Genomic DNA, 57,671 nt, shown 5'->3' with positions numbered 1-57,671 from the left:
AACAATGGGAAAAATCTTTGGTTTTCTGGGGCTAACAACGGGTGTGATTCTCCATGACCTTGATAATGAGGCGCGTCGAGATGCCTATGCATGTGACATCACTTATGCAACAAATAATGAATTGGGTTTTGATTACCTGCGTGATAATATGACCTTTGATCCTCATCAAATGGTTCAGCGCGGTCATCATTATGCAATTGTCGATGAAGTTGATTCAATCCTCATTGATGAAGCACGTACCCCTCTTATTATTTCTGGTTCTCTAGAGGATCGCACAGACTTTTATAACCTTATTGATACATTTATTCCTGCCTTGACTTCAGAAGACTATGAAATAGATGAAAAACAAAAAACAACGACTTTTACCGAAATTGGTACTGAAAAAATTGAAAAAATGCTTGAACAAGCCGGACATCTTACAGGTGAAAGTCTTTACGACATAGAAAATGTTGCTATCGTTCATCATATCAATAACGCGCTTAAAGCCCATAAATTGTTTGTTCGTGACAAGGACTACATCGTTCGTAATGACGAAATCGTTATTATTGATGAATTTACAGGTCGTATGATGCCAGGACGGCGTTACTCTGAAGGACTTCATCAAGCTCTAGAAGCTAAAGAGCATGTTGCTATTCAACCAGAGAATCAAACACTCGCGTCTATCACTTTCCAAAATTATTTCCGTATGTATAGAAAACTGTCGGGGATGACTGGAACCGCCGTTACCGAAGCTGAGGAATTCAATAATATTTATGGTCTTGAAGTTGTAGAAGTTCCCACGAATTTACCCATACAGCGTCTTGATGAAGATGATGAAATCTATCGAACAGCAGAAGAAAAATATCGTGCTATCATACGTGATATCCGTCAAGCTCATGAAAAAGGACAGCCTATTCTTGTTGGAACAACGTCTATTGAAAAATCAGAACAATTAGCAGAACGTTTACGAAAAGAAGGCATTACAGATTTTAGAGTTTTAAATGCTCGCTATCATGAACAAGAAGCGTATATTATTGCACAAGCAGGAGTTCCCGGAGCTTTAACTATTGCCACCAACATGGCTGGTCGTGGGACTGATATACAGCTTGGTGGTAATATTGAAATGCGTATCCGACAAGAGTTACAGGACATGCCCGATGGAGAAGAACGGACTGCTCAAATTGAAAAAATTAAAGAAGATGTTAGAAAGCTTAAAGAAGAAGCATTAGCTGCTGGGGGGCTTTATGTTATCGCTACTGAACGCCATGAAAGCCGTCGTATTGACAACCAGCTGCGCGGACGCTCCGGTCGACAAGGTGATCCTGGTCGCTCAAAATTCTTTCTTTCTCTTCAAGACGATCTCATGCGTATCTTCGGCTCTAATCGTATGGATAGTATGCTGCAAAAATTAGGACTAAAAGAAAATGAAGCCATTACGCATCCATGGATCAATAAGGCTCTCGAAAAAGCGCAGAAAAAGGTCGAAGCGCGAAATTTTGAAATTCGTAAAAATTTGTTAAAATATGATGATGTCATGAATGACCAACGCAAGGTTATTTTTGAACAGCGCATGGAAGTTATGAATGAAAACGATTTAACAGACATGGTCATTGAAATGCGCAATGAAGTGGTTGAAGACCTCGTAGAGACCTATATTCCATCTGGAACATATTCGGAAAAATGGAATGCAAAAGCTCTACAAGACAAAATCCACCAACTTTTCAACCTTGAACTTCCCATAGAAGAATGGGTTAAGGAAGATGGAATTGCCGAAGAACAGATTTTAGAACGCGTATCAGACGCTCTCACAAAACTTGAAAACGAGCGTATTGAACGCTACTCTCCAGAAGTTATGGCTTATTTTCATAAGGCTATTTTGCTTGAAACTATTGACATTTTATGGCGCGAACATTTGGTAAGTTTAGACCATTTGCGCTCTGTTGTTGGCTTTCGTGGTTATGCACAACGGGATCCACTCAACGAATATAAGACGGAATCATTTGAACTCTTCCAGGCCATGCTTAGAAATTTACGGAGAATCGTTACTTCTAAACTGATGTCTTTTGAAATTGCTCAATCCCCCACAGAGCCACCTGCAGATAAAAAAATGAATGCTGATTCTCTTGTTCGTAATGATAAAGGTGAAGATATTCAGCCAACTTTGTGGAAACTTTCAAAAGAGAATCGCGTGGTGAATCCGAAAGACCGCGACCCTAACGATTTATCCACATGGGGGAAAGTAGGACGTAATGAACGTTGCCCTTGTGGTTCAGAAAAGAAGTACAAACATTGTCATGGAGCCTTCGTTTGAAAAACAAATAATGAAGAAGATGAATAAAAAGCGAAACTATGAGCAAGAGTTGCGAACTGCAGGTCTAAGAGTAACACGTCAAAGACGTATTATTTTTGATATTTTGGCTGATACAAATGATCATCCGAACGCGTTTGAGATTTTTCAGCGTGCTCATAAGATAGATTCCAGTATTTCGCTCTCAACTGTTTATAGAACTATGAAAATATTAGAAGGAAATGGAAAAATTCATCGCCATACATTTAGTGGTGGACCGTCTCGTTTTGAGCAAGCAGACGGACAACACCATGATCACCTCATTGATATAGAAACAGGAAAAGTTATTGAATTTCATTCTGATGTCATTGAAAATCTGCAAGAAGAAATTGCTAAATCCCTTGGCTATGATATTATTCATCATCGTCTTGAAATTTATGGAAAAAAACGCAATACTTAAATCAATAATTTCATATGTATAAGCAAAGATCTAGCCCGTACAAACCAGATTTTAAACAAGTTTATCTTCAGAACTATCGGTTTTTATTGGCAAGAAGGGTTTTCTGCTTTACGAACCTCTTTTATCTGATGTTATAAAGTATTTGATCACCAATCTTACAACAAAAATATTATTATAAATTAGGCCAATATTATCATGGTTTCTTTGCCACAAGATCGTATGAAACAGCTTGAAAAACGCTTTGAAATAATTGAAGATCAAATGGCTCAAAGCCCAAATGCTGAAACATATGTAAAATTAGCTTCTGAATATGCAGAATTACAGCCTATTGTTCATTCTATCCGCGCATTAAATGCTCTTTACAGAGAAATTTCAGAGCTGGAAATTATCATCAATGATAAAATAACAGACATAGAAATGCGTAACTTAGCACAAGAAGAGTTACCATTATTATGTCAAAAAGTGGAACAACTTAAACAAGAACTCCAAATTCTGCTTTTGCCTAAAGATGTTGCCGATGAAAAAAGCGCTATTGTGGAAATTCGAGCAGGAACAGGAGGATTAGAAGCAGCGCTCTTTGCCGGTGATCTTTTTCGCATGTATGAGCGTTATGCCGCCTCTCATAACTGGAAAACGGAAGTGCTTTCGCTTAATGAGGGAGAAGTGGGTGGATATAAAGAAATTATTGCCACTATTTCAGGGAAAGGTGTCTTTTCTAAACTGAAATTCGAATCAGGCGTTCATCGTGTGCAACGCATCCCTGAAACAGAAACAGGGGGGCGCATCCATACATCTGCTGCGACCGTTGCAGTCCTTCCAGAGGTAGAAGAAATTGATATTGAAATTCGTCCAGAAGATATCCGCATTGATACAATGCGTGCCTCTGGCGCAGGAGGACAACACGTCAATACAACCGATTCAGCCGTTCGTATCACGCATATTCCAACAGGAATTATGGTTGTACAAGCGGAAAAATCACAGCACCAAAACCGTGCACGAGCACTTCAAATTTTACGCGCACGTTTATTTGACATGGAACGACAAAAAGCGGAAAGTGAACGTTCTCAATCCCGCAAAAATCAAGTTGGCTCTGGTGACCGGTCAGAACGTATTCGTACCTATAATTTTCCTCAAGGACGTGTTACGGATCATCGTATTAATCTTACGCTCTACAAACTTGATCGTATTCTGGAAGGAGACCTTGATGAGATTATTGATGCTCTCATTTCCGATCATCAGACAGCACTTCTCACGGAAATGGATCATCATGGATGAGCTCGCATACTCTCAATGACACTCTTCTAAAAACGCAAAAAAAATTGCGCGATCATGGGATTCCTGAGGCCAACCTTGAGGCAAAAATACTTGTTGAATGGGTAACAAATACCACTGCCTCTGATAGAATTTTACAACCATCTCAGCGCTTATCCTTTGAGACAATCGCACAACTAGAACATGCCATACAACAACGTATTGCTGGCGAACCCGTTTATCGTATTATCGGAAAACGAGAATTTTATGGTATATCTTTCGCATTATCTCGCGATACATTAGAACCGCGCTCCGATACAGAAACGCTCATAGAGCTTGTTTTACCACTCCTCAAAAAACAGGGAGAGAAATCAAACAAAATAACGCTGCTTGATATGGGCACAGGGAGTGGTGCTCTTGCCATTACCATTCTCAAACACATTCCCCAATCTTCTGCAGTGGCAGTTGATATTTCCGAAGATGCTCTTCAAACAGCCATAAAAAATGCAGAAAATGCGGAGGTTGCAAACCGTTTTACACCTCTTCTCAGTAATTGGTTTAACGCTGTCACAGGTCAATTTGATCTCATTGTTTCTAATCCACCTTATATCCCAGAAGAAGAGATCCAAAACCTTGCAAAGGAAGTGCGTCTGTATGACCCCTTACGCGCACTGATCGGTGGGAAAGATGGTCTTGATTTTTATCGGAAAACCGCTCACAGAGCGGCAAACTACTTAAAAGAAAAAGGCTTTATAGCTGTCGAAATTGGCTATTCTCAAGAAAAAGATGTTTGCAACTTATTCGAAAAGAATGGCTTCCAGCATCTCAAAACACGCAAAGACCTCAATGGTATCCCCCGCGCTCTCCTCTTCACATATAAGCATTAAAACTCCCAATCATCATCTGTGGTTGCAACCGCTTTACCAATGACATACGAAGATCCCGACCCTGAAAAGAAATCATGATTCTCATCAGAATTTGGTGATAAAGCCGCCAGAATAGCAGGGTTTACATGGCAAACTTCTGGTGGGAAAAGAGCTTCAAACCCAAGATTCATGAGAGCCTTATTCGCATTATAATGAAGAAAAACCTTTACATCCTCTGTTAAGCCAAGTGTATCATAAAGATCTTCAGTATATTTGCATTCAATATGGTACAAATCGAAGAGTAAATTAAAAGCAAAATCTTTAATTTCCTTCTTTTTAATTTCATCAAGTTTTGCAAATCCCAATTGAAATTTATAGCCTATATAATAACCATGTACAGCTTCATCACGAATGATCAGTCGAATAAGATCAGCTGTATTGGTTAATTTAGCGCGGCTTGCCCAATACATTGGTAAATAAAAACCAGAATAAAATAAAAAGCTTTCTAGCAAAGTCGAAGCGATTTTCTTCTTTAACGGATCATCTGCTTCATAACGCTCAAGCACTAATCGGGCTTTTTTCTGTAAATGAACATTTTCTTCTGACCATCTAAAGGCATCATCAACTTCTACTGTCAAACATAAAGTTGAAAAAATAGAGGAATAAGAACGCGCATGAACTGCTTCCATGAACGCAATATTCGTTAATACCGCTTCCTCATGCTCTGTTATGGCATCAGCCATAAGTGAAATGGCGCCTACAGTGTTTTGAACTGTATCCAAAAGAGTCAGTCCTGTAAAAACACGAATCGTTAGCTTACGCTCTTCTTCTGTCAAACTCGACCATGAAGGAATATCATTCGAAAGCGGAACCTTTTCAGGCAACCAAAAATTTCCCGTTAAGCGATTCCATACTTCAAGATCTTTCTCATCGTGTAATCTATTCCAATTAACAGCACAAACAACAGGATTCTTCGTTGTAATCTTTGTCATATCATTGTCTCCTATAGACTGCACGAAACACAGCCATCAACTTCCGTTCCGCTTAGTGCCACTTGCCGCAACCGTATATAATAAATACTCTTTATGCCTTTTTTCCAGGCATAAATTTGTGCACGATTAATATCACGTGTCGTGGCCGTATCAGGAAAAAATAATGTCAATGAAAGCCCCTGATCAACATGCTGTGTAGCTGCAGCATAAGTATCAATAATTTTTTCAGGTCCAATCTCATAAGCGTCCTGGTAGAAATGCAAATTCGTATTATCCATGTAAGGAGCAGGATAATAGACGCGCCCAATTTTTCCCTCTTTGCGAATTTCAATCTTTGAAGCAATTGGATGAATAGAAGATGTTGCATAATTAATATAAGAAATCGATCCCGTAGGAGGAACAGCCTGGAGATTACGGTTATAAAGCCCATACTCAACAACTAAATCCTTGAGCTCCTGCCAATCCTTTTGGCTGGGTATAACGATGTTATTACGTGCAAAAAGTTCTTGTACAAGTGCAAATTGCGGCTTCCATTCTTTCTCAATATATTTTGTAAAAAAACTGCCATCTGCATAAGTTGATTTCTCAAACCCCACAAACACTTCTTGACGCTCGCGTGCAATTAAATTGGAAGCACGAATTGCATGGTAGGTTACGATATAAAAATAGATATTGGTAAAATCAATTGCTTCTGGAGATCCATAATAGACCTGCTCACGCGCTAAAAAACCATGCAAATTCATTTGTCCCAAACCAATCGCATGGCTTTCAGCATTACCTTTCGCAATAGAAGGCACACAGGCAATATCACTCATATCAGAAACAGTTGTAAGAGCACGAACAGCAGCTTCTACTGTTTGCCCGAAATCACTGCTATCCATTGCTTTTGCAATATTCATAGAACCAAGATTACAAGAGATATCATTTCCAACAGTGCGATAAGTCAAATCTGTTTCCAGTTCACTTGCTTCACTCACCTGCAAAATTTCTGAACATAAATTGCTCATACTTATACGTCCAGCAACAGGATTAGCTCGGTTAGCGGTATCCTCAAACAAAATATAAGGGTAGCCTGATTCAAATTGAATTTCTGCTAATGTTTGAAAAAAGACACGTGCATTTATTTTCTTTTTACGAATCTGTGCATTATCAACAAAAGAGCGATAATGCTCTGTCAAAGAAATATCGCTAAAAGGTTTTCCTGTGACACGCTTAATATCATAAGGCGAGAAAAGATACATATCCTCGTTATTGCGTGCAAGCTCAAAAGTAATATCAGGGACAACAACACCAAGCGAAAGCGTTTTGATTCTGACCTTTTCATCAGCATTCTCACGCTTTGTATCCAAAAACCTCATAATATCTAAATGATGTGCATGTAAATAAACGGCACCCGCCCCTTGCCGTGCACCAAGTTGATTGGCATAAGAAAACGCATCTTCCAAGAGTTTCATCACAGGTAATACACCTGAAGATTGGTTTTCTATTTGCTTAATGGGTGCTCCTGCTTCGCGCAAATTGGTCAAACAAAGTGCTACACCTCCACCACGTTTCGAAAGTTGTAAAGCTGAATTAACCGAACGCCCTATCGATTCCATATTATCTTCAACGCGCAACAAAAAGCATGATACCAATTCACCACGTTGCTTCTTGCCGGCATTCAAAAATGTTGGTGTTGCAGGTTGAAATCGCCCTGTAATAATTTCATCCACAAGCATTTCAGCAAGAGTTTTATTTCCTTGTGCTAAATACAAAGCCACAAGACAGACACGATCTTCATAACGCTCAAGATAGCGCTTCCCATCAAAAGTCTTCAAAGTATAGCTCGTATAGTACTTAAACGCACCCACAAAAGTTGGAAAACGAAATTTAAATGCATAAGCGCGTTTAAAAAGCTTTTTAATAAAAGAAAAATCATAAAGCTCAAACAGAGCTTTTTCATAATAACCTTCCTCTATCAAGTAATCTATTTTTTCCTTAAGATTATGAAAAAAAACCGTATTTTGATTAACATGTTGAAGAAAATACTGCCGTGCAGCAAGACGATCCATATCAAATTGGATATGACCATTTTCATCATAAAGATTAAGCATGGCATTGAGTGCATGATAATCCGTGATCTGACCTGATTTCTGTGATTGTTCTACACTATTTGTTTCCAAAATCTTTCCAATCCCTTTTTTACACAAATAACATCTTCATCGGTTCCACGCAGTTCAAAACGATACAGGCAAGGTACAAAACATTTTTCAGCAATAATTTTGCTCGCTAAATTATAATAGCGACCAAAATTACGATTCCCACCACCAATGACACCACGAATGAATTTGCGATTCTCTCCTTCATTGAGGAAACGAATAACTGCTTTTGGCACAGCTCCTTTCCCTTCACCATCTGCATAGGTCGGAACAACTAATACATAAGGCTCGCCAACTAACAATGACGGTTTTTTTTTATCAATCTTGAAGAGCTTTTGTCCCAATTGAGAAACAAAATGCTCTGTATTACCCGTTGCACTCGAATAATAAACAAGAAGCCCCATTAAATACTAAAGACCACTAATCATATCTGGTCTAAAACCAGACCAATGACTTTCACCACAAACCACGACAGGAACCTGACGATACCCTAGAGATTGAACAAAACTATAAGCTTGTTCATCACAAGAAATATCGATAACCTGATAATCAATCCCTTTAGCATCAAAAGCACGACACGTAGCATCGCATTGAACGCAAGATGGCTTGCTATAAATAGTGACCGGCATTTTCTTCAACTTTCTAATTTTCAAAAAATCAACCCTTGAAGGGTGCTCATTCTAATAACTCCATAAGATACGCAAGAAACAGAAACCGTACGCAAACACACGTGGCTATACTCTTGTTCAAACAATATATAGTTTTCGAAACATCACAAAAATTCTCACCAAATCATTTAGAAATTATGATGAGAATAAACGGTTATTCTATAACTTAAATGGTAAGGCTCCTCTATTATAAAACAACCCTTTGCTTGCATTACAATTTCCTCCAGTTGCCAAAAAAATAACGCTCTCAGCGAGAAATCTCCAACGCTTAGCTTACTCTTTCATGACAAAATTAACTTACAAAAACGAAAGGAAATTCCCCCAAGAAAGATATTTTAGTAAAAAACACCGCTCTACCCTTGGTCAATAAAATCTTCGCAATTATATTACGGAAATAATTTAGACGCCAAACGAAACACACTATACCCTCACTTGTGCCTATTTAGAATCACCAATCATTTTGATACTATATATAGTATACACACACTTTTTTTCGTCAAGAAAAATTCAATTATTATTTTGAATTTTCCACGATCTTCCCACTAAAAATTTCAATGCCCAAAACACATGTAATAATGTAACATTTCATTGACAAACGTTATATTATTACATAACATCTCGGGATAAATACAAAGGTGGTGTGAACTATGGAGCTCAATTTCGATCATGCAACATTAGGCTATATAAACAGAATAACTATAAAAAGCTTTTCAGCAAAGCTAAAGGCTGGCTCATTGGTCGCAATAACAGGCAATAATGGCGTTGGAAAATCTACATTACTGAAAGCCATTGCTGGACTGGTTAAACCTCTCAAAGGTAAAGTTGCTAAGCCTTCAAAAAGCCGAGTTGCTTACCTTGCTCAACAGTGTGATATAGATCGAACCTTCCCCATTGACGTCAAAGCACTTATAAAAACGGGATTGTGGTCTTTTTGTGGATTATGGAAAAATCAACGCCCTTATGACTCTAAAATTCAAAATGCGCTTGAAATGGTCGGGCTTACAGCTCTCGCCACCCGTTCACTGGATACGCTCTCAAGTGGGCAATTACAACGCGCCCTTTTTGCACGCATTATTGTACAAGATGCCGATATTATTTTGCTCGATGAACCTTTCAATGGTGTAGATCAGAATACCCAAAAAGACCTTCTGGCACTCATTACACACTGGCAACAACAAGGACGAACAGTTCTTACAGCACTCCATGATCCTCTCATTGTGCAAGAGTATTTTCCCCAAATGATTCACATTCATAAACAAAACGCTTTTTATGGAGAAACAACACTGTTTTTCCACGACAACATGCCTCAGGTTATGCAACAACCTCTTATCTCCAACTCTTCATGTATCAGCGCATTCAACCAACATTTTCCTCTCCATGATTCTCACTCTATGGGATTATGATACGTGTACGCATTTTTTCTTGCACCCTTTATTGATTTCCATTTTATGCAAAATGCTCTTATCGGATCGATTCTCCTATCAATCAGTGCCTGTCCTGTTGGTGTCTTTTTGATGCTGCGTGGAATGAGTTTAACAGGAGATGCTATATCCCACGCCATTCTTCCTGGTGTTGCAGCTGCTTTCCTTTTTCGTGGTTTCTCGCTTATATCTATGACACTTGGCGGTCTCATCGCTGGCTTCATTGTTGTTTTAGCAACCGCCTTGATTTCAAGAAATAGCTTTCAGAAGGAAGATGCCTCACTGACTGTCTTTTATCTGATTGCCCTAGCGGCAGGTGTCATGATTGTTTCACTGAAAAATTCTGCAACTGATCTGCTCCATTTCTTATTTGGTTCGGTCCTAGCACTTGATACACAAGCCATTTTTCTGATCACCACTATCATGGTGATCACAGTGTGCAGCCTTTACATCTTATGGCGTGCACTCCTTGTAGAAAGCTTCGACCCTTTCTTTTTTAAATCACTCTCTCCCTTGAGCAAATATGTTCATTTATCATTGTTGGGACTTGTCGTATTGAATTTGGTTGGTGGTTTCCAGTCATTGGGGACATTACTTTCTGTCGGCATTATGATGATCCCAGCAATTACAGCGCGTTTTTGGCTTTCGCGCTTGGGTCCTATCTGTATACTTTCCATCCTTTTAGGAATCATTGCAAGCATATGTGGGCTCCTACTTTCTTTTCATCTATCTCTTCCCTCCGGCCCTGCTATTATCATTGCTGCAGGATCTCTTTATCTTTTTTCCTGCTTCATAAGTCCACGCGGCTTTATTGTAGCATGGTTTCCCCACCTTTTTTACAACTACTTTCTAAACTTAAAGAAATAATATGTTCAAATTTATTCAAAAACCTGTTTTTTTTGGAACTCTCTTCTTACTTTCCCTTTTTCCATTTTCCACTCTTGCAGATCACAAAATTAAGGTTATCGCGAGCTTTTCTATTCTTGCAGACTTTGTTAAAAACATAGGAGGCGACCATATTTCTCTGACCACTTTTGTTGGCCCAAACGCGAGTATCCACACTTATGAACCCACCCCCCGTGATGCACAAGCTCTTAAAAATTCTCATATTATTTTCGTCAATGGACTTCACTTAGAAGGTTTTATTGATCGCCTCATTACCGCAAGTGGCACCAAAGCGCGTCTTGTCAAAGTCAGCGCCAATATTTCCCCTCTTGAAAACAAAAATCAAGACAAGAATACGCAACACTACCATCATGACAGTCTTGATCCACATGCTTGGCAAACAATCCCGAATGCTGAAATTTATGTCCAAAATATCGCCACTGCTTTTTGCGAAATGGATAAAAAATCCTGTGCAAACTATAGAAAAAATGCCGAGTCCTACATTCAAAAGCTGGAAGCAATGCAAGAAACCCTTAAAAGCAAAATTGCCACAATCCCCAAGGACAAGCGCGTTATCATCACATCTCATGATGCTTTTGGTTATTTTGCCCAAGAATATGGCTTCACCATACTTGCACCTCAAAACTCTTCATCAGAAGCTGAAGCTAGCGCTGCTGATGTTGTTCAACTTATCAAACAAATTAAAACCAATAAAGCAGCAGCCTTGTTTGTTGAAAATATCTCTAATCCTCGTCTTATAAAACAAATTTCAAAAGAAACGGGGTTAAAAATTGGTGGAACACTCTATTCTGATGCACTCTCAAATGAAAATGGTCCCGCTGCAACTTATCTTGATATGATGGAGCATAATGTTAAAACCATTATCGATGCGATTACACAACTCTCATCCGTACAAAAATAAAATGACAGCCATTAGAATTTAAGATTGCGACCAATAATAGTCATTCAATATCTAAACCAAATAATTTATGGGCAGAAAATTACCCCCATAGATACAATGATTGGACAGCTTCATCGACTCATATCTAAAAAATATCTTCTATGCAAAATTTTTGAAAACAATTTATTTTAAAATGTTTTTTGTCCGTAAAATTCATATTATCTACACAATCATTTCTCTATTTTTGCACGAACAGAAACAGTCACATCGATCAAAGTCTCCTACTCTTAGCAAGACATTAATTTATTGTGATCATTCATGGTTTATATTCAATACGCCTCACAGATGTTGTAAGATTCTCTTAGTTTTGATCCCGTTCATGATAAATCCATCACAACTATTCATTCCCTTGCATCTCATAAATGGAATCAAGGTATGAATAAAAATCGCTTAAAATGAAGGAATAAAATGTCTTTTACAAATCATCCTCATGCAGAAGTTTGTTGTAATAGAAACTGCGAATACTAATAATGATGCCAACTTGTACAAAAATATGAAAATAAACTGATTTTGCTATAGGTCAAGGATCCCTTTAGACAAAAGGCTTATTGATTTATAATGATATAACTGTCATTATTCAACGTAAATCATAACTCCAAATATGGTAAGATTCTCTCATTTCAGATCGGTTCATGATGAATCAATTTTATTCATGTGTTTGTACACCATATAAGCGAGATTGGCATAGGGATAAAAACTAGAAAAAAAGGAAAAGTGCCTCTCATGAGCCGCTTTCATGCACGGGCTGTCGCCACACTATGAGCTAGTAAATATACCATAAGCTCGTAAAGAGAATAATGATGCTGGCTTATCCCCTTGTGTAGATAAAGCCTTGTATAAGTAAATATAGTAGTGTTCAATGGCTTTATCGTTAAACATCCTTCGAAAGACTTTGTTCCCGTTAATAACAAAACTTATTAGAAAATTTCCTAAGCTGAATCCAAAGCATTATTTTGATGCGTGTATAAGAAAATTTAAAAAGCAATATTCCTTAGATGATTCAAGCTAAAAAAATTAACTTTAGAAAGCGTTATGGTCCGTAGAATACTACAAGCTTCACATAAAATTATTATGCAAAAATTACAAGATAAGTAATATGTACAACAAACAAAACTCCTCAATGCTTGTTTTTCATAAACCTTTGCAAATCTTTTTAAAACGATAGATATCAATACTACACCACTCTTACGGCATTTTGTCTCATTAAATAATATTCACTCTCTATTAATATCCTCAAATTTTCTTTATTTAAAGAGACATGTCTTAGAAATCCTAAACCCATTTCACAACGCCGTAGATGCATTGTATAACAATAAACCCATTGAGCGTCACCATCTTTACATTTATGAAGATACAAGCCAGCGCCATCACTCTATTTACGCACTCCCAATATATTTACAAACTCATACTGTTGCAAAATCCCTTACATTAAGGCGGTTTATGAGAGGCCTTTTTCTTCTTTTCTCTATCATTTTATCCACATGCCAATCCCGCTGATAGTGTACCAGAAAATGAGCAAAATCGATCAACATAAAAAGGTTTGAAATGAGAGAATTTTACGGGTATTCGGGATTGTAATTCAAGCTGCATATCGACAAAATGTTGTATTTCATTGAACCCTTACAATTTTTCACAACTGTTTATTGTTATCTCATCAACACACAACAGCTCTTATAAGGAAAAACTGATAAATCTCTACAAATTCGTTTGACCTTTTGGTGGTTCCTGTTTAAATGGGCTGGTGTATTTCTGAAATAAAACATGTCATGGCATATTCATGTGTAATACTATCAATCTAGAGGTAATTTGTATTCCATCACTTCAGAAAGGGTGAACCATGAATCGTTTTTATCTTTCTATAGCAGTTTTTATGATTGCTCTTAGTGCAACAACAGTAAGTTTTGCACGGACAACAATTAGTTTTTGGCATTCTATGAGCGGTGAATTAGGAAAACAAACTGAACATCTCATTAATGACTTTAATGCTAGTCAATCTGAATATAAAGTTGTTCCTTCATTTCGTGGTGAATATGAAGAAGGTATGATTTCACTCATTTCAGCATTTCGTGGAAAACAACAACCTGTTCTCGCCCAAGTTTATGAAATTGGAACTGGAACTATGATGGCTGCGAAAAGCGCAGTTTATCCTCTTTATCAACTTATGGCTGATACAAAGCAAGAATTTGATCCTGAAGATTATTTGCCTGCTATCAGTGGTTATTACTCTGATGTTGAAGGACGCATGCTATCTATGCCATTCAATGCTTCAACACCAATCCTTTACTATAATAAAAATATCTTTAAAAAAGCAGGGCTTGATCCAGAACAACCCCCAAAAACGTGGCAAGATATTGAAAAATTTTCCAAAAAAATTCTTGAAACGAAAGCAGCACGCTGCGGCTTTACGATGTCTTATGCCGCTCAATGGATTGGCATAGAGAATTTTTCAGCGTTACACAATATTCCTTTTGGAACAAAAGAAAATGGTTTTAGTGGGCTTGATTCAAGACTTGCCTTTAATGGGCCTTTACAAATACGCCTATGGACGGATCTGAAAAAATGGTCTGATCAAGGCATTTTCCGCTATGGTGGTCCTGCTGGTGCATTAGATGCACCCCCACTGTTTATGACACAACATTGCGCAATTTTTATGCAATCTTCAGGATCTCGCGCAGGAATCCTTTCCGAAGCACAGTTTGATGTCGGATTTGGTATGTTGCCTTACTATGAAGATGTCAAAGGCGCACCACAAAATTCAATTATCGGTGGTGCTTCTATTTGGGCTTTGAAAGGTCATACACCTCAGGAATATGCAGGCGCCGCCGCTTTTCTTAAATTTCTCTCAAAAGCTGATAATCAAGCGAAATGGCACCAGACAACAGGTTATCTTCCAACTACCAAAGCCGCTTACGAATTGAGTAAAAAACAGCATTTCTACGAAAAAAATGTTGGTGCAGACATTGCCATTAAACAAATCAATCTCAACCCGCCAACTGTTAACTCAAAAGGTATAAGATTTGGTAATTTATCGCAAATTCGTTCCCTTCTTGATCAAGAATTAGAGGCTGTCCTTAATGGCTCCACAACACCTAAAGATGGATTAGATGAAACTGTTAAACGTGGCAATAAGCTCCTGCGTGAGTTTGAGAAAGCCAATCGTTAAGGTTTTATTCATGTCTTCAAAGACCAAAAACTCAACTAAACAGTTGAGTTTTTTCAGTGGTTTTTTACCCTTGTAAATCTTATGTATTTAAAGAACCCTGCAAATGCAAGAAAAGCAAGCATATTTCAAAAATAGTGTACTCTCTTATTGGCTGCTTTTGCCTCAGCTCATTATCACTTTTTTGTTTTTCTTTTGGCCTGCTGCTCAAGCGATCAAATCATCTTTTGAGCGTGAGGATCCTTTTGGTTTTACAACAACCTTTATCGGTTTTGAAAATTATGTGACAATTCTCTCTGATCCTGATTATTTACAATCGTTTGTCACAACCGCAATATTTTCTATTTCAGTGACTGTCACCTCAATGACAATAGCGCTTCTTTTTGCTGTCTGTGTTGATCGTGTCATCCATGCTAAAAAGGCCTATACAACACTTTTGCTCTGGCCCTATGCCATTGCTCCAGTACTGGCAGGAGTTTTATGGTTATTTATCTTTCATCCAACTATTGGAATTATCCCTTTTCTTCTAGAGAAAATGGGAATTGTCTGGAACTATCGGATCAATGGCACACAAGCAATGATCCTTATTATCATTGCAGCCAGTTGGAAACAAATTTCCTACAATTTTCTTTTTTTTCTTGCAGGGCTTCAATCTGTTCCACGTTCCCAAATAGAAGCCGCTGCAATTGATGGCGCTGGTCCTTTTAAGCGATTTTGGACTGTTGTTTTCCCACAAATTTCACCCACAACATTCTTTCTTCTTATCATCAACATCCAGTATGTTATGTTTGACACATTTGGTATCATCGATAACGTAACTTCTGGAGGTCCTGCACGTGCAACAAATACTCTCGTCTATAAAGTATATAATGATGGTTTTAAAAATCAAATAATCGGTGCCTCAGCGGCACAATCAACAATATTAATGTTAATGGTTATTATCTTAACATTTATTCAGTTCCGCTGGATTGAGCGACGTGTGCAGTATTAGGTAAAAATGATGGTTGAAAATCGCCCTATTTTGAAATTTCTAACCCATGTCATTCTCATTGTTGGCATTATTATTATTTGCTTTCCGGTTTATGTTGCTATCATTGCATCGACGCATAGTTCAGCGACATTCAACTCTGGAACCTTGCCTCTTTTACCGGGAAGTCATACTTTAGAAAACTACAAAACAATCTTTGGTGATGGGCTTGAACAACTTGGTCTGCCTAACCTCTGGCCACTCTTAATAAACTCACTCATTATGGCATTGGGTATTAGTATTGGAAAAATTATTATTTCACTCCTTTCTGCTTATGCAATTGTTTACATGCGCTTTCCCTTCCGAAAAACTGCTTTTGTTCTTATCTTTGTGACATTGATGCTCCCTGTGGAGGTTCGCGTTATCCCAACATACACAATTGTTGCAAAGTTAAACATGGTCAATACTTATGGTGGGATGATTATTCCACTTCTTGCATCTGCAACTGCTACATTTTTATTTCGTCAGTTTTTTTTGACTGTTCCAGATGAACTTCTAGAAGCAGCGCGCGTCGATGGCGCAGGACCGTTTAAATTTTTTAAAGATATCCTTCTTCCTCTTAGCAAGAGTAATATCGCTGCTTTATTTATCATTATGTTTATTTATGGATGGATACAGTATCTTTGGCCTCTTATCGTGACAACTGATCAAAATCACCAAACTATTCTTATTATTTTAAAACAGCTCATTGTTGAATCAATTCAACATGATCCTCAATGGAATATCCTTATGGCAGTATCGGTCGTTGCCATAGTGCCGCCTGTTCTTGTTGTTATTTGCATGCAGCGGCTTTTTATCAAGGGTCTTATTGAAACGGAGAAATAATTGTGGCCACAATCCAGTTATCACATATTAAAAAACAGTATGACAACGGCATTCTGGTCATTGACGATTTAAATCTCACTGTTGCCGATAAGGAACTTCTTGTCCTTGTTGGACCTTCAGGATGTGGTAAGTCAACTTTATTACGCATTATTGCAGGACTTGAACAAGTTACTTCAGGTAAACTCTATATTGATAACGAATGTATCAATAACCGTGAACCTGCTGATCGTGATATTGCTATGGTTTTTCAAAATTATGCACTTTATCCCCATATGACAGTACGTGGAAATTTAGAATATGGTCTCAAAAATCGCAAAACGCCTAAAGATGAAATAAAGAGACGGATCGCACATGTTGCCAAACTTTTACAAATAGAGCCATTTCTTGATCGTAAACCACGACAATTATCTGGGGGGCAACGCCAACGCGTTGCTATGGGGCGCGTTATTGTGCGTCAACCTCGTGTCTTTCTTTTTGATGAACCTCTCTCAAATCTTGATGCAAAATTAAGAGCGCAAATGTGTATTGAGATTAAAACGCTCCAGCGCTCATTGGGAACAACCAGCCTTTATGTTACCCATGATCAACTAGAAGCTATGACCTTAGCCGATAGAATAATTGTTATGAATAAAGGAGTTATCGAGCAAATTGGAACCCCAATGGAAATTTATGACACCCCCTCAACAATATTTGTTGCTGATTTTATTGGTTCTCCTCCTATGAATTTTCTTGATCGCCCAATTTTAGAACAACACTTAGGTCGTTCATTTTCTTGTAATGAAGAAGCTGACCTTTTAGCATTTAGACCAGAAGTCATCCTCTTGGGAGAATATCCAGATAAAGGACCTATCTTCCACACACAAATTGAATTGATCAAGCCTGTCGGAACAAGATGTCATGTTTTAACGCGTTGGAATGACATTATTTTTACCATTGAAATAAAAGAACGCCTCACAAACGACTATGGTCAAGAATTAAGTTTTACTGTTCCTCATCAACATTTTCATACTTTTAACAAAACCACAGGAAAACGCACAAACAATAAGTAAATGAAATCAGAATTCTTAGAATTGTAAATAAAGCTCTCTCTTAAGGCATTTTTAAAGGAAGTGGGATAAAATTCCCTTTGACAAGAGTTAAGTGCATTCTCGCAAAAAATCCTATAAACTGATCATCAAAGATTTACAGAAAACTTACGGTTTATTGAGAAATGATTTCCGTGGTTTATTTGTGAATGAAAAACCTTACGCATCATCTTATAAAGGGGGCTCCTTTTGTTTTGAAGAACGGTAACTCAATGGCAAAAAACTCCCTTCTCTCTTGCAAAATGAAGAAAAACTCAAAATGTCATGTATCTCTTGGTATGAATAAAAACTCTACTGTTAAATTTTTGAAAAATTAACTTAGAACTATAATGGTGAAACTTGGATGATGAATGTTCTTTTATTTCATATTTATCTCTGTGCTACAAACTGTAAACAGAACCAGTATAAGGGTGTGCTTTAAAAAACAAAAATAACTTATCGTATAAGTTCATGATGTAGCAACATATTAATTCATAAGAATAACTTTCCATCATTCACCTTGAATCGTAACCCCGAATATTGTAAGATTCTCTTACTTCAAACCTCTTTTATGTTGAACCCATTTTATTCGTTTTCTTGTATACCATCAGCGGGATTGGTATGTGGATGAAATGATAGAAGGCAGGAGGAAAAATGCCTCTTACACCTGATTACAAGGGCTGTCGCAACACTATGAGCTTATAAATATATTGGGATCTCGTAAGGCTAGTAAAGAAAATGATGGTGCCAGCTTGTACCAGCACATTGATTTATCATTTCGAATGAGAAACTCGAATATCGTAAAACTTTCTTATTTCAAAATCTTTCCATACTGTATCCATACCCTTCTTACACATCATAAATAAAGATCAGTGTATAACTAAAAAACGCTAAAATTAAATGTCTCTTATGAATTTCTCAATGCAAACCATCATACATGGAAAGTAGTAAGTTAGAATCTTGTAAATAGAATAACCGTGGTAGTTTATATGAGATATCGTAAGAAAAATCTTGCATTTTATTTTCTCATATGAATACTGAAATATTAGGCCTTCAAACATCTATACTTCTTTAAGTATTTGAAAAAATATAAGTGCTCTCTGAGAAAAATTCCATTCTAGATACATTCTCAAAACATATGAAGAAGCACAAAACAGTCTCTCTTTCTTTGCTATTCAAAAAAGAAAAACAGTGCGCAATTGTGATCAACAACTTTACAATGAACGCCACATTCTGTGAGAGTTTTCTGCTTTTATGGAACTGAGCACTTCAAATTCAGGCTTTTTTCACTTTAAAGTATAAGACAAAGAGATAATGAAGATTACGCATTGCCTCACGCTTTTGTTTCTCACGTTCTTTAATGAGATCACGGACTTCATGCAAAACAGAACACCACCACGTTGTGTTCATGAGCTTGTTTTAAAAAGACATCTCTTAAGAGCCCCTAAACCCATTTCACGCCGGTGTGGGTGAATTATATAACGATAAATCCATTAAGCACCACCATCTTCACACTTATAAACCGGCACCATCACTCACTTTACCAGCGCATAGGCGTTGCGACAACCCTTGCGAAAGCGATTCATGAGGGGCATTTTTCCTCCTTTCCTTTATAATTTTTACCCATATGCCAACCCCGCTGATAGTGTAAAGCCAAGTAAAAAAATTAATTCAAGGCAAGAAAAAACAAATAATCATTATAAATCAATGTGTTATCGATATCCTATATCAGCAAATATTTCCCATCAATCTCACTTTTACTAAGGAATATCGCTTTGTCTTAAAGAGGCATTTTATCTTTGTGCTCGTAATTCTAAGGCAAGATCCGGCTGATCTGTTGTAATATAATGTACAGGCATATCAAGCCAATGTGATAACCGCGCTCTTCCATTGATTGTCCATACCCCTACAGTAAAACCAGAATCCAGTGCAGCATCAATAAAATCTCGTGAAACAATGGAGCCATTTAAACTCAGATCAGAATATCCCATTTTTTTCCACTCCGAAAAATGTTGGTGCATATCACCTTCAAAATGATCAATACAGGGACCAGCTGTTATTCCTGCTTCAATAAAAGGGTGAAGACTCATAGGATCAAAACTAATTGCAGAAACCCGTTCAGCCAGATTTCTGCTTTTTATTATTGCAAGTGCTTTTTGGGATAAAATCATCTCACGTTCAACTTCACCACATGTTTTAATTTCAAGATGCAGTGCAACATTGGTCGGTTTCAAAAGATCAAGAACTTCTTCTAGTAAAGGGGGAGATTCAGTACTGCCTTTAACACAGAGTTGTTTGCGTATTTCATTATCAATATCATGAATATACCCTGTTTTCCCAACCAACTGTTCTAGACGAAAATCGTGAAAGACAACCACTTCACCACTTTTGAGCAAATGAACATCACATTCGACTTCATCAACAGCCAACGCGATAGCATGACGAAACGCCGAAAGTGTATTTTCAGGATAAAGATGAGCACCACCACGATGTGCAACAATTTTTTTCTCGGACATGTAAAACTTCACACCTCTCAATTTTCAACGATATGAGATAACACAAAATCAGCCCATGATTTTTTTTAAACCATAACTTGGTCAATTACCATTTTTCAGAAACTCTCTTCTCCTGCTTACTTGTTCGAATATCCAACTTTGCACAAGACTCTCTTCTTAAGAGATTGTATTTCATTGAAATTATTCCCATTCAATGGTACTAGGAGGTTTTGAGGTTACATCATAAACAACACGATTAATCCCCTTGACTTCATTAATAATGCGTGCTGCTGTTTTGCTTAAAAACTCCATATTATAGGGATAAAAATCAGCGGTCATTCCGTCTACAGACGTGACTGCACGAAGGGCACAGACAAATTCATAAGTGCGTCCATCACCCATTACACCAACCGTCTGAACGGGAAGAAGAATAGCAAAAGCCTGCCAAATTTCATCATAAAGACCAGCTTTGCGAATTTCATCAAGGTAAATGGCATCTGCTTCACGTAAAATTGCTAATTTTTCACGTGTCACTGCACCTAGACACCGAATCGCCAAACCAGGCCCCGGAAAAGGATGACGACCAATAAACTGCTCAGGCAAACCCAACTCTCGCCCAAGCGCGCGCACCTCATCCTTAAATAGCTCACGCAACGGTTCCACAAGTTTCATCTTCATCCGTTCCGGCAACCCCCCTACATTATGGTGGCTTTTAATTGTTATAGCATCACCAACAGCTGAAACACTTTCAATGACATCTGGATAAAGCGTGCCCTGTGCTAAAAATTCTACATCTCCAATCTTTTTTGTTTCTTCTTCAAAAACCTCAATAAAAAGACGACCTATCATTTTACGCTTTTTCTCTGGATCTGTTTCCCCCTCCAAAGCATTAAGAAACATATCGGCAGCATTAACATGAATAAGTTCAATATTATAATGATCACGAAAAAGTGTGAGAACTTCTTCAGCCTCATTTTTGCGCATGAATCCATGATCTACAAAAATACATGTCAATTGATCTCCTATTGCCTCATGGAGAAGCACAGCCACAACAGATGAATCCACACCACCTGAAAGACCACAAATGACACGATTTTTCCCAACTTTTTGTCGTATTGTAGCAATTACCTGCTCACGATAAGAAGCCATTGACCAATTGCTTTTAAGACCAGAAATTTTATGAACAAAGTTTTGCAACAGTTTTTCGCCATCCGGTGTATGAACAACTTCAGGATGAAACTGCAATGCGTAAAGGCGCCTTTTTTCATCAGCAATAGCAGCATAGGGAGCGCCTTTTGATGTTCCTATGACACGAAAACCTTCTGGTAAAACCACCACCCGATCACCGTGACTCATCCATACTTGATAACAAGAGCCTTTTTCCCAAACACCATCAAAAAGAGCACTTTCTTCTTGCACCTCCAAAAAAGCGCGCCCAAATTCACGCTCATGTCCAGCCTCAACTTCTCCCCCAAGCTGAACACACATCACTTGCTCACCATAACAAATACCAAGAACGGGAATACCAATTTCAAAAATTTCCATCGGAGCACGCGGCGAGCCATTATCAATAACTGAATAAGGACTTCCTGATAAAATAATAGCTTTAGGTTTTATCCGCTTGATACTTTCTAAAGCGCTTTGAAAAGGAATAATTTCACAATAAACACCCATCGCTCGCACCCGCCGTGCGATAAGTTGTGTTACTTGTGAACCGAAATCAATAATAAAAACAGTGTCTGGATATGATATGCTCATAGGAAACCAATCAATCATTATAAAAGCGAACCAATAAGAATTATTATTCAATGCTTGCTCTTTTCACAAGTCTGTTCACTCTCAAAAAAGGTTCTTATCGTAAAATTTAAGATAAAAGGCACGTATCAATGTTTTTTTTGCAACACAGACAAAAAGAAACCATCGGTTTTTGTTGTTGCTGGCGATAAGGTAAGTCCATAATTTGAAAAAATCGGTTGCACCGGCGTACAACGAAAATGTTTCTGCCAAAGTGCACGCATATTGATTGGGTAAAAATGAGAATGCTGTTGAAGAAAATGGGCAATTTGTGCCTCATTTTCATCTACGAAAAGAGAGCACGTAATATAGACCAAACGCCCTGTTGGTGTAAGATAATCTATAGCTTTGTTTAAAATAGCTCTTTGTTCTGTTTGGCACTGTTTCACCTGCTCTAATGTTAAACGCCACTTCGTATCTGGACGCCTGCGCCACGTACCTGTACCACTACATGGTGCATCGAGCAAAACAATATCCATCTGACCTCCTAACAGCTTTAATTCTTCTTCATGCTCCCGTACCTGTACATTACAAACACCAGCACGTCGAAGACGATCAAAAATAGGAACTAGGCGGACTTTGTTGGAATCATAAGCATATATTTGCCCTTGATTCTTCATACTGGCTGCTAAAGCTAAGGTTTTACCACCAGCTCCAGCACAATAATCTAATATCTGCATACCTGCTTTTGCTTCTACAAGATCAGCAACAATCTGAGATCCTAAATCCTGTATTTCAAAGTGTCCCTCTTGAAAAGCGCGTTCCGTTTGAACATTGGGATGACGGTCAAATTTTTCAAGAGGTGCAATCCTTAAAGCTTGCGGATACCATTTTAACGGTTGAGCTTTAGTCTTTACTAACGCTTGAAGCAGCTTCTCCGACGTTGTTTTTAAGCTATTCACACGTAGATCTAAGGGAGGGCGTGTTGCCAACGCAGCAGCTTCAATGACAAAATTATCGGCAAATACAGGACCCAGATGTGTTTTACACCATTGGGGAATATCACCACGAATATAATCTGGTGCATGAACCAATTGCTGTTTTTGCCATGATCGGCGCTGCCTATCTCCTAAGAGCTGTGGTGCAAATCGATCTCCTTCTAACGCATCGTCGATTTGCTCAATTGTCATTTTTCCAGCATCTAATAAAGCGCCAAAAGCGATATCCCTGATATCATCACTCTCCATACGCCATTGTAAAGAATAATAGCGCCTTAAAACATCATAAACAATTGTACCAATTGCTGCACGATCACTAGATCCCGCAAAACGATGAGAAAGCCCCCAAGCTTTTAAAGCCTCACCTGCAGGGTTATGCTGCGTTTCTATTTCTTGTAGAATATCTATTGCCGCACGCAAACGCCCACCTAAGCGCATTCATTGCTCCCATTCGAATTTTAACAAAAACAAAACTATCTTTCTGTAATACCCATAGAATTTTCTTGAAACCATACAAAATTTATATCGAAAGCTAAATGTTTCTCATCATAGTTTTATAGCATTTTCAATGTTTCATCTCATGCGCTTCCCGTTTCTATTCCTATCATTTAAAATATAGATCTAATCTTGATACTGAAAGGCTTGACACTGCAAGATAGGCTGTCTCCTTAAAGTCTTTCTTCCAATATTAGAGTGCAAAAATCATCAAACACGTACTCTTTTACGCGCTATAAAACATGACGTAACATCAAATACTAACATCTTTGAAAGACTCTCTTTCTGAAAAGTAAAAAACATTTCTGCAAAAGCGTGATACTTCTATCTTAATGATTTTTAATAAAATATTAACTTTTTAAAAAACGCTTGGAACTACTATTTGGCATGCCCGTTTTGATTGTACTGGCTTTAAGCCAGATAATTTAAAAGGAGAATATAATGAATACTTACAATAATGGTAAAACAACTTCCTCTAAAAGTCGTCATACTACAATGGCCTCAAACAACGCAAAGAAATCCATCTCAAGTGATCAGGCAAACACTCGCCAACGCGCGTCAAAATCAGAGCGCAAGACGACAAAAAGTTAATTCTCTTAATTTCACATAACCCATGGGAGGAATTGGAAGATAAATCTCCAATTCTTTCCCTTTGAAAACTATATACCAAACTATAAAGAGAAAAAATGGCAACCTTCCCCCATTTTCTCAAAAGATTTTTATTGCTCTCTGTAACGTCGCTTTTAACTTATACATCACACAGCTTATATACCATACGGGGCTTATATATCATACAGGACCTCGATAATTTGGGCTCTCCCGTGTGATAGCAACATCGTGCGTATGACTTTCATGGAGTCCAGCGTTGGTGATACGAACAAACGTCGCTTTTTTACGAAACTCTGCTAAATCCTTCGCACCAACGTATCCCATCGAAGCACGTAATCCACCAGCGAGCTGGTGTAATACCGATGCTATAGGACCTTTATAAGCCACTTGACCTTCCACACCTTCAGGAACCAATTTAAGCTCATCACGCACTTCAGCCTGAAAATAACGATCTGCTGATCCCCTTGCCATAGCACCCACTGATCCCATACCGCGATAAGCTTTAAAAGAACGCCCTTGATAAAGATAAACTTCACCAGGGCTTTCATCTGTACCTGCTAAAAGAGAACCGATCATAGCAGCGCAAGCCCCACCTGCTAAAGCTTTAGCAAAATCACCGGAAGACTTGATCCCGCCATCAGCAATAATAGGAATACCTGCTTTTTCAGCAGTTTCTGCAGCACTCATAATCGCTGCAAGTTGAGGAACACCAACACCTGCCACAATCCGCGTTGTGCAAATAGAACCAGGACCAATACCAACCTTTACTGCATCTGCACCATTATCAATGAGCGCCTGTGTTGCCTGAGAAGTTGCTACATTACCAGCAATAACAGCTATAGAACACGCCATTTTTTTAATTCGTTCAACGGTTTCTAAGACACGTTGAGAATGCCCATGCGCTGTATCAATCACCAGCACATCAACACCTGCATCAATGAGTCGCTCACAACGCTCCATACCATCATGGCCTACATTACTGGCAGCTGCAACACGTAAACGACCTTGGGAATCCTTGGCAGCATTTGGATTTAATTGTGCCTTTTCAATATCCTTAACTGTTATCAAGCCAACACAGCGATTTTGTTCATCCACAACCAATAATTTCTCAATACGGTGATGATGTAACAAATACTTCGCTTCGCTAAGCTGAACATTTTCACGCACCGTAATCAAATTTTCATGTGTCATTAATTCATAAATTTTTTGCTTTGGATCTGAGGCAAAACGTACATCCCTATTCGTCAAAATACCTACAAGCCGCCCAGCAGCCTCATGTCTATCACCATTTTCAACAACCGGAATACCCGAAATACTATATGAACGCATCAAAGATTTTGCTTCTTCAAGTGTTGCACCTGGCCCAATTGTAACTGGATTAATAACCATGCCAGATTCAAATTTTTTCACCTGACGAACCTCTTCAGCTTGTTCTGCGGGAGACATATTACGGTGGATAACACCAAGACCACCCGCTTGAGCCATAGCAATCGCTAAACGCGATTCTGTCACAGTATCCATTGCAGCAGAAAGCAACGGCAAATTAAGCTGAATATCACCTGCAATACGTGTTCTAAGATCAACCTGGCTAGGCATCACCAGAGAATGACCAGGCTGTAAAAGCACATCATCAAAAGTCAATGCCAATGCACCTGTTCCTGTTTCAACAATCTTTGCCATAGCCAAATTCCTTTATAACAAAACACCGCAAGGTGTTCTAAATACAGATGCGGTTCTCATACATCATTATGGATTGGCGAAAAATTATGCCATGCTACCAAAAAAATGAAAAGAAAAATTAAAATAATTTTCTCAATTATAGTTTATAAAATCTATAATTGTGATTCAATGGGTAGCAAACTTATTATTTTTGCAAACGCACGACGCCAAAAATTGCTTTCTGGTTCATAATCGATACTATGCTGTTTTTCATTTTCAATAAAATCCCAATAAATACGGTTGTTATCACCAAGACGAAGATGATAACTCATTTCAGCGGTCGTTTCTTCAGAAAAAAGCAGGTCTAATCTTGCTGCAATCGGTGCACATTCAAAAAGAATACCCATTTCTGTATTGAGTGCAGCGGATCTTGGATCAAAATTTAAAGACCCAATAAAAGCAGTTTTCCGATCAACCAAAAAAGCTTTAGCATGTAAACTTGCTTTACTTGACCGAAACAATCGCAACCCATGCATATTTCCATCCGGTTTTAACTCATAAAGCTTAACACCACTTTTCAATAACGCCTTACGGTAAGGTACATAGCCACCATGTACAAGTGCCACATCAGTCGCTGCTAAAGAATTCGTCAGAATTTTGACATCAACACCTTTTGAAACGAGATCGCTAAAACTTTGCATCCCTATCTTGCCAGGAACAAAATAAGGGGATATAATCTGGACCGTTTTTTTAGCATCCTCAATAACCTCAGAAAGTGCCTTCATGAGCCAATTTTCCGCTTTTTTGCGCAATGCTTTTTCCGGTGGATCCGAAAGAACAGTAACTTTATCGGCTAGAAATAATCGTTTCCCTGTCTGAATAAAACAATCAAAATTAATATGCTTTTTGATATAATCTAAATAAACTTTCGCAACCTTGGAATTACGAAACTCTCGTAACTTATCCTTCCAATAATCAAGGTCGCTTGCATTTTTAGAAACAACCAAAGTGTGAATCGGTAAAACGACAGCACTGTTCCAAAAGTCATCAAAAACAGTTTCCACCTTTTTAACCGAGGGACCAATTAACATCAAATCTAAATCTCTAAAATGCGACTCTTTACCAGCATCAAAATAAGAATCTGCAAGATTGCGTCCTCCTACAAAAGCTACACGTCCATCCACAATAAAAGCTTTATTATGCATTCTGCGTGTTACAGTAATTGCCCGCAATATAATTTCTAAACCACGACGTAAACCACCTTTACGAGACCGCCCTGGATTAAACATTCTTATTTCAATATGAGGATGTTTATTCAACGCAATATAAGCTGGATCACGCGCTTGGGCATTAATATCATCTAAAAGAAGACGAACCCGAACACCACGATCAGCCGCTTCTACTATTTCACTTAATAATATGCGCCCCGTTAAATCATCATCCCAAATATAATACATAAGATCAAGACTGCGCCCTGCCTCTGCTGCTCCTATTGCACGAACATAAAACGCATCCAAATTACTAATGATCAATGAAAGAGCATCCTTATCAACCCCTAATCCATCCGTTTTCTCTGCTAACTGACTGACTATACGATCAAGCTTGGTTTCATCTTTTTTAACAGTTAATGCATAAGAACACTCTCCCCTAGCATTTTTAATAAAGCGCCCATATGTGTAAATCGCTAACATGGACGCAACCAAAAAAAATATAATGAAATCAATAAGAACCTGAAACAGAGACAAAGAAGATCAACTTTCTATTTTTTAACGATCACACAATCATTGTTACGAACCAAGACATTCAAATTAAGCATGTGAACTTCATCATACAGCAAACAGAATGCCATTTCTTACTTAAAAGAATATAAACCCAATACCTGGTGATTCCAAAATTTTAGCTTCATGTATGCTCAAAAGCGCAAAGACTATCTTCTCGCTTGAAATGCTACGTGAGATAAAATTGTAAACACAAAAATCAGACTTGAAAGAAATATTAAAGACGATAAAGCAAACAGAATCTCAAAAAGACTCCACATAATAAAATCTAAACTTCATTATATTCGCAAAATTATTTTCAATATTGAAACTTTGCACTAAAGAATATTGATTTTTTACCCCCATTATTTTCAAAAAAGCTTACGCTTTTTTTTGAAAATAATGCTTTTAAGAAACAGCACTTTATTACATATTCTACTTATGTTCTTGGTTCTTTATCATTCTCAAATCTTCCATTTTGCGATAAAGTGTAGAGCGCCCGATATGAAGACGACGAGCGATCTCACTCATACGTCCCTGATAATGTTTAACCGCTTTTTCAATAATATCACGTTCCATCTCTGCAAAAGTACGTACATGCCCATCACCCCCCAAAAACTGTATTAATTCTTCTTCATAGTTTTCTTGTACATCACTCTCAATGATATTTGGAACATTCATCAATGAATTTCCCATTAATTGGGGAAAATCTCGAACCGTTAACAACGGCCCCTCACTGAGTAAAATTGCGCGAAATAAAAAATTTTCAAGTTGATGCTGATTGCCAGGCCAATCATGCTGCATAAGTAATGAAAGAGCCGAACCTGCTAACCCATGAACATGCGATTTCCCTGTTTCCGTAATAATGCGGTCAATCAAACGTTGTGTAATTTCTGAAAAGTCATCTCTCAATTCTCGTAAAGCAGGAACACTGATAGATAACTGGGAGAGCTGTTCAAACAAACTATGCAGAAACGGCCCTTGTGCAACCATATCTTTTAACCGTGACGTTGAAATAGCAATGATCCGAAAAGGAAAAAGTTGACCCTTTGTGTGTTTTTCTCTTTCTTTAAGATAAGAAACTAAACGCTTTTGCTGTATGATCTCGAGGCGATCTACATCACAAAGGCAAAGTGTCCCTTTTTCAAGAGAAGAAACCAGTGGTAAAAACTCTTGAAACCAATGGTAGCTTTCTTGTTCTGGATCAATAATAGCTGAACATTGGAAGCGAATAAAATCCCCCTCAGATAATAAACCCTCGTGATGAATAATACGGGCTAATGTTTCCCGACCAGTTCCAATTTCACCTTCTATCAAAAGATTCTGTAAAGAATCCGCTGCTTTTCTCGATTGTTCTAGAACAATCTGCATTGGTTGGCTTTTTATACAAAGATCAGAAAAACGCAAGTGGTTTTCATTTTTTCGCCGAATATAACGAACCTCACGCTCCAATGCAGAAACAAGAGCAAGAAGATCCAAAGTAACTCTTAACCGCAGTAAAGTAACAGGATAAATCCAATAATCAATCGCTCCAGCTGTTAAAGCTTTCTGCAGTAAATCCTGATTCTCGTGTTGTGCTATCACAACAATAGGAACAACAACACCTGCAACTCTAATCATTTTAATCAAATCACTTACACTCAAATCACTCATGATGACATCAAGGAGTGCAAGCACAATATTTTTACGCCTGTGTAAAAGATCAATCGTCCGAAGACCATTTTCTGCTTCAATGACACGGTAACCAAATCCCCGAAGCATGGTAGAAAGCTCTACACGCTTTCCATAGTCTTCACTTGCAACAAGAATGGGACCCACCATAATCTTAATAATCTCCCTTGAGACTACTACATGGCTTAATGGAAAAATGCTTAATGGAAAAATTGTTGTAAAGCATAAGAAATATTTTACCTCTTGTGTTTCAACTACAAACCTTATCAAGCTGTTCATTAAATACAAATTAAGGCATTTTTTTCCATTTTTTTGCTTTTTCATTGATTTTTATTAAATTTTTCATATTGACTCATAGAGTAATTTGACAATGTTATAGAAGCTAGAGAGTAAATCAACATAAATTAGAGTAAAAAAATGAAACATACCTGCCGCCTTTTATGTCTTACAATCACCGCTTTGGTACTCTGTGCCTGTGGCTTTTCCCAATATTATGAACAAAATATACCAAATGGAATTGATGGTAAATGGGTGGATGAGAACGGTATACTCTCTTCTTTCAGCGAAGGTGTTTTTGAAACACGCGCAGCAGACACAGAAGAAAAACTCTCGGAAGGTACATATAACTATATCAGCGCTCAACATGTAGAAATTGAAATACGCTCTATTCTCCGTGGAACAATATCTAAAGTTAATTGTACACTATCACGTGGAGCAACACAGCTTTTCTGCACTTCACATACTGGAATACAGTTTTCTCTTAAGCGAAAATTTAAAACCAAATAAAAACCACAGTTTCTGTTAGAAATGTGGACAGTTAATAGAGTAATGAACAATGACAGCTTGTCGTTTTCATGCTGAATGGGGATTCTCAATATCATGAGATTTTCTCATTTCAGCTCTTTTCGTGAGGCAATTAGTCGAAATCATTCTCTTATACATCACAAATGGAGTTGGCATATGGATAAAACTCATTTGGAATAATACAAAAGCGCCTCTCACAACAACACCTTGATTTATCATAATTATTTTCATTATTCACCTTAAATCATACCCTTAATACCCGTAAGATTCTTTCATTTTTCATGTTGAATCAATTTTGTTCACTTTGCTTTACACCAAGCGGGATTGATGTAGGGATAAAAACTGGAAAAGAGAAGAGGAAAAATGTCTCTCATGAACCGCCTTCATGCAAGGACTGTCACGCTCTCATGAATTGGTAAATACACTACGAGCTCATAAACATCATGACAGTAGCCTGCTTGTTACAAACCATCTTCATGCACAAAACTCTTGTCACATACAAAGCTATCTTAGCAGCTGGCAAATATGCTAAAGATACAAACTTATGATACCACAGAAATTTAAGAGAGATAAATTTTCTTCCTGATAAAAGACTTAAAATACACAAAGATATTAATATAATCTTTTGCTCATAAAACTCATAAACACTAAAGAAGCAAACAACCGTTTTTTCGTAAAAGCACACACTGTTGTAGAAAGAAATTGTTGAAGCTCTCTTAAACGACAATAAAGTTTTGATATAAGGGGCCAACTTACACAGCACCAATGCGCAAAAGATCGTGAAAATGAACTATCCCCACTGGTTGCTTATCCTCAACCACAAAAAAAGCACCAATATGATGATCATTAATAAAAGCTGTAGCAGCACCAACCAACATATTGGGCTCTACAACTTTAGGATCTTTTGTCATGACCTCATCAACATTAAATTTTGATAAGTTAAAGTGAATATTGCGTGCAAGATCACCATCAGTTACAATCCCAACTAATTGACCTTTTTGATTCACAACACCAACACAACCAAAATGTTTTTCAACCAAAACATTCATCGCTTCAGTCATAGTTGTCCCCTGCGCGACTAAAGGAATACGACCGCCTCTATGCATAATATCACGCACGTATTTAAGGTTTGCACCAAGAGAACCACCAGGATGATAAATTTTAAAATCCGTTGCAGTAAAGCCACGCATTTCCAAAAGAGCAACAGCTAATGCATCTCCCATCGCCAACTGCATAACTGTTGAAGTTGTAGGAGCAAGCCCATGAGGACAAGCTTCTTCAGTTTGTGGCAACAAGAGTACAATATCAGCTTCTCGCCCCAACACAGAATTCTCACCCGATGTCATGGCAATAAGCGGAATACGAAAACGCGCGGCATGGTTGATAATACCACTTAACTCCAGGGTCTCACCTGACCATGATAAAGCCAAAATAACATCATCCGACCCAATCATCCCAAGATCACCGTGATTGGCTTCTGCTGCATGAACAAAAAAGGCAGGTGTCCCCGTCGACGCTAAAGTCGCAGCAATTTTCGTCCCTATATGACCACTCTTCCCAAGACCAGTAATCACCACATGGCCATTCGCCTTCCTGATCGTTTGAACAGCAGCTTCAAAAGAAGAAGAAAGGTTTCCCAAAAGGGCTCTTTCAAGGGCTTCAAGTCCTTGTTTCTCAGTCGCAAGTGTTTTAAGTGCCGATATAACGACATCCTGCAAAACCATATGAGAAAACTGTTGTATTGTCATAAATAAATTTGATAAATGAAATTAAAGCCGAGATCTATCTCATTTTCCAATTTAAATGGTTTCTAGTAAATTTTTTAATAATAGAGAAACTCGGCTATGCATATCAGAGCGTGCTAGGGAAAATGCAACATTGGCTTCAATAAAGCCAACTTTAGAGCCACAGTCAAAAGTGATCCCCTCTAACTGGAAACCAAAAAAATCCTGCTCATTTGCAAGCCGCACCATCGCATCTGTTAACTGAATTTCATTTCCTGTCCCCCGTTCTTGGTTGGAGAGAATATTAAAAATTTCTGGTTGCAAGATATAACGTCCATTGATGTATAAATTCGACGGTGCAGTCCCTTTTTTGGGTTTTTCTACCATTTTTGTAATTTTAAAACCGTTCGCAATCTGCTCGCCTTTTCCAACAATACCATATTTGTGTGCCTCTCTAGGATCACACTCCTGAACCGCAATAATATTGCCTCCACCGGTTTTTTCATAAAGGTTAATCATCTCAGAAAGGCACCCCTTTTTGGCTTGTATCAACATATCAGGTAATAACAAAGCAAAAGGCTCATTCCCAACTAATTCACGCGCACACCAAATCGCATGTCCTAAACCTAAAGGCTGTTGTTGCCGTGTGAAAGATGTTGTCCCTGGTGGAGGCTGCAAATCCTGTAAATGCGCAAGCTCTGCTCTTTTGCCACGCTCAAAAAGGGTCGTATATAACTCAACTTGCGCATCAAAATAATCCTCAATAACGGCCTTGTTGCGTCCCGTAACAAAAATAAAATGCTCAATACCAGCTTCACGTGCCTCATCTACAACATATTGGATAATGGGCTTATCAACAACCGTCAGCATTTCTTTAGGAATTGTTTTTGTTGCAGGTAAAAAACGCGTGCCAAGACCAGCCACAGGAAAAACTGCTTTTCGGATCCTACGCACTCTCACACTCCTCATTCATTATACAACGTTCTGATTTTATTTAACATATGTTTTACCAAAAGGTAAAAAAGATTTCTTAATTGTTTTGAATGCTCTTAAGAGATGGACAGAAAAGAAATACAATAATATGATGATTTACTGGAAATATTTTTTCACAACAAATAATTTGTTTTAGTCTTCACTCTTCGCTTGATAACATCATCGATAACACCAAATACAAAATAAAATTCTGGTGCATCAAAATATTTGAGGGGAATTTAAAAATGCAAAAAACAGAATCTAAGGCTTTTTTTTCTTCAAAGAAGCCAATCAATCAAAAAACGCTTTCCAGAGGTTTGGCCGTTCTTTTTTCTCTTTTTTTTATGTTTTTTGCCTCCTCTTTACATGCTGATAATGGTTTTAAACACTGGATTAAAGAGTTTAGGAAAATAGCTCTTGCCCATCATATTTTGCCCTCTACATTTGATATGGCTTTTAAAACCATTCACGCAATGGATCCAGAAGTTTTAAAAAAAGCTGCATATCAGCCAGAATTCGTTAACCCTTCATGGAGCTATTTCGATAGTCGTGTTCACGATATTGCGATTGTGGAAGGGAAGCGCAAAGCCCAAAAATGGCATAAGTGGCTTCCTTTAATAGAAAAACGTTTTGGTGTTGACCGCAATATTTTACTCGCTATTTGGTCAATGGAAAGCAGTTATGGAAAAATTTTAACAAATAGCAGTGTAATGCATGATACTATTCGCTCACTTGCAACCCTCGCTTATGCTGACCCAAAACGCACAAAATACGCGCATGCGCAACTAATTGCTGCCATGAAAATTCTTCAAAGTGGTAAAATTACACGTGCACAACTCACGGGATCTTGGGCTGGTGCAATGGGACATACGCAATTTATTCCAAGCAGTTATCTTGCTTATGCTATCGACATGGATGGCGATGGGAAAAGTGATATCTGGAACTCTATCCCAGATGCCCTCGCGACTGCTGCTAACCTTCTCCACAGGAATGGTTGGAAGCCTAACCTCCCTTGGGGCTTAGAAGTGAAACTACCGAAGAAGAAAAACCTTCCCAATGATTGGCATTCTTTTACACAATGGACAAAGATGGGAGTAAGAAATGCGAATGGACACCCTCTTCCTGCCTCATCGGAACAAGCCATATTGAAATACCCAGATGGATCTCAAGGACCTATATTCCTCGTCACAAAAAATTTCTTTGTTCTTAAACATTATAATAATGCAGATCGATATGCTTTAGCTGTTTCGCTTCTTGCTGACCGTATTGCTGGACATCCTGGATTAGTTCAAGATTGGCAACGCCCATTTCAACCTCTTACTTTCCCTGAATGCAAAGAGCTGCAAGCTCGTTTAAGAGCCCTTGGTTATTATAAAGGAGAAATTGATGGCAAAATCGGAACAGCCTCTCGAAATGCACTTAAAGCTTTTCAACTACGCCATCATTTAAAGGTCAATGGCTATCCAAGTGCTGAAGTTCTCTTGTTTCTTCGAAAACAATAATCGGGAGTAAAATGTTTGTTTCATTTGCGCCCAATATACTCCATTTCTTTCCTTTTCTCTCTATTTGCATTGAGCGTCATTCACCCCTCTCCCAGTGAAGCGACAAACTTTTTTAAATGGTTGTCACAACACAACAAACAAGAACAACCACAAGTTAGAGAACAAAAACTATACAAACCACAAAAAAAAACCGTCACACGAAAATCCGCCCCAAAATTGAAAGAAGAAAAGGCAAAAAGCATTCTTATCCTGGGGGATTTCGTCGCTTCTGCTGTTGCCGAGGCACTTAAAGAATTTTTTATTGAAAATAATAATATCGTCATCATAAACGCTACGATGCCAAATTCTGGCTTGGTCAGAACTGATGACTATTCTTGGAAAAACAATATTTCTAAACTCATTGAGAAAAATAAACCCGATATTATCGTCATGGTGATAGGTGCCAATGATAATCAATCAATCAGAACACTTCATGGTATATTGAATACGCGCGAACCAGAATGGATAAATATCTATAAACAAAAAATTGCTGAAGTTACTGAAAGTCTTCATGCTTCAGAAAAGCCATGGATATGGATGGGACAACCCGCTTTTGTAAATGACAACTTAACAGAAAGAATAAAAATTTTTAACAAGCTCTATAAGCAAGAAACAGAAAGTGCTGGAGGATATTTTATCGATATTTTGGAGGGTTTCATTGATGAACAAGGACAATTTTCTTTTTCAGGTTATGATATAAATGGAAAAGTCGTTACATTGCGCACATATGATGGTATCAATTTTACTCCTGAAGGAAAAAGAAAACTTGCTTCTTATTTAGAAAAAAAATTGGAAAATATTCTCAATATTTATATACCCTCTCATGCACCTGTACTCTTGAACGCTGTCCATTCTCCAGAACTTATGCAAGAGCCACAAAAAATTGAGCGCCTACCTCCTATGAGTCTTGATGATATGGCACAACAAAATACTGGCTTACTCAGCAGAAGAGATCAAAACTTCATAAAAGGACCATGGTTTCCACTGAATGGTTATCAGAAAGACCGCGCTGATAACTTTTCTTTCCCATAATGTCCTTTAAAAACATAGAAGATTCTTTTCCTCACGCATTAAAAACCAATAAAACAAAAAGTCTTTTTTCATAGAGTTATGATAAAGTTCAGACTTGAATACATCTTAATCATAAAAAAAACACAATACGGTATGGCGTTAGCCATACCGCTCTTCTTTACAGTCCTCGTTTTTGTTTACAGCCCACGTTTTTGAATCATTGCTTCTGGTGAAGGCAACCGTCCACGAAAAGCTTTATAAAGTTCCTCTGGGTCACGGCTTCCTCCAGCAGAATAGATAAAACGTTTTAAGCGATCAGCAAGTTCTGAATTAAAAACATCATCTGTTTCTTCAAAAGCTTGAAAAGCATCAGCATCAAGCACCTCAGACCACATATAAGAATAATAACCAGCAGCATAACCATCTCCTGAAAACACATGCGTAAAATGTGGGGGACGGTGACGCATAATGATTGCATCAGGCATCTGTAATTTTTCTAATTCTTGCGCCTCAAATATCGTTGGATCATTGACGGGTTTTCCTTGGTGAAAAGCCATATCTACGAGTGCCGATGAAATAAATTCAACTGCAGAAAAACCCGCATTAAATGTCTGTGCTGATAAAACCTTATCCATCAATTCTTGTGGCATAGGAAGTCCTGTTTTTATATGCGTTGCATAAAATTTTAAGACTTCTGGTACAATTAACCAATGTTCGTAAAGTTGTGAAGGAAGTTCAACAAAATCACGCGAAACCGATGTTCCTGATACAGATGGCCATTTGACATCAGACAGCAAACCGTGCAATGCATGCCCAAATTCGTGAAAAAGTGTCTGCGCATCATCAAGTGATAAAAGTGCAACTTCCCCTTTAGATGGTTTAGCAAAATTACAAATGTTGTAGATAATAGGCTTTTGTCCACCATTTAATTTATGCTGTGATTGCAACCTGCTCATCCATGCTCCAGATCGTTTTGAAGAGCGTGCAAAATAATCACCAATAAAATGTCCAAGCAGGCTTCCATCAACTTTTTTTACCTCCCACAAACGTGCATCAGGATGCCAAAGTGCAATCGATTTTTTTTCTTCAAATGAGATTCCAAAAAGTTTTCCTGCAACTCCAAAAGCTGCTTCAATCATGCGATCAAGTTGAAAATAATCTTTAATTTCAGCGCTGTCGAAAGAAAATTTTTCGGTGCGAAGTTTTTCAGTATAATAGCGCCAATCCCAAGCTTTTAACGATTCATTGCTTCCTTGATTATTTGCAAAACTTTGCAATTCCACCTGTTCACTCGCAGCCTTCACCCTTGCTCTTTCCCATATAGGTGTAAGCAAATCCATAACGGCATCAACGGTTTTCGCCATGGTATTATCAAGTTTTAAATCTGCGAAAGATTGATATCCTAGTAACTTTGCTTGCTCATCTCGAAGTGCAATAATCTCCACAATAGTCGCCCGATTATCATTGTCATTCTTGTTTTCACCACGCTTGGACCAAGCTTGAAATGCAATTTCACGCAAATCACGACGATCAGAGAATTTCAAAAACGGCTCAATAATTGAGCGTGCTAATGTGAGTACATAAGCTCCCTCATGCCCTCTTTCACTTGCCATTTCCTTCATTGAAGCAATAAGGTCATTAGGCAATCCAGATAAATCTGTTGGTTCTAACAATAAAATCCATTCTGCTTCATCTTTTAAAACATGTTGACCAAAAGTAGCGCTTAAAAAAGCAAGCTTTTCATTAATTTCTACAAGCCGCTTTTTCCCTTTTTCATCAAGCTTTGCACCATTACAAACAAACCTCTTCCACCATAATTCAAGCACACGTTTTGTTTCACTATCATATGCCCCCTGCTGCGATTGTTTATAGAGCGCATCTATTTTTGCAAATATCCGTGCATCCATCATCATTTTTGAAGAATAATGAGAAAGTTTTACAACAAACTCTTGTTCTAACTTCTGAATCAACGCATTACTAAGCGCACCTGAACGCAAGAAGAATATTGAACATACCCGATCAAGTGCTTTGCCAGAAAGCTCAAAAGGTTGCAAAAAGTTTTCAACTGTTGGTGGCTCTTGTGCTTTTGCAATCTTCTCTAGTTCTTCTTCTGCTTCTTGAAGAGCATACTCAAAAGCGGGTTTAAAATCTTCATCACTTATTGAAGAAAAATCAGGAAGTCCTGAATATCCCTTCCAGTCCAGCACCGATGCTTTTGTCATAATATTCACTATCTCCTTGGTATAAACTTACGCAAACTAAAATCCTTCATCAAATGTCGCGATTACATTAATGACACAAATTGATCATACACTAAAATCATGTGATATGATGAAAAAGTACCCTTTTAATCAAAAAATAAAAAATATTTTTATCAGTGTTTGATTTAGAAAGTTGTTTATAATCTGCAAATTATTGTTCATTTTATTTTAAATATTAACAGTTTTTAAGTATAATTATGGGGGTTTTTTTGAAGTCTTTCATCATTTTTTTTAGCTTATCCATTCATCATATGAACTTGTAACTCTCCAAACCTTGTGGAAAGTATTTTGTCATGACTGAAATTAAAACGACCTTCGACGTCAAAAATTCTTCTCCTGAAGTCCTCGCTGAAGAGTTAAAAAATTTCCATTTTGCTGACTCCATTGATATCATCAATGATCTTGATATCATGGAACGTATAACTATTCTTAGCCTTCTCCCTCTTGATTATGTTATTGAGCTCTTTGATAAACCGGAACTTGAGCAACCAGCAGCTATTCTTGAACTTCTTCCTGTTACGCGTTCAGTGGAAATTCTTGACGGTATGTCTGCTGACGCTGCTGCCGACGTCTTTCAAGAAATGGATAAGGAAACCCGCACGCGGCTTTACGCATTGCTCAAACCTTTAACACGCGCTGAAATCAAAAAACTCACGAGTTATCCTGATCACACAGCTGGCGCCCTCATGACAACAGAGTTTATCGCAATCCCAGCAAACTGGACTGTCAAAAAAACGCTTGATTATATCCGCGATGTTGAACGAACACGCGAAACCGTTTACACGAGTTATGTTATCGAACCCAAAACAGGCACCCTTCTCAAAGCTGTTTCACTGCGTAACCTTATACTTGCTTCACCCGATGAGCCAATTCTAAACGTCTCTACACATGATACTTCCCCCATTACAATTTCTCCTCTTACACATCATGAAGATATTGCGCGTCTTTTTCAGCGCCACGACCTTCTCTCTGTCCCTGTTATTGATGAAGGAAATCATGTCATCGGTATTGTGACAGTTGATGACGTACTTGATACAATGGTTGATGAAATGAGTGAAGATGCCTACAAATTCGGTGGTATGGAAGCTCTTGATAAACCCTATATGCAAATAAATTTTCTCGGAATGATGAAAAAACGTGGGGGATGGCTTGCTCTCCTTTTTCTTGGCGAAATGTTGACAGCAAGTGCTATGCAATATTTTGAAACAGAACTTGAAAAAGTCATCACCCTTACACTGTTTATTCCCCTTATTATGAGTTCAGGAGGAAACTCCGGATCGCAAGCAACGTCGCTTATTATTCGTGCTTTAGCTTTACGTGAACTCACACTCCAAGACTGGTGGAAAATTATTCTGCGCGAAATTCCAGCCGGGATATCTCTTGGCATTCTGCTTGGAATTATTGGAATGATGCGTATCGCTATTTGGCAAGGACTCGGTATTTACGACTATGGTGAGCACTGGATTTTCATAGCTATGACAGTAGGAACGGCTTTAATTGGGGTTGTCACTTTTGGTTCTTTATCCGGATCCATGCTTCCCTTTATCCTTAAAAGCTTAGGTTTCGATCCGGCAAGTGCTTCAGCACCTCTTGTTGCAACTTTAGTGGATGTTATGGGAATTGTGATCTATTTTTCCGTTGCTTCCCTTATCTTATCTGGAACTTTGCTTTAATAGAGCGTTCTGTTTTTCCTGCAGACCGCGCCTTTATTCAAAAACGTAAGCAATAAAAGCGTGAGATGATGCGTCATCTTCCTATCTTAAAGAAAGTGTTGTGGGTGCTTTTGAAATTTGTAAAGCTGAATGAAAGAATGATGAGAAGAATTATTGGCTGTTCCCTTTACAGCTTCATCTTCTTTCCACATGAGACTGTCCTCCCATTTCAGAAATGACACAAATAGAATATATGCGATACGCTTGCTCCCATATGGCATACAAAAGCTGTAACAAGCCATCATCACCATTCTCTTTACCAGCTCATGATCTATTTACGCGCGCATGAGATTACGATAAACCCTTGCATAAAAGCAGTTCATGGGAGGTATTTTTTCTCCTTTCCTTTATTTTACCCTCATGCCAATTCTGCTGATAGTGTACAAGCCAAGTAAACAAAACTGATCAAGATAAAGGGGGGGGGTGAAATGAGAGAATCTTACGGATATTCGAGGTTATAATTCAAGATGAGAAACGACAAATAACACTTATAAATCAATATTTATTACTGTATGAAGACGCTGAAGCGTCTTCATCTTTATCTCAAACATACTGCTACATTGGGATTGGATTTACAGACAACAGTGAAAGCACGCACCCTCTTAGACAATTTATATGAAAGTACATTGATTGTTTTAACGTAATAAACTTTACGAATCTTCAATACAATCCCGTGCTCTTATCATCATTTATTACTTGTAAGACTTTCATGAGATAATGGAAAGTCTGTTTAATAACAATTCAAACATGAAATGCATATATTTCTAAAAGCAGTTTTAAAAGAATCTCATAGTTGTGCATGCATTCTTCAAATACGAGAACATATGCAATTATGCGGGAAGTAAGCAAATATCAGTCTCATTATTTATCAGCCCTTAAAAAAGTTTTCTTATTTGCACAGAAGAGATATTAAGAAATATGATCAGAAGTGGTCTTTAGAAATGGATGAGTGCATTTGTATCGACGTCCCTTATAGGACAAATCTGCACTATAGTAAGTACGTTGGAAAAAATGTAAGGAATAATAGCATTCACCTCAAAACAGAAAAACGTAAATTCTAAACAGATGTTGTCCATCCTATCTTACTAAAATGAGACACAATACTTGCAACTGGACTTTTTGGAAAGAAAACACGTATCTGTGGTCAATGCGAAAAAATACTGAAAGCAAACTTCAAGATACTATCTCATGAGGCTTACAACCAAGGAAGTGTCATGAAATCAGCACATGGTTTGAGAAAGTGACTAGCAACACAAACTGCCTATTCTGGAGACACAGTATCACATCTGAAAGCAATTTTTGGGTAAAAATGCTCTTTTGTATGGACTAATCATAAAATGGTATTTCTTTACACAAAGAGCACCGACTGTCAAAAATCTCACTCTTAAAACAATAAAAAAGCTTCAAAATAATGAGAGCTCTGAGATAAAAATATCATAGAATGAGGAATTATCGCCCTTTGTTATTATAATAATTTATTGATTTCATTAATTAAATATTTCCCCTCTTCCAAAATTATAAAAAAACATGTAAAAGACTTTTAAATCGTAAGGTAAAGGGTGTAAAAGCTTTACCTCAAATGAAATTTCACAAAAGAAAAGAAGAAAATTTATGCAATTGCGTAATATCGCCATCATTGCTCACGTTGACCATGGCAAAACAACACTCGTAGACGAACTGCTCAAACAATCAGGAAACTTTCGCGATAATCAGCGCACCAGCGAACGTATGATGGATTCGAATGATATCGAAAAAGAACGTGGAATTACAATTCTCGCAAAAGTGACATCTGTTGTTTGGAAGGATACCCGTATTAACATTGTTGATACACCAGGCCACGCTGACTTTGGTGGAGAAGTAGAACGTATTTTAAACATGGTAGACGGAGCTATCGTGCTTGTTGATGCCGCTGAAGGTCCAATGCCACAAACAAAATTTGTTGTTGGAAAAGCGTTAAAGGTAGGATTACGTCCCATTGTTGCTATCAATAAAATTGATCGCTCTGATGCGCGCGCTGATGAAGTGATCAATGAAGTCTTTGACCTTTTTGCTGCTCTTGATGCAACCGATGAACAACTTGATTTTCCTATTCTTTACGGATCAGGTCGTGATGGATGGATGGCTGAATCTCCAGAAGGACCTAAAGATCAAGGTCTTAGCCCTTTATTTGATCTTGTAACCCAGCATGTCCCTTCTCCACGCGTCGCAGAAGGGCCATTTCGTATGATTGGAACAATTCTTGAAGCAGATCCATTTTTGGGACGAATTATTACAGGTCGTATTCATTCGGGCTCTATCAAATCCAATCAAAATGTCAAGGTTCTTGGACAGGATGGAAAACTTTTGGAAACTGGTCGTATTTCGAAAATTTTGGCGTTTCGTGGACTAGAGCGTCAACCTATTGAAGAAAGTGTTGCTGGTGATATTGTCGCCATTGCAGGTTTGCAAAAAGGGACCGTTGCTGATACTTTTTGTGATCTTGCCGTCAATGAACCTCTCGCTGCTCAGCCCATTGATCCGCCCACTGTTACGATGAGCTTTCTCGTCAATGATAGTCCCCTTGCAGGAACTGAAGGGGATAAAGTCACAAGCCGTGTTATTCGTGATCGTTTGTTGAAAGAAGCAGAAGGGAATGTCGCCTTAAAAATTGAAGAGTCTGCAGATAAAGATTCTTTCTATGTTTCAGGACGAGGAGAATTACAACTTGCAGTTCTTATTGAAAATATGCGCCGTGAAGGATTTGAGCTTAGTGTTTCACGTCCACGTGTTGTGATGCAAAAAGATGAAAATGGAATAACTCTTGAACCAATCGAAGAAGTTGTTATCGATGTTGATGAGGAATATTCTGGAACTGTCGTGCAAAAAATGTCTGAGCGTAAAGGGGAAATGGTTGAATTGCGCTCTTCTGGAGGAAATCGTGTTCGTCTCGTCTTTTGCGCACCAACGCGAGGACTCATTGGCTACCAATCCGAACTTTTAACCGACACGCGTGGTACAGCCATTATGAATCGTCTTTTTCATGGCTATGAACCTTATAAAGGAGACATTAGTGGCCGTGTCAATGGTGTTATGATTTCAAATGATAGCGGTGAATCTGTTGCCTATGCTCTTTTTAATCTTGAAGATCGTGGGCCAATGGTGATCGACGCTGGTGTTAAAGTCTACCAGGGTATGATTATTGGTATTCACTCACGTGATAACGACTTAGAAGTCAATGTTTTAAAAGGAAAAAAGCTTACAAATATGCGCGCTTCTGGAAAAGATGAAGCCGTAAAGTTGACCCCTCCCATTAAAATGACGCTAGAGCGTGCCTTATCATGGATACAAGACGACGAACTGGTAGAAGTAACACCCAAAAATATTCGCCTACGCAAACTTTATCTAGATCCCAATGAACGCAAACGTTTTGAAAAAACACGCTCCTCAACTTAAGTTTCATGACTTCCTTCATGAAATGTTTTATTGTACCTAGATTCACTCTATTCCCGAAAGGATCTTTGCATGAATATTAAAGAAATACCCATTGGTAAAAACCCACCTGAAGACGTTAATGTTATTGTAGAAGTCTCTTGTGGGGGGCAACCAATAAAATATGAGATGGACAAAAAGTCAGAAGCCTTATTTGTTGATCGTTTTCTTCACACATCAATGGTTTATCCAGGGAATTACGGTTTTATACCACATACTCTTTCCGATGATGGTGATCCAATTGATGTTCTTATCTGCAACACTCGCCCACTTCTTCCTGGCTGTGTTATCAATGTCTGCCCCATTGGAGCCTTAATTATGGAAGATGATGGCGGTAAAGATGAGAAAATTATTGCACTTCCTACCCCAAAATTAACAAAACGCTATATCAATATTCATAATTATACAGACCTTCCTGAAATTACACTCAAGCAAATTGAGCATTTTTTCGAACATTATAAAGATCTTGAACCTGGAAAATGGGCTAAGATTGAAGGTTGGAAAGATAAAGATTTTGCACATGAGTTGATTAAGCAGGCTATTAAACGCAATCAAGCAATATAATTATTTTAGAGAAGTAAAGCCTGTTTTTTAAATAGGCTTTTATTTATTTGATCCAGACGTACAATTTCCTAATAATTGCCGTATTTTCGTTAACTCTTCCAAGCGTGCTGAAAAATGAAGTTGTTTATAACGAGACGTCACACCGCTTTTTAACGAAATACAAGAAGATGAGATTTTCCATTGTTTTGCTAAAAACTTAATGAGAGCCTCATTTGCTTTTCCATCTTCAGGAACAGCACGAAGGCGAACAACGAGATACTGTTTTCCATCATCTCGGTCTTCGACTCCCATTATTCGATCAACTGAAGACTTTGGAATGAGCCGTATAAACAGAATTAATCCATCCGTATCAACTTGGTAAAACATCTTCATTCATCTCATACAGTTTTTTAAAGATACATGCTTTCATAAGCACGCCACATAAAAACACGAAGTAAATAAATAATGATGAATACGACCACAGGAGAAATATCAATTGCTCCAAGATCTGGCAAAACCCGCCGAATACGACTTAGTATTGGTTCTGTAAGACGATACAGAAAATCTCCTATCAAAAGAACAAAGCGATTGCGCGTATTTATGATATTAAATGCATAAAGCCAAGAAAAAATAACATTGACGATTAAGATATCAATATAAATATTGAAAACAAGATCTATCACTTGAAGTAATGCGTAAACCATACTTTATCTCTTTCTCAATCAAAAAGATAGAAAATCATAGAAGAGAGCATTCATCAAAATGAGCCTCTTTATTCAACAATGATTTGGTTTTATAGAGGAATATTTCTTGTTGCATGAAGAGAAAATCTAACCATCCAAGTTTATTATCTCACTCTTATAAAGATAATAAAACCCAGAAAACAATATCGAAGTGTAAATCACTGACTGACATAGAAATAACAATAAAAACCCTTAGAATACCCAAAAGCTCTGAGTATTCCTTCTCTCACAATCTCACCATTAAAAGCAAGTATGTTACAAGAATACTTAAATTAAAAACGGCCTTAAAAGGCCGCTCTTATTATATTTTAAGATTATTTCTGTAACGCCGTCAAACGATTCAGTGCATGACTAAAACCATTGAGCTGAACGAATAAATCATTCAAAGGTGTTTCACCTGGAACAGCAAGTGTCATCGCTAACTTCAAATTCTTTCCAGCACGTAAAGATGCCACATGGGTTTTATCAAAAATGACTGGAACAATACAACCTGCTGGTGTACAAGTCCGAATATTCGTTTCGATAACACCCTTTCCCTCATCAACCTGTAAATGAACAGGCTTAGAAACCAAAACGCCAAAGGGAATGATTAAATTACCAGACACAGTACCATCATCCTTAAGATTAAGATTCATAGCCACAACCACACGACCCTGATCATCCGCTTCTTGACGATAAATAAAACAAACTTTTTTTCCTTCTTGGAGTAAACAGTGAAGTTTCCACAAATCGTAAGTTTCAGTCAAAGAAGACGCACCATTTGGCAATGTAGCTGGTGCTTTCGCACTATCAGACTTTGAAGCTGATGCAAATGCTACAGAAGAAACACTAAAAAAAGTAAAAACTACAATTAAATTAAATAACTTTTTCATTTTATATCCCAGTTCTTTACATAAAAGAGAAATACGCTTATTATCTTTTAATATTATACATAAACAAAGTATCTTATATAGAAAAAAGCTTTCTATAGCTATATAGCCTTTATAATTGCTTAAGGCTACCTCGAAATTCGCTGACAACTTTCATATAAACATGCTTTTTGAAAGAAATAACAATTGAAGGAAGGGTTTCTAGATCACCCCACTTCCACTGATCAAATTCTGCTTTATGACCATCAGGCGGCGGATTAATAGTGATTTCAGAAAGATCTCCCGTAAACTGAAAAGCAAACCATTTCTGTATTTGTCCACGATATTTATTGCTTAACGCCCCCCCAACAAGTTCTTGTGGAAAATCATAATGGAACCAATCTCTTGCTTCCTTTATCAACTTTACAGACCGGATACCTGTTTCTTCGTAAAGTTCACGACGTGCTGCCTCTAATGACTCTTCATTTTCATTGATCCCCCCTTGAGGGAGTTGCCAACGATGAGAAGTCTCAACATTATCATGAACATCCGTTATTAAACGGCGCCCAATCCAAACTTTACCTTCATGATTAAAGACAACAATCCCAACACATTTCCGATAAGGAAGAGCCTTCAAATTAACCACCACCTCATTCATTCTATCATCTCTCAAAGCATAATTTACACACTCCTGCTTACTTTAAAATATCTTTAGTGGGATCTGGTGGGAATGCGGCATTTGCCATTTCACCCCGTAACAACTTATAAGCTTCACCCAATTGGACATCATCCTTAGGATCTTTCGGAACAAAAGCAGCTGAACCAGACCCTTTATTGTTCTCACGCTTCCCTTTAATATGCCCTTTCAATGCAGATTCACCAACCTTCACATCATAGCCTTTATATTTTTCAGGCAAGGGCTGCTCTACAAGGATATCAGGCGTGATTCCTGTTCCTTGAATTGAAGTGCCTGAAGGTGTGTAATAGAGCGCTGTTGTTAAACGTAAAGCACCATTTTCACCCAAGGGAATAATCGTTTGAACAGATCCCTTCCCAAAAGATTGCGTCCCTAAAATTGTCGCGCGACGATGATCTTGTAGCGCACCAGCAACAATTTCAGAAGCACTTGCCGAACCACCATTAATGAGCACAATGAGAGGTTTTCCATCGATAATATCACCTGGTTTAGCATCAAATCTCGTCACATCACTCTTTTTACGGCCGCGTGTCGATACGATCTCACCCTTATTGAGAAAAGCACTCGAAACACTCACAGCCTGGTCTAAAAGACCACCAGGGTTAAGCCGTAAATCAAGAACATATCCCTTCAACTTATCTTGAGGAATTTGAGACTGAATATCTTTAATGGCCGCCTGAAGATTGCCAAAAGTTTGTTCAGAAAACTGAATAACTCTTAAATAACCAATATCACCCTCAACACGATATTTTACTGCCTTCACCTTGATGATATCACGAACAACCTTAATTTCGAGTGGCTTATCAACATCAGAACGAATAATTGTTAATACAATTGATGTCCCAGGAGCGCCCCGCATCTTACTAACAGCTTCATTCAATGTATGACCACTCATCTGTACACCATCAATCTTTGAAATAAGATCCCCAGCCAAAATACCTGCTTTTGAAGCAGGCGTATCATCCATGGGAGAAACAACTTTAATGAGGCCTTTCTCCATAGTAACTTCAATACCAAGACCTCCAAATTCTCCCTTCGTAGAAGCTCTCATATCTTTTGCTTCTTCAGCATTCATATAAGAGGAATGAGGATCAAGTGATGTAAGCATCCCATTGACAGCATTCTCAATGAGCTTTTTATCATCTGGAACCGTTACGTATTGCATACGTACACGCTCAAAGATATCGCCAAATAGAGCTAGCTCTTTATACGTATCGCCTTCATTATTAGCAGCAACAGACTGCACCATAATCATTGAACAGGCGCCGAGTAATATCCCAGCGACCAAAAGAATAGCTTTACGAATCATTTTGGTTCCTTTTTGTTTTTTCAGTCCGCCACCAAGGAGTTGGATCTACAGGCTTCCCCCGCTTTCTAAACTCAATGTAAAGCATTGGAACGCTTTTGCCTATATCCAATGCAACACTGTTCGCAACAAATTGCATTCCCATCATACCAAGAGGTTCCCCTGCCAGAACAAACTGCCCTTGAGTCACATTAATTCTTGACATCCCAATGAGAATAATATGATAACCATTCCCAACATTGAGAATAATAAGCTGCCCATAAGAACGAAATGGTCCAGCAAAAACCACAAAAGCATCAGCTGGTGATATAATAACAGCTTCTGCTTCTGTTTCAATCATTTCGCCAAAACGTGTAAGCTGCGAACTATGCTGATCATGTCGAATTCTTTTTCCAACAACTGGAAAAAGAAGCGAACCTTTTCGACTTTCAAAATGCGATTTCTCCAACAATTGCAAATTTTTTTGCACCTGAACTGATACATCAGTACTCAATTTCGATTGACGATCAAGTTCTAAAACCAACCCTTCTAAAGATTGTACTTTTTTTGCAAGAATCGTGTTTTTTTGTTTCTGTTCTACAAGTTCTTCTTCCGACTTTTTTTGTAATTTAGCTTTCTGGTCTAATAAAAGCTCTAGACGCTTTTTCTGCTCTGCTTGATTTTGTATTTTAGTCTTTAGTGTAGCATATTCCGCAGCAATTGAATTGCTCAAATTTGTCAATATCTTTAAGCTTTTTGCTAAAGCCTGTGTTTTCTCTTGCATCTGAGGAAGAACAGCCCCTACTAACGTAGAACTGCGTATAGAAGCTAACACATCCTCAGGCCGCACCATAAGAGCAGGTGGTGGGTTTAACCCCATACGTTCTAAAATAGCAAGAACTTCTGCAAATTCAGCGCGATGACTTTTTAAACTTTGATGAACTTGTGCCCGCTTTTCTATCATTTTTGTTAATTTTTCTTCCCTCTCAGCAATATCCTTTGCTAGCGCACGTTCTTCTTTCGCCGCTTTTATGAGTGCATCACTCAAAACACGCTGATCTTCTTTTAAAAGCTCAACTTGACGCATAAGAAAAGCAATACGCTCACGCGAGAGTGAAATATTCTGGCGAATCTCCACCAACGCTTTTTGTACTTCTGCTGCACTACCCATAGTCTCTTCAGCATGCGATACTGAAAAGCAAAAACTCATACTTAAAAACAGCACGACAAACAGTATGCTTTCCTCATATAAATATCGCATCTTTCTATGAAGAAGCTTTCTCATTTGCCTAACCATTCAGCATTATCGTATAAACTAGAAATGCTTTAAATGGTGTCAACTAAAACAATATTAACAAATTACCTAAATAAATACTAAAAATTGCACAAAATATTAAAAACGATGATAGGGGTGATGACTCGCAATTGTCACTGCGCGATAAAGTTGTTCTGTCAGCAATATGCGCGTAATTTGGTGCGGCCATGTCATAAAACCAAAAGACAAAAGAAAGTCAGCACGATCCCTTACCCGCTCATTGTGCCCATCAGGTCCCCCCAGAGCAATGATAAGATCACGAACGCCTCCATCACGATAAGATTCTAACTTTTCAGCAAATGCAGATGATGAAATCGACTTTCCACGCTCATCCAAAACAATTAACCGACATTTTTCAGGCAAAAAATCGATAAGCTTTTTTCCTTCTTCTTCCATGCGCTGACATGCTTTCTGCGCACGACTTTCTGATATTTCTTGTAGTGTTTTAAAATAAAACCCCACAGCTCCAGCAGTTTTAGAAAAACGATCCAAATAATGATCAACTAATTTTTGCTCTGCCCCTTTCTTCATGCGACCAACAGCAAAAATAGAAATTTGCATGTTAATGATCCCCAAAAAGAACTGGTTTTGTATTGTTCAAATCCGGAGTAAGCCACATCTTTTCTAAATTGTAAAAAAGACGAATTTCCGGACGAAAAAGATGAACGATAATATCGCCTTTATCAATCAATACCCAATCACCCACAGCAAGCCCTTCTACACTTGCTTTACCACACCCACTGTCTTTCAAAGTATAGAGCAAATGATCAGCAATAGCACAGACATGTCGTTGTGAATGTCCGGAAGCTATAACCATGTAATCCGCTAAGGATGATTTCCCCTGAATATCAATGGTAACAATATCTTCTGCTTTCGTATCTTCTAAACTCTTGAGAATAATTTCGAGATAATCCGTGACAGAAAAGACTTTTTTTTCTGCAGAAGATGCAAGATTATAAGAATGTTTTTGTGAAATGTGTTTCAGACTCATATCCTTTCTTAATGTTTAGAATGAAATATAAAAGAGAGAAGCAAAATCTCATAAAATATTCAAGAAAAATGATTCTCCTTTAAACGAAGACTCGTTGAAGACTGAAAAGACACAGGTCCATGCAAATAAGTCCAAACCGGTGGTTTCATAAAAGGTAACCTTATACTTTCTCTTTCCTCTAAACGAAAAGAACGGTAAATTTGTGCCATAGGAGAAGAAAGTGCGGGCACCCGTGCAAGCGGGCGATCAATAACAGCAATAGGAAGCATCGATATGATATCATGCCACCGGAACCAATGGTGAATTGTTGCAAAACTGTCTGCACCCATAACCCACACAAAACGCACTGTGCGATAATGTGTAAGAATATAAGAAATCGTATCTACCGACATTGTACTGCCTATCGCCCGCTCAAAACCTGTTATGCGGATCTTTGGATGATCAATAAGTGCAAAACTTAACCGCATTCTCTCATCTAACGATAACAACTTTGTATGATCTTTGAGAGGATTCCCTGGCGTTACCATCCACCATAACTGATCAAGATGCAAGCGCCGAATAGCAACCTTTGCAACGAGAAGATGCCCATCGTGTGGAGGATTAAAAGATCCACCAAAAAGACCCACAACATTGGCCCTTTCTACATGTGGCATACGCTCTTTCCAAGGAAAAACTGGCTTCATCAAGGCCTAACCTGTCCATTCCCCCTAATGTGGTACTGAAATGATGTGAGTTGTTCAACACCTATAGGACCACGCGCATGCATTTTTCCTGTTGCAATACCAATTTCTGCTCCAAAACCAAACTCACCGCCATCAGCAAATTGTGTCGATGCATTATGAAGCAAAATAGCCGAATCCAAACGATCAAAAAATATTTTTACCACATTCATATCCTCAGCAATAATCGATTCCGTATGTCCTGATGAATAACGTTGGATATGCGCAATAGCTCCCTCAATGCCCTCAACTGTTTTTACAGAAAGAATGGCATCAAGATATTCATGTGACCAATCCTCCTCAGAAGCTAATTTGCACTTTGGCATAAGAAAAACGATATCTTCTGTTGCACGAATTTCGCACCCCTTCTCCTGTAAAAATGTCAGAACAGGAAGAAACTTTGTTAGTGCCTGCCGATCAAGGAGAACTGTCTCTACAGCACCACAGATACCTGTGCACCGCAATTTCGCATTTAAAACAATATCACGCGCCATCTCTAAATCTGCCGACTGATCAATATAAATATGGCAAAGCCCCTCCAAATGTGCAAAAGTTGGAACGCGTGCCTCAGATTGAACGCGCGTAACAAGGCTTTTCCCGCCACGAGGGATGATAACATCAATCATATTATCCAAACCTTTAAGCATTTCTCCAACAGCAGCACGATCTGTTGTTCCAACCATTTGAATGGTATCTTGAGGAAAACCTGCTTTTTCCAACCCCCTTACCAACGCAAAATAAAGTGCATGTGCAGAATGAAAACTATCGGAACCACCACGTAAAATTGCCGCATTTCCAGACTTCAAGCACAAAGCACTTGCATCAATTGTAACATTTGGTCGACTCTCATAAATAATGCCAATCACACCAAGAGTCGTACGAACACGACTAATATGAAGCCCATTAGGACGTGTCCACTCACTCATCACTTTTCCAACGGGATCAGGCAAACAAGCAATTTGGCGGACACTGTCTATGATTGCATGCAAACGTCGTTCATCTAATTTAAGCCGATCAACCATCGCTGGCTTTAAATTATTACGTGTAGCGTTCTCTAAATCCTGATGATTAGCCCGTAAAATTTCAGCTGATTGATCTTCTAAACTCAAAGCTATCATTTCTAATGCTTTATTCTTTTGTTCAGAAGACATAACCGCCAATTCAGCAGCAGCAGCACGCGCTTTTCGCCCCATATCCTTCATTTGTTCTTTTAAAGCCATACAACCATCCACTCTCCCAAAACAATAAACAAAGATAACTTTTTAAGCAGAATCATCCATGAATTGTATACCGATAAATCCAATTGAGTACCACCATCTTCACGCTTATATAAAGATACAAATCAGCACTATTACTCTCTTTACCAGCTCGTGGTATATTTACCAACTCACAATATTTATCACCCCATAGGTAGTTGCAACAACCCTTGTATGGAAGCAGTTATAAGAGGCATTTTCCCTCTTTTCTTTTATAGTTTTTATCCACATGCCAATCCCACTGATAGAGTAAAACCAAGTGAACATCATTGACTCGACATAAAGTGATTTGAAATGAGAGAGACTTACAATATTCAGGCTTATGATTCAAGCTCCATAACGACAAACTATACTTATAAATCAATATGTTATATCAGTTAAACAGCGTAAAACCATATCATTACGATGTACCATAGCAGAACGTGCTTCATACCCAAGAATAGAGGTAATTTCTCTGCTTTTACGCCCTGTAATACGCGCAGCCTCATCTTTGTCATAATTGACAAGTCCACGCGCAATTTCAACTCCATTTGCATCAACAATTGAAACCGTATCTCCACGACTGAACCTGCCCTCAACCGCAACAACTCCTGCAGCTAACAACGATTTTCCAGATTCAAGAGCCTCCACCGCTCCTTGATCAATCGTCAAAATACCAGATGAATCTAAATGACCAGAAATCCATGTTTTCCAAGCATTAACTGGCTTTTCACTCGCAGCAAAAAAACTTTTTCGTTCCCCACTATCAATTGCCGCCAGCGGATTCATACGTTTGCCTGAAGTAATAATCATCGCCGTTCCAGCGGAATTTGCTATTTTTCCAGCATCAAGCTTGGTCTTCATTCCTCCACGAGAAAATTCTGAAGCCGCAACATCAGCCATTTTTTCAATATCACTCGTAATTGAAGCAATAAACGGAATAAATTCAGCCGTTGGATCACGATGAGGAGACTTCGTATAAAGACCATCAATATCTGATAAAAGAATTAAAAGATCCGCACTCATCATTGTTGCCACACGTGCTGCTAAACGATCATTATCACCATAACGAATTTCACTTGTTGCAACAGTATCATTTTCATTAATAACGGGCACTGCTCCAAAATGTAAAAGTACATTAATCGTCGCACGTGCATTGAGATAACGTCGTCTCTCTTCCGTATCAAAGAGAGTGAGCAAAACTTGACCCGTTTTTAACCCATGCCTCGCAAGTGCCTCACCATATGTTTTTGCTAATTCAATTTGCCCCAAAGCAGCACATGCTTGACTCTCTTCCAATTTCAAAGATCCCTTGGGAAGCTGTAACAATGTCCTTCCTAAAGCAATGGCACCCGAAGAGACTAATAAAACCTCCACACCACTTTGATGCAACTTGGCAACATCACTTACCAAACTGTTGAGCCATTCAGAACGCAGACCTGTTTGAGGATCAACCAAAAGTGCAGATCCAATTTTGACCACAATGCGTTTATAGTATGCGAGTTTTTGCAATCCAAAAGCCATCTTCATGAACCCTGATATTCTACAGCCTCATCCTCTTTGCGTGCCGTTTCGATAATCTGTGCAACAGTACGTAACACATTTTCTAAACCTTCATGACTGATTGCAGAAAACATCATCACAGATTTACCTGTTATTCTTTGCAAAATCTCTTGTTTGGCTTTACGCTCCTCAAGAGTAAGAGTATCTATCTGACTTAAGGCTACAATTTCAACCTTATCACTGAGATTATTTCCATAGGCGCCTAACTCATTACGTACAACCTGGTATGCTTTTGCCACATCTTCTTCTTGAGCAGAAACCAAATGAAGTAAAACACGGCAACGTTCTACATGCCCTAAAAAACGATCTCCAATCCCCACGCCTTCATGTGCCCCTTCAATTAAACCAGGAATGTCAGCCAAAACAAATTCACGCGCATCAATGCGTGCAACACCAAGATGAGGATGCAAAGTGGTAAAAGGATAATCTGCAATTTTTGGTTTTGCAGCTGTCACGGAAGCTAAAAAAGTTGACTTGCCAGCATTGGGCAAACCAATCAAACCGCCATCAGCAATTAATTTCAAACGAAGCCACAATGTTCGCTCTTCTCCAGACAACCCTGGATTTGCATGGCGAGGAGCTCGATTCGTAGATGTGGTAAAATGAAGATTCCCAAAACCGCCATTCCCTCCTTTTGCAAGACAATAATGTTGCCCAACTTCTGTTAAATCACAGATTAACGTCTTATTGTCTTCTTCAAAAATTTGGGTGCCAACCGGTACTTTAAGAATGATATCATCACCCTTTTCACCTGTCATATTACGCCCTTTACCATGCCCCCCTGTTTTTGCTCTAAAATGCTGCTGATAGCGATAATCAATTAATGTATTGAGCCCATCAACAACAAGAGCCCAAACATCACCACCACGTCCTCCATTGCCTCCATCAGGCCCCCCAAATTCAATGAATTTTTCACGCCGAAATGATACGGCGCCTGCTCCTCCATTACCAGAACGAATATAAACTTTAGCTTGGTCAAGAAATTTCATTGGAAACGCTCACTGAGAAATCAATCCCTTTACCTCTGTAGGTAATATTTTACCAGTTTTTCATTGTTAATAATAAAAAAACTCTCGACAATATCATTGCCAACTGTCTGAGAATACTCTTACACTATAAATATGCAAGTAAATTGAAATCTTTAAAAAGAAGGCGCTCTTTAATTACACTTCTGTTGTTCCCTTAAATCCAAGTGCTAGAAGATAAAGTTCTACTGATTCTGACCGACTTGCAGGTGGTTTAACATGATGAACTGCTTTAAAATTCTGTTTCAATGTCGTGAGAAGAATATTTTCTGCCCCACCTTGAAAAGCCTTTGCTAAAAAATGTCCTCCAGGCTTGAGAACGGAAAGAGCAAAGTCAGCAGCAACTTCACACAAATGTATCGTTCTTAAGTGATCCGTCTGACGGTGGCCTGTGGTTGGCGCTGCCATATCAGAAAGGACGACATCCGGCTTTGTTCCTAAGGCATCCATCAATTTTTGTGGTGCACCTGCATATAAAAAATCCATTTGCAGCATCACAACCCCAGGCAATGGATCAACAGGTAAATAATCAATACCAACGACACTAGGCTTTTGATCACTTGATCCAACCATACGTACAGCAACCTGACACCACCCCCCTGGAGCTGCTCCCAAATCAATAATCTTTTGACCTTTTTTGAGAAATTTATAGCGTTCATTTATTTCGATAAGCTTATAAGCTGCACGTGAACGATAACCATCTACTTTCGATTGATGAACATAAGGATCATTCAGATGCCTTTCTAACCATCGCCGTGATGATGCCTTAATGGTTCCTGCTTTCTTCTTTACACGCTGATATAATTCGTTCGATCCTGAACCACCATAGCCGCCTGTTGGTGTTTTTGTTGTTTTTTTCACCATTCATTGTCTCCGTGCTTTGATAACTTCTAACACTTGAAACTTTTTCCTTTCCTATATCCACCCCATACATCATCGCGTAACATCAACTCTATCAAAATGCCTTCTTTTAACCCACGATCAGCAACTCTTAATTGCTGACTTGGCCAAACTTCTCGAATAACATCTAAAATCGCACAACCGGCTAAAATTAAATCTGCTCTCCCTGGCCCAATACAAGGGTTATTTGCACGTTTTTTTATATCCCATGATAATAAGCGTTTCATTATAAGAGTAATATCTGTATCATTCATCCAAATACCATCAACTTGCCTTCGATCATAACGTTCTAAATTAAGGTGTATTCCTGCTAAAGTCGTAATCGTTCCAGAAGTTCCCAAAAGATGAAACTTCGAACCCTGGGCGAGAACACCCAATTTGTAACGACCTGAAAAATTATTTAAAAAACTCCGTACATAGTTTTTCATTTTTTCAAAATCATCCAAACAAATCTTATCTCCCCCAAAACGTTCGGCAAACGTAACAACACCAACCGAAAGAGAAGTCCACGCCGTAATTTGTTCAGTTAAACGTAAAGAATGCTTTTTAGAAACATCAAGCAAAACAATTTCTGATGATCCTCCTCCAATATCAAAAAGCACAATGGCATCGGTGTTCGGCTCAACGAGTGAGCCACATCCTGAAACAGCAAAACGCGCTTCCGTTTCCCTATCAACAATTTCTAACTTAAGACCAGTTTCATCCAAAACGCGTTGAATAAAATGTTGACCATTTTTTGCTGAACGACAAGCTTCCGTTGCAACTAAGCGATAACGTTTAATATGCCTTTGTCTTAGCTTTAAATGACAAATCTTTAACGCTTCAATCGCACGGTCCATAGCTTGCGTATTCAGAAAAACGTTATCTATTAAACCCTCTCCCCATCGTATAATACGTGAAAAAGCATCAACAACTCGAAAACACCCTGGTTTCCTAGGAGAGGCTATAAGAAGACGACAATTATTCGTCCCCAAATCAAGTGCGGCATAAAGAGGAGGCGGCTTTAATTGAAATAATCGTGGAAGAAAAAATGTTTTGTTTTTTTTTGTTTTTTTAACACCTGCAGTTGCCCGTCCATAAAATTCAAAAGCTGTACCTGATTGAATGAGACGCGTTTTTTGTTTACACTGTTTTTTTTTCTGTTTTTTCTTTATTTCAATAGGAATAGAGCCCATCCCTGTCTGCAAAAATGCAGAATAATTATCTTGATTACTGCCACGAATACATAATTTCTCTGCTCTAATATGAGATATTCTTCCTCGTTTTGTCTCTCTTGGACCATAACTTAACGAAGCCATTTTTTCTTATCCTTTGAGCATTTTAAATAAAAAACGCGAGAACTCTCACTGCTCATTACTAAAGCTAAAGTAACAATGCGATATTAAGTCACAAATATAAAGAAAACATTTCATATTTTTTTATCATAAAAATTCGCTACACTCTTATCATTCAGTTTTTTGTATCATTTTTATAAAATTATAAATCGTTTTATGAACTTGAAATTCATTATTTAATCCATTCTGATAGATTTCTAGATTCTCTTTTTATCATTCACATGATATGCACCATTGCAAAACGATACATTTATATTCTTAAAGCGTTAGCAACTATCATTCTCCTGTGTATTCATGAGATAACAATACTGTAAGTCTCACTTTACAAAAGAATTAACATCATTATCAAGGCTATAAAATTGCCATAATATTTCAATTTCGAGTTATTGATGCAGATAAGATAACTGTAAAATTTATAAGAATCTTTTACAGAAGTGCATTCTCACACACCTCTGATTCAAGAGGGCTCTATCCCTCTCTTTGCTGTACTCTCTCTCAATGGCTCTTTCTTATCATTTTTTGCTGTTAAGAGTTCATATCATTTACTCTATAAACTCTATAGAAACTTTCCTCTTATTTTCTCTTCTATAAACAGTGTAACCATAATTTTATATTTATAAAATACATTCTCGTTTAAAACCATCATCCCAATAATGACATTCCTCAGAACTTCTTATTTAATTATTCTTTATTTAAACCTAAATATGCAATTGGATCTTCAATATAACATAAAAAATTTAAAAAGTTTCCATGCACAGCACCCTATGCCATCTATCTTTGCAAAGAATAAAGCGCTGCTTTCAACCCTTTAAATGGCACTTTAAAAGAAAATATCTTTCCTTCTTTAACCTTGTAGGAAATACGTACTGTTTTGTCCTGCTCTATTTGTTTATTTAAAATAGGCCCTACAGATACCTGTGCCAAACAAACTGTTTTGCCACACTGTGTATAATGGATAAGGAGAGGCTTTTTCACACCTTCCATAAACATTTGAATAGGAACATTTGTATCAGCATTTGGCAATGTTCGAAAAAGCATGACTGCTTGACCACTTTTTGTAGAAACAAGAGACCAACTAAAAATATTATTATCATCCTTATCATGAACAGTCTGTGTCACATTACAGATGCCTTGCCTAAGTTTTTCTTTTTCATCACAAATCAAAGTCCAATTATAAAATTGCATAATAATTCGACGTGTTTCACCAGGTCCCCCCTTGGGAATAGATAACTGTGGTGGACGCACCGTATAAACACTGTTGTTTTCTCCCGCAAGACTTTCGCCCTTGCCTATTAAAGCAAGAATGAACAAGATACTTACCCAAACATTTCGTTTCTTTATAATGATATCTATTTTTTTCATTATCATTGCACCCTCAAAATAATCGCAGCACCTATACCAAAGTGACCACCAGCACTGGTTATAGAGAAGTTGGAACGTATTTTCCCATCTTCAGACATATAACCAGCACCAAAAGCAAAGGCTGATTGGTTCCGCCACGCACCTGTACCAAATGAAAGACTAAGCTTTCCTGGCGTATTATCATAACTTAAATTCGATACTGCCAAACCAATAGCA

At 38.1% G+C, this 57,671-nt stretch carries 46 protein-coding genes and 1 pseudogene (1 of these 47 running past the window's edge); 17 read left to right on the top strand and 30 right to left on the bottom strand.

Going from position 1 to position 57,671, the window contains the following annotated elements:
- From secA to prmC, 4 genes are all read left to right on the top strand, one after another.
- Positions 1–2,290: the 3' portion of a preprotein translocase subunit SecA gene (secA, locus tag BN67_RS00300; RefSeq protein WP_019222184.1), read on the top strand. Its footprint begins 428 nt before the window's first position; the window shows 2,290 of its 2,718 coding nt (coding positions 429–2,718); its start codon lies off the left edge, out of view; the stop codon is at positions 2,288–2,290.
- On the top strand, positions 2,229–2,726 hold the full coding sequence (locus tag BN67_RS00295) for a Fur family transcriptional regulator (protein WP_026088069.1): 498 nt from the start codon (positions 2,229–2,231) through the stop codon (positions 2,724–2,726). Before secA ends, BN67_RS00295 begins: the two co-directional genes overlap by 62 nt.
- A 195-nt stretch (positions 2,727–2,921) precedes the next feature.
- Positions 2,922–4,001, top strand: a complete 1,080-nt coding sequence (prfA, locus tag BN67_RS00290; RefSeq protein WP_019222182.1) for a peptide chain release factor 1 — start codon at positions 2,922–2,924, stop codon at positions 3,999–4,001.
- Positions 3,998–4,864 carry a peptide chain release factor N(5)-glutamine methyltransferase gene (prmC, locus tag BN67_RS00285; RefSeq protein ID WP_019222181.1) on the top strand — a complete coding sequence of 289 codons (867 nt, stop codon included), beginning with the start codon at positions 3,998–4,000 and terminating at the stop codon, positions 4,862–4,864. The genes prfA and prmC overlap by 4 nt, the downstream gene beginning before the upstream one ends.
- Here the strand turns inward: prmC and nrdF are convergent.
- From nrdF to nrdH, 4 genes are read right to left on the bottom strand one after another with little or no spacing between them, the layout of a single operon-like run.
- On the bottom strand, positions 4,861–5,835 hold the full coding sequence (gene nrdF / locus BN67_RS00280) for a class 1b ribonucleoside-diphosphate reductase subunit beta (protein ID WP_019222180.1): 975 nt from the start codon (positions 5,833–5,835) through the stop codon (positions 4,861–4,863). The two genes, prmC and nrdF, sit on opposite strands and share 4 nt — an antisense overlap.
- Before the next feature lie 11 nt (positions 5,836–5,846).
- Positions 5,847–7,997, bottom strand: coding sequence for a class 1b ribonucleoside-diphosphate reductase subunit alpha (nrdE, locus tag BN67_RS00275; protein ID WP_019222179.1), 2,151 nt, complete (start codon positions 7,995–7,997; stop codon positions 5,847–5,849).
- On the bottom strand, positions 7,979–8,377 hold the full coding sequence (nrdI, locus tag BN67_RS00270) for a class Ib ribonucleoside-diphosphate reductase assembly flavoprotein NrdI (RefSeq protein ID WP_019222178.1): 399 nt from the start codon (positions 8,375–8,377) through the stop codon (positions 7,979–7,981). The genes nrdE and nrdI overlap by 19 nt, the downstream gene beginning before the upstream one ends.
- A gap of 6 nt (positions 8,378–8,383) precedes the next feature.
- Entirely contained in the window at positions 8,384–8,602 is a 219-nt protein-coding gene (gene nrdH, locus BN67_RS00265; protein ID WP_019222177.1) for a glutaredoxin-like protein NrdH, read from the bottom strand.
- 686 nt (positions 8,603–9,288) lie between these two features.
- Here nrdH and BN67_RS00260 point away from each other — a divergent pair.
- From BN67_RS00260 to BN67_RS00230, 7 genes are all read left to right on the top strand, one after another.
- On the top strand, positions 9,289–10,044 hold the full coding sequence (locus tag BN67_RS00260; protein WP_019222176.1) for an ABC transporter ATP-binding protein: 756 nt from the start codon (positions 9,289–9,291) through the stop codon (positions 10,042–10,044).
- A 3-nt stretch (positions 10,045–10,047) separates the two neighbouring features.
- On the top strand, positions 10,048–10,929 hold the full coding sequence (locus tag BN67_RS00255; protein ID WP_019222175.1) for a metal ABC transporter permease: 882 nt from the start codon (positions 10,048–10,050) through the stop codon (positions 10,927–10,929).
- Between the two features lies 1 nt (position 10,930).
- Positions 10,931–11,869, top strand: coding sequence for a metal ABC transporter solute-binding protein, Zn/Mn family (locus BN67_RS00250; protein WP_019222174.1), 939 nt, complete (start codon positions 10,931–10,933; stop codon positions 11,867–11,869).
- A 1,876-nt stretch (positions 11,870–13,745) separates the two neighbouring features.
- On the top strand, positions 13,746–15,071 hold the full coding sequence (gene ugpB / locus BN67_RS00245) for a sn-glycerol-3-phosphate ABC transporter substrate-binding protein UgpB (RefSeq protein ID WP_019222173.1): 1,326 nt from the start codon (positions 13,746–13,748) through the stop codon (positions 15,069–15,071).
- Between the two features lie 103 nt (positions 15,072–15,174).
- Positions 15,175–16,059 carry a sn-glycerol-3-phosphate ABC transporter permease UgpA gene (ugpA, locus tag BN67_RS00240; RefSeq protein ID WP_019222172.1) on the top strand — a complete coding sequence of 295 codons (885 nt, stop codon included), beginning with the start codon at positions 15,175–15,177 and terminating at the stop codon, positions 16,057–16,059.
- Between the two features lie 9 nt (positions 16,060–16,068).
- On the top strand, positions 16,069–16,920 hold the full coding sequence (ugpE, locus tag BN67_RS00235; RefSeq protein ID WP_019222171.1) for a sn-glycerol-3-phosphate ABC transporter permease UgpE: 852 nt from the start codon (positions 16,069–16,071) through the stop codon (positions 16,918–16,920).
- A 2-nt stretch (positions 16,921–16,922) separates the two neighbouring features.
- On the top strand, positions 16,923–17,969 hold the full coding sequence (locus BN67_RS00230; RefSeq protein WP_019222170.1) for a sn-glycerol-3-phosphate import ATP-binding protein UgpC: 1,047 nt from the start codon (positions 16,923–16,925) through the stop codon (positions 17,967–17,969).
- 1,323 nt (positions 17,970–19,292) lie between these two features.
- Here BN67_RS00230 and BN67_RS15360 read toward each other — a convergent pair.
- The 7 genes and pseudogenes from BN67_RS15360 to BN67_RS00190 all read right to left on the bottom strand — a co-directional run.
- Positions 19,293–19,579, bottom strand: a pseudogene (locus BN67_RS15360) (integrase); the annotation flags it as partial.
- A gap of 198 nt (positions 19,580–19,777) precedes the next feature.
- Positions 19,778–20,500: a glycerophosphodiester phosphodiesterase gene (locus tag BN67_RS00215; protein ID WP_019222167.1), complete on the bottom strand. Its 723-nt coding sequence runs from the start codon at positions 20,498–20,500 to the stop codon at positions 19,778–19,780.
- A gap of 180 nt (positions 20,501–20,680) precedes the next feature.
- Positions 20,681–22,237, bottom strand: a complete 1,557-nt coding sequence (guaA, locus tag BN67_RS00210) for a glutamine-hydrolyzing GMP synthase (RefSeq protein WP_026088068.1) — start codon at positions 22,235–22,237, stop codon at positions 20,681–20,683.
- Positions 22,238–22,362: 125 nt separating this feature from the next.
- A complete protein-coding gene (locus tag BN67_RS00205) occupies positions 22,363–23,649 on the bottom strand; it encodes an RsmB/NOP family class I SAM-dependent RNA methyltransferase (RefSeq protein WP_019222165.1) in 1,287 nt (428 codons plus the stop codon).
- Positions 23,650–24,495: 846 nt separating this feature from the next.
- Positions 24,496–25,995, bottom strand: coding sequence for an IMP dehydrogenase (gene guaB / locus BN67_RS00200; protein ID WP_019222163.1), 1,500 nt, complete (start codon positions 25,993–25,995; stop codon positions 24,496–24,498).
- A 152-nt stretch (positions 25,996–26,147) separates the two neighbouring features.
- Positions 26,148–27,665 (bottom strand): phospholipase D family protein, encoded by a 1,518-nt coding sequence (locus BN67_RS00195; RefSeq protein ID WP_425277071.1) that lies wholly within the window; start codon positions 27,663–27,665, stop codon positions 26,148–26,150.
- A gap of 501 nt (positions 27,666–28,166) precedes the next feature.
- Complete coding sequence (locus tag BN67_RS00190) at positions 28,167–29,552, bottom strand: sigma-54-dependent transcriptional regulator (RefSeq protein ID WP_019222161.1); 1,386 nt, start codon at positions 29,550–29,552, stop codon at positions 28,167–28,169.
- A gap of 267 nt (positions 29,553–29,819) precedes the next feature.
- Here BN67_RS00190 and omp10 point away from each other — a divergent pair, with 267 nt between their 5' ends.
- Positions 29,820–30,188 carry an outer membrane lipoprotein Omp10 gene (omp10, locus tag BN67_RS00185; protein WP_019222160.1) on the top strand — a complete coding sequence of 123 codons (369 nt, stop codon included), beginning with the start codon at positions 29,820–29,822 and terminating at the stop codon, positions 30,186–30,188.
- Between the two features lie 770 nt (positions 30,189–30,958).
- On the opposite strand, the gene BN67_RS00175 is transcribed toward omp10, so the two are convergent.
- On the bottom strand, positions 30,959–31,954 hold the full coding sequence (locus tag BN67_RS00175) for a KpsF/GutQ family sugar-phosphate isomerase (RefSeq protein WP_019222158.1): 996 nt from the start codon (positions 31,952–31,954) through the stop codon (positions 30,959–30,961).
- Between the two features lie 51 nt (positions 31,955–32,005).
- Positions 32,006–32,884: a UTP--glucose-1-phosphate uridylyltransferase GalU gene (gene galU, locus BN67_RS00170; protein WP_019222157.1), complete on the bottom strand. Its 879-nt coding sequence runs from the start codon at positions 32,882–32,884 to the stop codon at positions 32,006–32,008.
- 263 nt (positions 32,885–33,147) lie between these two features.
- Here galU and BN67_RS00165 point away from each other — a divergent pair, with 263 nt between their 5' ends.
- Complete coding sequence (locus BN67_RS00165; RefSeq protein ID WP_019222156.1) at positions 33,148–34,404, top strand: lytic murein transglycosylase; 1,257 nt, start codon at positions 33,148–33,150, stop codon at positions 34,402–34,404.
- 69 nt (positions 34,405–34,473) lie between these two features.
- Positions 34,474–35,475 (top strand): SGNH/GDSL hydrolase family protein, encoded by a 1,002-nt coding sequence (locus BN67_RS00160; RefSeq protein ID WP_033313029.1) that lies wholly within the window; start codon positions 34,474–34,476, stop codon positions 35,473–35,475.
- A 176-nt stretch (positions 35,476–35,651) separates the two neighbouring features.
- Here the strand turns inward: BN67_RS00160 and BN67_RS00155 are convergent, their stop codons facing one another.
- Positions 35,652–37,676 (bottom strand): M3 family metallopeptidase, encoded by a 2,025-nt coding sequence (locus tag BN67_RS00155; RefSeq protein ID WP_019222154.1) that lies wholly within the window; start codon positions 37,674–37,676, stop codon positions 35,652–35,654.
- Positions 37,677–38,008: 332 nt separating this feature from the next.
- On the opposite strand from BN67_RS00155, the gene mgtE reads away from it, so the two are divergent.
- From mgtE to ppa, 3 genes are all read left to right on the top strand, one after another.
- Positions 38,009–39,388, top strand: coding sequence for a magnesium transporter (gene mgtE / locus BN67_RS00150; RefSeq protein ID WP_019222153.1), 1,380 nt, complete (start codon positions 38,009–38,011; stop codon positions 39,386–39,388).
- Positions 39,389–41,038: 1,650 nt separating this feature from the next.
- Positions 41,039–42,859, top strand: a complete 1,821-nt coding sequence (typA, locus tag BN67_RS00140; RefSeq protein WP_019222151.1) for a translational GTPase TypA — start codon at positions 41,039–41,041, stop codon at positions 42,857–42,859.
- A 69-nt stretch (positions 42,860–42,928) separates the two neighbouring features.
- Complete coding sequence (ppa, locus tag BN67_RS00135) at positions 42,929–43,459, top strand: inorganic diphosphatase (RefSeq protein WP_019222150.1); 531 nt, start codon at positions 42,929–42,931, stop codon at positions 43,457–43,459.
- Between the two features lie 39 nt (positions 43,460–43,498).
- Here the strand turns inward: ppa and BN67_RS00130 are convergent, their stop codons facing one another.
- The 16 genes from BN67_RS00130 to BN67_RS00055 all read right to left on the bottom strand — a co-directional run.
- Entirely contained in the window at positions 43,499–43,825 is a 327-nt protein-coding gene (locus BN67_RS00130) for a DUF167 domain-containing protein (protein ID WP_019222149.1), read from the bottom strand.
- A gap of 23 nt (positions 43,826–43,848) precedes the next feature.
- A complete protein-coding gene (locus tag BN67_RS00125; protein ID WP_019222148.1) occupies positions 43,849–44,142 on the bottom strand; it encodes a YggT family protein in 294 nt (97 codons plus the stop codon).
- Positions 44,143–44,495: 353 nt separating this feature from the next.
- Positions 44,496–45,053 (bottom strand): invasion associated locus B family protein, encoded by a 558-nt coding sequence (locus BN67_RS00120; protein WP_019222147.1) that lies wholly within the window; start codon positions 45,051–45,053, stop codon positions 44,496–44,498.
- 109 nt (positions 45,054–45,162) lie between these two features.
- Positions 45,163–45,687: an RNA pyrophosphohydrolase gene (locus BN67_RS00115; protein WP_019222146.1), complete on the bottom strand. Its 525-nt coding sequence runs from the start codon at positions 45,685–45,687 to the stop codon at positions 45,163–45,165.
- 37 nt (positions 45,688–45,724) lie between these two features.
- Entirely contained in the window at positions 45,725–47,035 is a 1,311-nt protein-coding gene (locus BN67_RS00110; RefSeq protein ID WP_019222145.1) for a S41 family peptidase, read from the bottom strand.
- Positions 47,025–48,308 carry a murein hydrolase activator EnvC family protein gene (locus BN67_RS00105; RefSeq protein ID WP_026088065.1) on the bottom strand — a complete coding sequence of 428 codons (1,284 nt, stop codon included), beginning with the start codon at positions 48,306–48,308 and terminating at the stop codon, positions 47,025–47,027. The genes BN67_RS00110 and BN67_RS00105 overlap by 11 nt, the downstream gene beginning before the upstream one ends.
- A 96-nt stretch (positions 48,309–48,404) precedes the next feature.
- Entirely contained in the window at positions 48,405–48,887 is a 483-nt protein-coding gene (gene rlmH, locus BN67_RS00100) for a 23S rRNA (pseudouridine(1915)-N(3))-methyltransferase RlmH (RefSeq protein ID WP_019222143.1), read from the bottom strand.
- Between the two features lies 1 nt (position 48,888).
- Entirely contained in the window at positions 48,889–49,317 is a 429-nt protein-coding gene (rsfS, locus tag BN67_RS00095; protein ID WP_019222142.1) for a ribosome silencing factor, read from the bottom strand.
- A 59-nt stretch (positions 49,318–49,376) separates the two neighbouring features.
- Positions 49,377–49,970 (bottom strand): nicotinate-nucleotide adenylyltransferase, encoded by a 594-nt coding sequence (locus tag BN67_RS00090; protein ID WP_026088064.1) that lies wholly within the window; start codon positions 49,968–49,970, stop codon positions 49,377–49,379.
- A gap of 29 nt (positions 49,971–49,999) precedes the next feature.
- Positions 50,000–51,256 (bottom strand): glutamate-5-semialdehyde dehydrogenase, encoded by a 1,257-nt coding sequence (locus BN67_RS00085; RefSeq protein ID WP_026088063.1) that lies wholly within the window; start codon positions 51,254–51,256, stop codon positions 50,000–50,002.
- 396 nt (positions 51,257–51,652) lie between these two features.
- Positions 51,653–52,795, bottom strand: coding sequence for a glutamate 5-kinase (proB, locus tag BN67_RS00080; RefSeq protein WP_026088062.1), 1,143 nt, complete (start codon positions 52,793–52,795; stop codon positions 51,653–51,655).
- Positions 52,796–52,797: 2 nt separating this feature from the next.
- A complete protein-coding gene (gene obgE / locus BN67_RS00075; protein ID WP_019222138.1) occupies positions 52,798–53,823 on the bottom strand; it encodes a GTPase ObgE in 1,026 nt (341 codons plus the stop codon).
- Between the two features lie 174 nt (positions 53,824–53,997).
- On the bottom strand, positions 53,998–54,720 hold the full coding sequence (locus BN67_RS00070) for an RlmE family RNA methyltransferase (RefSeq protein WP_026088061.1): 723 nt from the start codon (positions 54,718–54,720) through the stop codon (positions 53,998–54,000).
- 29 nt (positions 54,721–54,749) lie between these two features.
- Complete coding sequence (locus BN67_RS11195; RefSeq protein WP_019222136.1) at positions 54,750–56,057, bottom strand: Ppx/GppA phosphatase family protein; 1,308 nt, start codon at positions 56,055–56,057, stop codon at positions 54,750–54,752.
- Between the two features lie 807 nt (positions 56,058–56,864).
- Positions 56,865–57,455, bottom strand: a complete 591-nt coding sequence (locus BN67_RS00060) for an invasion associated locus B family protein (RefSeq protein WP_033313024.1) — start codon at positions 57,453–57,455, stop codon at positions 56,865–56,867.
- 2 nt (positions 57,456–57,457) lie between these two features.
- On the bottom strand, positions 57,458–57,671 hold a 214-nt coding region (locus BN67_RS00055; RefSeq protein ID WP_019222134.1), incomplete at its 5' end, for a YadA-like family protein.

It is taken from the genome of Bartonella rattaustraliani AUST/NH4, from assembly GCF_000312565.1.
Taxonomy (GTDB): domain Bacteria; phylum Pseudomonadota; class Alphaproteobacteria; order Rhizobiales; family Rhizobiaceae; genus Bartonella; species Bartonella rattaustraliani.
The sequence above is the reverse complement of the archived record's forward strand: the minus strand, read 5'-3'. Positions and strand labels throughout refer to the sequence as shown.

Excerpts from the sequence above, each read along its gene's own strand:
- nrdI (WP_019222178.1), bottom strand. The coding sequence starts at position 8,377 with ATGGGGCTTCTTGTTTATTATTCGAGTGCAACGGGTAATACAGAGCAT.
- BN67_RS00130 (WP_019222149.1), bottom strand. The coding sequence starts at position 43,825 with ATGTTTTACCAAGTTGATACGGATGGATTAATTCTGTTTATACGGCTC.
- BN67_RS00205 (WP_019222165.1), bottom strand. The coding sequence starts at position 23,649 with ATGCGCTTAGGTGGGCGTTTGCGTGCGGCAATAGATATTCTACAAGAA.
- BN67_RS00155 (WP_019222154.1), bottom strand. The coding sequence starts at position 37,676 with ATGACAAAAGCATCGGTGCTGGACTGGAAGGGATATTCAGGACTTCCT.
- BN67_RS00175 (WP_019222158.1), bottom strand. The coding sequence starts at position 31,954 with ATGACAATACAACAGTTTTCTCATATGGTTTTGCAGGATGTCGTTATA.
- rsfS (WP_019222142.1), bottom strand. The coding sequence starts at position 49,317 with ATGAGTCTGAAACACATTTCACAAAAACATTCTTATAATCTTGCATCT.
- rlmH (WP_019222143.1), bottom strand. The coding sequence starts at position 48,887 with ATGCAAATTTCTATTTTTGCTGTTGGTCGCATGAAGAAAGGGGCAGAG.
- BN67_RS00260 (WP_019222176.1), top strand. The coding sequence starts at position 9,289 with ATGGAGCTCAATTTCGATCATGCAACATTAGGCTATATAAACAGAATA.
- ugpB (WP_019222173.1), top strand. The coding sequence starts at position 13,746 with ATGAATCGTTTTTATCTTTCTATAGCAGTTTTTATGATTGCTCTTAGT.
- BN67_RS00190 (WP_019222161.1), bottom strand. The coding sequence starts at position 29,552 with ATGGTGGGTCCCATTCTTGTTGCAAGTGAAGACTATGGAAAGCGTGTA.
- BN67_RS00215 (WP_019222167.1), bottom strand. The coding sequence starts at position 20,500 with ATGTCCGAGAAAAAAATTGTTGCACATCGTGGTGGTGCTCATCTTTAT.
- BN67_RS00105 (WP_026088065.1), bottom strand. The coding sequence starts at position 48,308 with ATGGTTAGGCAAATGAGAAAGCTTCTTCATAGAAAGATGCGATATTTA.
- BN67_RS00125 (WP_019222148.1), bottom strand. The coding sequence starts at position 44,142 with ATGGTTTACGCATTACTTCAAGTGATAGATCTTGTTTTCAATATTTAT.
- guaB (WP_019222163.1), bottom strand. The coding sequence starts at position 25,995 with ATGGCAAAGATTGTTGAAACAGGAACAGGTGCATTGGCATTGACTTTT.
- BN67_RS00115 (WP_019222146.1), bottom strand. The coding sequence starts at position 45,687 with ATGAATGAGGTGGTGGTTAATTTGAAGGCTCTTCCTTATCGGAAATGT.
- nrdF (WP_019222180.1), bottom strand. The coding sequence starts at position 5,835 with ATGACAAAGATTACAACGAAGAATCCTGTTGTTTGTGCTGTTAATTGG.
- BN67_RS00110 (WP_019222145.1), bottom strand. The coding sequence starts at position 47,035 with ATGATTCGTAAAGCTATTCTTTTGGTCGCTGGGATATTACTCGGCGCC.
- mgtE (WP_019222153.1), top strand. The coding sequence starts at position 38,009 with ATGACTGAAATTAAAACGACCTTCGACGTCAAAAATTCTTCTCCTGAA.
- typA (WP_019222151.1), top strand. The coding sequence starts at position 41,039 with ATGCAATTGCGTAATATCGCCATCATTGCTCACGTTGACCATGGCAAA.
- proB (WP_026088062.1), bottom strand. The coding sequence starts at position 52,795 with ATGGCTTTTGGATTGCAAAAACTCGCATACTATAAACGCATTGTGGTC.
- BN67_RS00120 (WP_019222147.1), bottom strand. The coding sequence starts at position 45,053 with ATGAAAAAGTTATTTAATTTAATTGTAGTTTTTACTTTTTTTAGTGTT.
- BN67_RS00195 (WP_425277071.1), bottom strand. The coding sequence starts at position 27,665 with ATGTTAGCGATTTACACATATGGGCGCTTTATTAAAAATGCTAGGGGA.
- BN67_RS00090 (WP_026088064.1), bottom strand. The coding sequence starts at position 49,970 with ATGCCACATGTAGAAAGGGCCAATGTTGTGGGTCTTTTTGGTGGATCT.
- BN67_RS00085 (WP_026088063.1), bottom strand. The coding sequence starts at position 51,256 with ATGGCTTTAAAAGAACAAATGAAGGATATGGGGCGAAAAGCGCGTGCT.
- guaA (WP_026088068.1), bottom strand. The coding sequence starts at position 22,237 with ATGAGCATATCATATCCAGACACTGTTTTTATTATTGATTTCGGTTCA.
- nrdH (WP_019222177.1), bottom strand. The coding sequence starts at position 8,602 with ATGCCGGTCACTATTTATAGCAAGCCATCTTGCGTTCAATGCGATGCT.
- BN67_RS00250 (WP_019222174.1), top strand. The coding sequence starts at position 10,931 with ATGTTCAAATTTATTCAAAAACCTGTTTTTTTTGGAACTCTCTTCTTA.
- BN67_RS00165 (WP_019222156.1), top strand. The coding sequence starts at position 33,148 with ATGCAAAAAACAGAATCTAAGGCTTTTTTTTCTTCAAAGAAGCCAATC.
- prfA (WP_019222182.1), top strand. The coding sequence starts at position 2,922 with ATGGTTTCTTTGCCACAAGATCGTATGAAACAGCTTGAAAAACGCTTT.
- BN67_RS11195 (WP_019222136.1), bottom strand. The coding sequence starts at position 56,057 with ATGGCTTCGTTAAGTTATGGTCCAAGAGAGACAAAACGAGGAAGAATA.
- BN67_RS00060 (WP_033313024.1), bottom strand. The coding sequence starts at position 57,455 with ATGAAAAAAATAGATATCATTATAAAGAAACGAAATGTTTGGGTAAGT.
- omp10 (WP_019222160.1), top strand. The coding sequence starts at position 29,820 with ATGAAACATACCTGCCGCCTTTTATGTCTTACAATCACCGCTTTGGTA.
- prmC (WP_019222181.1), top strand. The coding sequence starts at position 3,998 with ATGAGCTCGCATACTCTCAATGACACTCTTCTAAAAACGCAAAAAAAA.
- BN67_RS00295 (WP_026088069.1), top strand. The coding sequence starts at position 2,229 with ATGAACGTTGCCCTTGTGGTTCAGAAAAGAAGTACAAACATTGTCATG.
- obgE (WP_019222138.1), bottom strand. The coding sequence starts at position 53,823 with ATGAAATTTCTTGACCAAGCTAAAGTTTATATTCGTTCTGGTAATGGA.
- ugpE (WP_019222171.1), top strand. The coding sequence starts at position 16,069 with ATGGTTGAAAATCGCCCTATTTTGAAATTTCTAACCCATGTCATTCTC.
- ugpA (WP_019222172.1), top strand. The coding sequence starts at position 15,175 with ATGCAAGAAAAGCAAGCATATTTCAAAAATAGTGTACTCTCTTATTGG.
- ppa (WP_019222150.1), top strand. The coding sequence starts at position 42,929 with ATGAATATTAAAGAAATACCCATTGGTAAAAACCCACCTGAAGACGTT.